This is a genomic window from Sulfitobacter sp. G21635-S1 (genome assembly GCF_027213915.1).
In the GTDB taxonomy this organism is placed as follows: Bacteria; Pseudomonadota; Alphaproteobacteria; order Rhodobacterales; family Rhodobacteraceae; genus Sulfitobacter.
In genome coordinates, this window is the sequence record NZ_JAPWGV010000026.1 from 1 (window position 1) to 56,748 (window position 56,748).

General features: G+C 60.2%; 54 protein-coding genes and 2 pseudogenes. 32 read left to right on the forward strand and 24 right to left on the reverse strand.

Annotation, left to right across the window (positions count from 1 at the left end):
- The first annotated feature begins 675 nt into the window (after positions 1–675).
- Together O4H53_RS20920 and O4H53_RS20925 are read left to right on the forward strand one after the other, a co-directional pair.
- Positions 676–1,068 carry a type II toxin-antitoxin system RelE/ParE family toxin gene (locus O4H53_RS20920; protein WP_199488385.1) on the forward strand — a complete coding sequence of 131 codons (393 nt, stop codon included), beginning with the start codon at positions 676–678 and terminating at the stop codon, positions 1,066–1,068.
- Complete coding sequence (locus tag O4H53_RS20925; RefSeq protein ID WP_064225043.1) at positions 1,065–1,358, forward strand: helix-turn-helix domain-containing protein; 294 nt, start codon at positions 1,065–1,067, stop codon at positions 1,356–1,358. Before O4H53_RS20920 ends, O4H53_RS20925 begins: the two co-directional genes overlap by 4 nt.
- 8 nt (positions 1,359–1,366) lie before the next feature.
- Here O4H53_RS20925 and O4H53_RS20930 read toward each other — a convergent pair whose 3' ends face one another.
- The 15 genes from O4H53_RS20930 to O4H53_RS21000 form a co-directional block, all read right to left on the reverse strand.
- Positions 1,367–2,278 carry a DUF2493 domain-containing protein gene (locus O4H53_RS20930; protein WP_064225044.1) on the reverse strand — a complete coding sequence of 304 codons (912 nt, stop codon included), beginning with the start codon at positions 2,276–2,278 and terminating at the stop codon, positions 1,367–1,369.
- Between the two features lie 298 nt (positions 2,279–2,576).
- The gene (locus O4H53_RS20935) at positions 2,577–3,623 is read right to left on the reverse strand and encodes a DUF7146 domain-containing protein (RefSeq protein ID WP_064225045.1); all 1,047 of its coding nucleotides are present in this window, start codon (positions 3,621–3,623) and stop codon (positions 2,577–2,579) included.
- Entirely contained in the window at positions 3,620–8,017 is a 4,398-nt protein-coding gene (locus tag O4H53_RS20940) for a strawberry notch-like NTP hydrolase domain-containing protein (protein ID WP_114512584.1), read from the reverse strand. The genes O4H53_RS20935 and O4H53_RS20940 overlap by 4 nt, the downstream gene beginning before the upstream one ends.
- 515 nt (positions 8,018–8,532) lie before the next feature.
- Positions 8,533–9,162, reverse strand: a complete 630-nt coding sequence (locus tag O4H53_RS20945) for a hypothetical protein (protein WP_037931030.1) — start codon at positions 9,160–9,162, stop codon at positions 8,533–8,535.
- A 105-nt stretch (positions 9,163–9,267) separates the two neighbouring features.
- A complete protein-coding gene (locus O4H53_RS20950; protein ID WP_037930962.1) occupies positions 9,268–9,744 on the reverse strand; it encodes a DUF6915 family protein in 477 nt (158 codons plus the stop codon).
- Position 9,745: 1 nt separating this feature from the next.
- Positions 9,746–10,129, reverse strand: a complete 384-nt coding sequence (locus O4H53_RS20955) for a DUF6878 family protein (RefSeq protein ID WP_009804230.1) — start codon at positions 10,127–10,129, stop codon at positions 9,746–9,748.
- An 80-nt stretch (positions 10,130–10,209) separates the two neighbouring features.
- The gene (locus O4H53_RS20960) at positions 10,210–10,506 is read right to left on the reverse strand and encodes a hypothetical protein (RefSeq protein ID WP_009804229.1); all 297 of its coding nucleotides are present in this window, start codon (positions 10,504–10,506) and stop codon (positions 10,210–10,212) included.
- A 116-nt stretch (positions 10,507–10,622) separates the two neighbouring features.
- Positions 10,623–11,003, reverse strand: a complete 381-nt coding sequence (locus tag O4H53_RS20965) for a DUF3768 domain-containing protein (RefSeq protein ID WP_009804228.1) — start codon at positions 11,001–11,003, stop codon at positions 10,623–10,625.
- A gap of 126 nt (positions 11,004–11,129) precedes the next feature.
- Positions 11,130–13,301, reverse strand: a complete 2,172-nt coding sequence (locus tag O4H53_RS20970) for a ParB/RepB/Spo0J family partition protein (RefSeq protein ID WP_269366930.1) — start codon at positions 13,299–13,301, stop codon at positions 11,130–11,132.
- 149 nt (positions 13,302–13,450) lie between these two features.
- The gene (locus tag O4H53_RS20975; protein ID WP_007120589.1) at positions 13,451–13,909 is read right to left on the reverse strand and encodes an acyl-CoA thioesterase; all 459 of its coding nucleotides are present in this window, start codon (positions 13,907–13,909) and stop codon (positions 13,451–13,453) included.
- Positions 13,910–13,982: 73 nt separating this feature from the next.
- Positions 13,983–14,864 carry a helix-turn-helix domain-containing protein gene (locus O4H53_RS20980; RefSeq protein WP_227511477.1) on the reverse strand — a complete coding sequence of 294 codons (882 nt, stop codon included), beginning with the start codon at positions 14,862–14,864 and terminating at the stop codon, positions 13,983–13,985.
- Positions 14,865–14,916: 52 nt separating this feature from the next.
- Positions 14,917–16,119 carry a CaiB/BaiF CoA transferase family protein gene (locus O4H53_RS20985; RefSeq protein ID WP_037930974.1) on the reverse strand — a complete coding sequence of 401 codons (1,203 nt, stop codon included), beginning with the start codon at positions 16,117–16,119 and terminating at the stop codon, positions 14,917–14,919.
- Positions 16,119–17,273 carry an iron-containing alcohol dehydrogenase gene (locus O4H53_RS20990; protein WP_037930977.1) on the reverse strand — a complete coding sequence of 385 codons (1,155 nt, stop codon included), beginning with the start codon at positions 17,271–17,273 and terminating at the stop codon, positions 16,119–16,121. Before O4H53_RS20990 ends, O4H53_RS20985 begins: the two co-directional genes overlap by 1 nt.
- An 18-nt stretch (positions 17,274–17,291) precedes the next feature.
- On the reverse strand, positions 17,292–18,452 hold the full coding sequence (locus tag O4H53_RS20995) for an acyl-CoA dehydrogenase family protein (RefSeq protein ID WP_037930980.1): 1,161 nt from the start codon (positions 18,450–18,452) through the stop codon (positions 17,292–17,294).
- A gap of 15 nt (positions 18,453–18,467) precedes the next feature.
- Complete coding sequence (locus O4H53_RS21000; protein WP_037930983.1) at positions 18,468–19,262, reverse strand: IclR family transcriptional regulator; 795 nt, start codon at positions 19,260–19,262, stop codon at positions 18,468–18,470.
- A gap of 180 nt (positions 19,263–19,442) precedes the next feature.
- On the opposite strand from O4H53_RS21000, the gene O4H53_RS21005 reads away from it, so the two are divergent.
- Together O4H53_RS21005 and O4H53_RS21010 are read left to right on the forward strand one after the other, a co-directional pair.
- The gene (locus O4H53_RS21005) at positions 19,443–20,888 is read left to right on the forward strand and encodes an NAD-dependent succinate-semialdehyde dehydrogenase (protein WP_073194559.1); all 1,446 of its coding nucleotides are present in this window, start codon (positions 19,443–19,445) and stop codon (positions 20,886–20,888) included.
- Positions 20,889–20,896: 8 nt separating this feature from the next.
- Positions 20,897–22,936 (forward strand): FAD-dependent oxidoreductase, encoded by a 2,040-nt coding sequence (locus tag O4H53_RS21010; RefSeq protein ID WP_037930989.1) that lies wholly within the window; start codon positions 20,897–20,899, stop codon positions 22,934–22,936.
- Here O4H53_RS21010 and O4H53_RS21015 read toward each other — a convergent pair.
- Together O4H53_RS21015 and O4H53_RS21020 are read right to left on the reverse strand one after the other, a co-directional pair.
- Positions 22,924–23,672 (reverse strand): annotated as a pseudogene (locus O4H53_RS21015) (IS5 family transposase); the annotation flags it as partial. The gene O4H53_RS21010 and the pseudogene O4H53_RS21015 overlap by 13 nt on opposite strands.
- Positions 23,673–23,996: 324 nt before the next feature.
- Positions 23,997–25,024 (reverse strand): annotated as a pseudogene (locus O4H53_RS21020) (IS110 family transposase).
- Between the two features lie 287 nt (positions 25,025–25,311).
- On the opposite strand from O4H53_RS21020, the gene O4H53_RS21025 reads away from it, so the two are divergent.
- The 8 genes from O4H53_RS21025 (at position 25,312) to O4H53_RS21060 (ending at position 32,558) form a co-directional block, all read left to right on the forward strand.
- On the forward strand, positions 25,312–26,214 hold the full coding sequence (locus tag O4H53_RS21025; protein WP_017468330.1) for an alpha/beta hydrolase: 903 nt from the start codon (positions 25,312–25,314) through the stop codon (positions 26,212–26,214).
- Between the two features lie 115 nt (positions 26,215–26,329).
- Entirely contained in the window at positions 26,330–27,967 is a 1,638-nt protein-coding gene (locus tag O4H53_RS21030) for a flavin-containing monooxygenase (RefSeq protein ID WP_009804217.1), read from the forward strand.
- 72 nt (positions 27,968–28,039) lie between these two features.
- On the forward strand, positions 28,040–28,795 hold the full coding sequence (locus O4H53_RS21035; RefSeq protein WP_009804216.1) for an SDR family NAD(P)-dependent oxidoreductase: 756 nt from the start codon (positions 28,040–28,042) through the stop codon (positions 28,793–28,795).
- Between the two features lie 76 nt (positions 28,796–28,871).
- Positions 28,872–29,630: an electron transfer flavoprotein subunit beta/FixA family protein gene (locus tag O4H53_RS21040; RefSeq protein WP_009804215.1), complete on the forward strand. Its 759-nt coding sequence runs from the start codon at positions 28,872–28,874 to the stop codon at positions 29,628–29,630.
- A complete protein-coding gene (locus O4H53_RS21045) occupies positions 29,630–30,550 on the forward strand; it encodes an electron transfer flavoprotein subunit alpha/FixB family protein (RefSeq protein ID WP_009804214.1) in 921 nt (306 codons plus the stop codon). The genes O4H53_RS21040 and O4H53_RS21045 overlap by 1 nt, the downstream gene beginning before the upstream one ends.
- 2 nt (positions 30,551–30,552) lie before the next feature.
- A complete protein-coding gene (pcaF, locus tag O4H53_RS21050; RefSeq protein WP_009804213.1) occupies positions 30,553–31,752 on the forward strand; it encodes a 3-oxoadipyl-CoA thiolase in 1,200 nt (399 codons plus the stop codon).
- A gap of 318 nt (positions 31,753–32,070) precedes the next feature.
- Positions 32,071–32,292, forward strand: coding sequence for a helix-turn-helix domain-containing protein (locus O4H53_RS21055; RefSeq protein WP_037930992.1), 222 nt, complete (start codon positions 32,071–32,073; stop codon positions 32,290–32,292).
- A gap of 65 nt (positions 32,293–32,357) precedes the next feature.
- Positions 32,358–32,558: a hypothetical protein gene (locus O4H53_RS21060; RefSeq protein WP_009804208.1), complete on the forward strand. Its 201-nt coding sequence runs from the start codon at positions 32,358–32,360 to the stop codon at positions 32,556–32,558.
- On the opposite strand, the gene O4H53_RS21065 is transcribed toward O4H53_RS21060, so the two are convergent.
- Positions 32,552–33,130, reverse strand: coding sequence for a hypothetical protein (locus tag O4H53_RS21065; protein WP_114295283.1), 579 nt, complete (start codon positions 33,128–33,130; stop codon positions 32,552–32,554). The two genes, O4H53_RS21060 and O4H53_RS21065, sit on opposite strands and share 7 nt — an antisense overlap.
- 132 nt (positions 33,131–33,262) lie before the next feature.
- Here O4H53_RS21065 and O4H53_RS21070 point away from each other — a divergent pair, with 132 nt between their 5' ends.
- The 14 genes from O4H53_RS21070 (at position 33,263) to O4H53_RS21135 (ending at position 44,630) form a co-directional block, all read left to right on the forward strand.
- Entirely contained in the window at positions 33,263–33,577 is a 315-nt protein-coding gene (locus O4H53_RS21070) for a hypothetical protein (protein ID WP_037930998.1), read from the forward strand.
- 79 nt (positions 33,578–33,656) lie between these two features.
- Complete coding sequence (locus O4H53_RS21075) at positions 33,657–34,214, forward strand: lytic transglycosylase domain-containing protein (protein WP_037931001.1); 558 nt, start codon at positions 33,657–33,659, stop codon at positions 34,212–34,214.
- Between the two features lie 16 nt (positions 34,215–34,230).
- Positions 34,231–34,512 (forward strand): TrbC/VirB2 family protein, encoded by a 282-nt coding sequence (locus O4H53_RS21080; protein WP_009574106.1) that lies wholly within the window; start codon positions 34,231–34,233, stop codon positions 34,510–34,512.
- A 111-nt stretch (positions 34,513–34,623) separates the two neighbouring features.
- Positions 34,624–34,902: a type IV secretion system protein VirB3 gene (locus tag O4H53_RS21085; RefSeq protein WP_037931006.1), complete on the forward strand. Its 279-nt coding sequence runs from the start codon at positions 34,624–34,626 to the stop codon at positions 34,900–34,902.
- A complete protein-coding gene (locus tag O4H53_RS21090) occupies positions 34,841–37,270 on the forward strand; it encodes a type IV secretion system protein B4 (protein WP_233501450.1) in 2,430 nt (809 codons plus the stop codon). The genes O4H53_RS21085 and O4H53_RS21090 overlap by 62 nt, the downstream gene beginning before the upstream one ends.
- Positions 37,267–37,476 (forward strand): hypothetical protein, encoded by a 210-nt coding sequence (locus O4H53_RS21095; RefSeq protein WP_082894842.1) that lies wholly within the window; start codon positions 37,267–37,269, stop codon positions 37,474–37,476. Before O4H53_RS21090 ends, O4H53_RS21095 begins: the two co-directional genes overlap by 4 nt.
- On the forward strand, positions 37,473–38,585 hold the full coding sequence (locus O4H53_RS21100) for a transglycosylase SLT domain-containing protein (protein ID WP_114295284.1): 1,113 nt from the start codon (positions 37,473–37,475) through the stop codon (positions 38,583–38,585). Before O4H53_RS21095 ends, O4H53_RS21100 begins: the two co-directional genes overlap by 4 nt.
- The gene (locus O4H53_RS21105; protein WP_064225010.1) at positions 38,582–39,349 is read left to right on the forward strand and encodes a type IV secretion system protein; all 768 of its coding nucleotides are present in this window, start codon (positions 38,582–38,584) and stop codon (positions 39,347–39,349) included. The genes O4H53_RS21100 and O4H53_RS21105 overlap by 4 nt, the downstream gene beginning before the upstream one ends.
- 8 nt (positions 39,350–39,357) lie before the next feature.
- Positions 39,358–39,783: a hypothetical protein gene (locus O4H53_RS21110; protein ID WP_233501452.1), complete on the forward strand. Its 426-nt coding sequence runs from the start codon at positions 39,358–39,360 to the stop codon at positions 39,781–39,783.
- Positions 39,784–40,797 (forward strand): type IV secretion system protein, encoded by a 1,014-nt coding sequence (locus O4H53_RS21115; protein WP_064225011.1) that lies wholly within the window; start codon positions 39,784–39,786, stop codon positions 40,795–40,797. It abuts the gene before it with no gap.
- A gap of 17 nt (positions 40,798–40,814) precedes the next feature.
- A complete protein-coding gene (locus O4H53_RS21120; RefSeq protein ID WP_064225012.1) occupies positions 40,815–41,495 on the forward strand; it encodes a virB8 family protein in 681 nt (226 codons plus the stop codon).
- 5 nt (positions 41,496–41,500) lie between these two features.
- Complete coding sequence (locus O4H53_RS21125; RefSeq protein WP_064225013.1) at positions 41,501–42,223, forward strand: TrbG/VirB9 family P-type conjugative transfer protein; 723 nt, start codon at positions 41,501–41,503, stop codon at positions 42,221–42,223.
- Positions 42,224–42,225: 2 nt separating this feature from the next.
- Complete coding sequence (locus tag O4H53_RS21130) at positions 42,226–43,650, forward strand: TrbI/VirB10 family protein (protein WP_064225014.1); 1,425 nt, start codon at positions 42,226–42,228, stop codon at positions 43,648–43,650.
- The gene (locus O4H53_RS21135) at positions 43,650–44,630 is read left to right on the forward strand and encodes an ATPase, T2SS/T4P/T4SS family (protein WP_064225015.1); all 981 of its coding nucleotides are present in this window, start codon (positions 43,650–43,652) and stop codon (positions 44,628–44,630) included. The genes O4H53_RS21130 and O4H53_RS21135 overlap by 1 nt, the downstream gene beginning before the upstream one ends.
- Positions 44,631–44,782: 152 nt before the next feature.
- On the opposite strand, the gene O4H53_RS21140 is transcribed toward O4H53_RS21135, so the two are convergent.
- Complete coding sequence (locus tag O4H53_RS21140) at positions 44,783–45,268, reverse strand: hypothetical protein (protein WP_064225016.1); 486 nt, start codon at positions 45,266–45,268, stop codon at positions 44,783–44,785.
- A gap of 7 nt (positions 45,269–45,275) precedes the next feature.
- Positions 45,276–46,337: a helix-turn-helix domain-containing protein gene (locus O4H53_RS21145; protein WP_064225017.1), complete on the reverse strand. Its 1,062-nt coding sequence runs from the start codon at positions 46,335–46,337 to the stop codon at positions 45,276–45,278.
- A 181-nt stretch (positions 46,338–46,518) separates the two neighbouring features.
- Here O4H53_RS21145 and O4H53_RS21150 point away from each other — a divergent pair, with 181 nt between their 5' ends.
- From O4H53_RS21150 to O4H53_RS21175, 6 genes are all read left to right on the forward strand, one after another.
- Positions 46,519–47,424 carry an AAA family ATPase gene (locus O4H53_RS21150; protein ID WP_064225018.1) on the forward strand — a complete coding sequence of 302 codons (906 nt, stop codon included), beginning with the start codon at positions 46,519–46,521 and terminating at the stop codon, positions 47,422–47,424.
- Positions 47,424–47,894 carry a hypothetical protein gene (locus O4H53_RS21155; RefSeq protein ID WP_064225019.1) on the forward strand — a complete coding sequence of 157 codons (471 nt, stop codon included), beginning with the start codon at positions 47,424–47,426 and terminating at the stop codon, positions 47,892–47,894. The genes O4H53_RS21150 and O4H53_RS21155 overlap by 1 nt, the downstream gene beginning before the upstream one ends.
- On the forward strand, positions 47,891–48,394 hold the full coding sequence (locus tag O4H53_RS21160) for a hypothetical protein (RefSeq protein WP_064225020.1): 504 nt from the start codon (positions 47,891–47,893) through the stop codon (positions 48,392–48,394). Before O4H53_RS21155 ends, O4H53_RS21160 begins: the two co-directional genes overlap by 4 nt.
- Positions 48,391–49,290, forward strand: a complete 900-nt coding sequence (locus O4H53_RS21165; protein WP_064225021.1) for a CBASS oligonucleotide cyclase — start codon at positions 48,391–48,393, stop codon at positions 49,288–49,290. The genes O4H53_RS21160 and O4H53_RS21165 overlap by 4 nt, the downstream gene beginning before the upstream one ends.
- Before the next feature lie 12 nt (positions 49,291–49,302).
- Positions 49,303–50,025, forward strand: a complete 723-nt coding sequence (locus O4H53_RS21170; RefSeq protein ID WP_064225022.1) for a DUF6602 domain-containing protein — start codon at positions 49,303–49,305, stop codon at positions 50,023–50,025.
- A gap of 108 nt (positions 50,026–50,133) precedes the next feature.
- Positions 50,134–51,555 carry a phospholipase effector Tle1 domain-containing protein gene (locus O4H53_RS21175; protein ID WP_064225048.1) on the forward strand — a complete coding sequence of 474 codons (1,422 nt, stop codon included), beginning with the start codon at positions 50,134–50,136 and terminating at the stop codon, positions 51,553–51,555.
- Positions 51,556–51,573: 18 nt separating this feature from the next.
- On the opposite strand, the gene O4H53_RS21180 is transcribed toward O4H53_RS21175, so the two are convergent.
- The 4 genes from O4H53_RS21180 to O4H53_RS21195 all read right to left on the reverse strand — a co-directional run bounded on the left by O4H53_RS21180 (position 51,574) and on the right by O4H53_RS21195 (position 56,720).
- On the reverse strand, positions 51,574–53,487 hold the full coding sequence (locus O4H53_RS21180) for a type IV secretory system conjugative DNA transfer family protein (protein ID WP_114295285.1): 1,914 nt from the start codon (positions 53,485–53,487) through the stop codon (positions 51,574–51,576).
- Between the two features lie 14 nt (positions 53,488–53,501).
- Positions 53,502–55,418 (reverse strand): relaxase/mobilization nuclease domain-containing protein, encoded by a 1,917-nt coding sequence (locus O4H53_RS21185; RefSeq protein WP_114295286.1) that lies wholly within the window; start codon positions 55,416–55,418, stop codon positions 53,502–53,504.
- Positions 55,411–56,133: a ribbon-helix-helix domain-containing protein gene (locus tag O4H53_RS21190; RefSeq protein WP_233501446.1), complete on the reverse strand. Its 723-nt coding sequence runs from the start codon at positions 56,131–56,133 to the stop codon at positions 55,411–55,413. Before O4H53_RS21190 ends, O4H53_RS21185 begins: the two co-directional genes overlap by 8 nt.
- A gap of 410 nt (positions 56,134–56,543) precedes the next feature.
- On the reverse strand, positions 56,544–56,720 hold the full coding sequence (locus O4H53_RS21195) for a hypothetical protein (protein WP_235602448.1): 177 nt from the start codon (positions 56,718–56,720) through the stop codon (positions 56,544–56,546).
- Between the last annotated feature and the right edge of the window lie 28 nt (positions 56,721–56,748).

The window sequence follows — 56,748 nt, forward strand, 5'->3', positions numbered from 1 at the left end:
GGTCGAGATGGAGCCGACGCCCTTGGCGGTTTCGATGTCGGCGCTGGTGAATTTGATGCAGTTCGTGGTCATTGCTCTTCTCCTTGTTTGCGTTGCAGCACGACGTGCGGTCATGCAGCTGGCCAAGGCCCGACCACTCCGAAGGCGAAGCGCAGCGGAGAGGGGCAGGCGCCGGTCTTTTTGCTGCGCGAGGAATGGCCCACCCCTGTTCTTTGGTGGGTCAGGGGAAAAAGATCGGCGACAACCTTTGTGGACGGGACGACAGCTGCGACCAGCGTGTCATGCAAAGCAACACATCGGGAGAAGTGCCCTGGCCACGAAGGAAACTGGGTGAACGGCCGAGGGAGATGCCACGAGTGTCTTGACTCCTTCCAAATTCACCGAAGATGAGACATAGTCCAGACGTCAAAGTCGCATCCCCAGGATCACTAACGTGCCGATAGTCTTCGCTGAAGCGCCCACGATGCGGAGGAGTGCTCGGCGCGATCAGAGCGTGGAACGAAAGACCGGGTCGCCACGAGACACAGCAACCACCCAATAGCCCTAGATGACAGCCCGGCTGGTTGGTTAGGTCAGAAAATGCGACAGGACATTTGACCAAGGGCCGCCGCTACCAACGGACGGGACATCCTCTCTAGCTCCGGCAAGCGTCGGCGACTTGTCCTTCCAGTGCTCATGCTATACGTCATTGACACATACACCGCCGAAACCTATATGGGACAAGAGATGACGCGATTGCAGACAGTGGTCGAACTGCCCGAATTCCAAAGGCGCGCCAAGGCAATCATGTCGGACCAGGAGCGTGAGGCGGCGATCAACTTCATTGCCGCCAATCCGGAAGCGGGCGTCTCTCTTGGCGGCGGATTACGCAAAGTCCGCATCCCGAGAGAGGGGAGCGGCAAGAGTGGCGGCTTCAGGACGGTGTATGTCTTTGGCGGGACCCATATGCCGATCTTTCTGATTACGGTCTTTGCCAAGAATGAGAAAGCCAACCTGTCAAAGACCGAACAAGCTGCTGCGGTAGAGATGAGCAAGGCGCTTGTCGCGAAATATGGAGACGCAACATGAGTGCATTTGAAACCGTATCCAAGGGCCTCGAAGAGGCTCTGGCCTTCGCGAATGGCGATTTGGCCGACGCCAAAGTGCATGAAGTTTCCGTGGCGGAGGTCGATGTCGCCGAAGTCCGGCAACGGACGGGCCTGTCCCAGGCCGAGTTTGCGAAGAGCATTGGCGTCGCGAAAGGTACGCTCCTGAACTGGGAACACGGGCGCCGGCACCCGACAGGCCCAGCACAGGTTCTGCTGGCATTGATCGCCAAGAAGCCTTCCGTCGTACAGGACCTCTTGCGCGGGGCGTGAACCGGGGCCTAAGCCCCGATCCTCTTGATGCGGATTCCGAGCTTGCGGGCCTTGTCGACGATGTTCTCGGTGATGCCCGAACCGGGCGTGGCAATCAGACCCTGTGGCATGGTTTCGAGCATCTTGTCGTTGCGCTTGAAGGGGGCGGCCTTGCCGTGGCTCTTCCAGTCGGGCTTGAAGACCACCTGGGTGATCCCACGGGTATCTGCCCAGCGGGCCGCGATCATCTCGGCGCCTTTGGGCGTGCCACCATGCAGCAGCACCATGTCGGGGTATTTCGCATGGGTGGCATCGAGGACGGACCAGATCAGATCGTAAGCCTGATAGTCCCCGCCTGAGAAAGCGATCCGCGTGCCTTCGGGGCAGTGCACCTCGGTCTCCTTGCGACGCTTGGCCGAGAGATAGGCCCGGCTGTCCACCACGGCGGAGGTGAGGCCGCGATGTGAGACCTTGGATCCGGTGCGGGGGAGCCAGGGCGAACCGGTGGCGGCCGAGAAGTGGTCTACGGCCAGATCGCGCATCTGCTCGAAGGCGTCGCGATGGTCCCAGAGCTTGAGCCCGATCATCTGGAGGCGCTCGAGTTCGACCGAGGCGACCTCGGAGCCGTCCTGTAGCCCCAAGCTTTCCCTGACCTCGAATTCGTTGTCGTCGAGAAGCTTCTGGATATGGGTGAGCCGACGATGGAAGATCGAGGTGAGGGACCAGAGCATCTCTTCGAGATTGTCTTCCAACTGGCTGCCAGTGAGGAGGCCGATGGTGGTGTCAAAGAGGGTCGCCATGGCGAGTTCGACTTCGTCGGGCTGGGGCAGGGGGCGGTGATCGGTCTCGCCGGGTCCCGGTGTTGCGCCGTGAAGTGCCAGGTGGTCGAGGATGCCGGAGGTCACGCCGGTCTCCTCTTGGATGTCTGTCTGATGGGGCATTGTCTGGTTCCTCTGTTTGATCTGACCCGATTTGGATGGGGCGATATCAGGACCGGCGGCGACCGGGCCGCATCCGTCAGGATCGGAGCGCAGCGGAGAATGCGCCCAAGGCCGGAAAATTGCTCCCGCGAGGAATGGCCCGAAGGGGCAGGGGAATTTTCTGGTTCGGGGGGCATTGCTGCCCGGGCGAGGGGCACTCTGCCCCGACCCGCCGGTCCATCGCTCCCCTTATCCAAACGGGATCAGATCGAACCCGCGGAACCTTTGCCCTGTCCGGCATCACCGGGGAGACTGGCGCTCATCCGTCCTCGATCTCCAGACCGTTTGCCTTCATGGCCCCTAACAGAGACCGGCGCAGCGCATCTCTGCCAAATGTCCGCAGATCATCGTTGAAATCGCCCAGTTCAGGGACGAGATAACCGCAGGAAATTCCTCGATATTCCAGTTGGTTACGCAATCTTATGGATGCATTGCGTCCGGCATCGTCATTGTCCCGCGCGATCCAGATGCGCTGAATCCCCGGCGATGGAATGAAGAGGCCGAGATGGGTGGCGGTGAGACAGGAGGCGAGGTCGAACTCCGGGAGAGCCGTTCCGATTGAGAGGGTGTTTTCGAGCCCTTCGCCGACGATGAGATCCGAGCGACCCGCGCCGGCCCAGAAGCGGATGGCATGGCCGTGCAGCTGCCCAAGGATCCGTTTGGGTCTCTCGATCGTGGCCAACCCGTCGGTAGACGGGTCGAGATAGACCCGCGCGCATCCGGTGATCTGGCCCCGTTTGTCGGTGATCTTTGCGAGCAGGGCAGGGGCCCTTCGCGGCTGATCGGGATCGTCCTCGCCCTGCCGCAGGAAGACTCGAGGGTGATAGCGCAGGGCAGGTCCAAGCCGTGTGATGCCGCGCCCCTGCAGATAGGTGGCGGCCGGGGTGCCAAGCACCGGCTTGCCAGCGGCAAAGAGCTTCCGCGCCCGCGCGATGCGTTTGGCGGAGGCTGCATCAGGGCGCTCAGCCCTTTGGGTGTCTCGAGGTGCGGCAGGGCAGGGGGCCTCGCCGAGAAAGGACCGGGCCTCCCTCAGCGTCTCCTTGAGCGTGACCGACCCAAGCCGTTCCTGCAGCAGGTCGATGAGATCGCCATATTCACCCGTCGCGAAATCTTGCCAGGATCCGGCCTTGCGCTCACCTTGAGCTTGCAGACGGATGGCGAGGCTTTGGCCCTTTGCACCGGACGTGTCGCCGACCTGCCAATAATTGCCCTGCTTACGACCCTCGGGGAAATACTGGCGGCAGAAACTCTCGGCACGGTCTGCCAGAGCGGCCGAGAGGTCTGCGATGCTGCGCCGCGCGCTCATGCGGCGACATCCGCTGCGCTGGCACCCACCGGGTGCTCAGCCAGAACCCGCGCCAGCACGTCAGTGCCATCCACTGGGATGAACACCCGAGTCTTCCACTGGATCACCTCGGCAAAACAACCCATCGCTTTCAGACGGGGCAGGGCCGCGCCCGACGCGCCGATCAGCTCAAGTCTCGGCTGTCCCATGACCAACGACCGGCGCAACTGGTAGCCGCCGAGGAGGTTCAGGGTCGTCCTGGCTTCCATCACCGCGCTGAGCACTTCCTGCGGCGACATCTCGATCTGACAATCGAGACCAAGGCGTGAATAGACATTCAGGAGCTGCTCCTGACTGACGAGACGGCCGATAGCGCGCTCCCCGTCCTCGGCCTGCAGGCGGTAAATGCGCATGTTGTCGGCAGGAAGCCGGTCCCAGATCGGCAGGAGGAGGCCGCAGATCAGCGTGATCTTCGATGTGGTGAACTGCGGCACCGCGTCGACCTCAGCCTGCCAGAGCTGTTCGAACATCGCATCGTCTATCTCTTCCCAGTGCGATTTCGAGAACTCGGTGAGGGCGAGGATCTCGGTCGCCATGGGCCGTAGCAGTTTCACCCGCAGGATCGGTACGCCATCCTCATCCATGAAGGCCGGCGCCTTCACCATCAGGGCCGCGCGTTTGGAGGTCTTGTTCCAATAGAGCGTCGCGCCTTTGTTATCAGCGCAGATGGCTTTCACGCGGGACAGGGTGAGCGGATCGTTTCGATCCGTACGCTCAACGGTCAGGGCGGTGGCCGTCGCCCCCGTCGCCTCATGTTCGAAGATCACCTTGCGGTCGACGATCTCGAATTTTTCGGCGCGCAGGGTCTCTAGCCCGACGTCCAGCGTGCCAGCCTGCCGTGCGTCCTCGATGATGGCCGAAAGTAACCCGCCGAAAGCCTCGAAGATCGCGTCCTGCATGTCGATCCGCAGTGCCAGACAGCGGTTCAGGAACTGCTGGATAGGCGGCAGATTCTCTTTCATCGTGCCATCCGCCTCATCGAGTGTCAGCCCGGTCATCTCCTGGAACCTGGCATATGAGCAGGCGTCGATCTTGCCCGCCCGCAGCTTGTAGAAGAACTGTCGCAGCGCCGCGCGTGCGTAGGGGCTCTCAAGATTGTCCTCGGCGCGGAACATGTTCTGGCCGCCGGTTTCGCGCTGCCCCTTGGTGATCGCCCCGAGCGTGTCGAGGCGGCGCGCGATGGTGGAGAGGAACCGTTTCTCACCCTTCACGTCTGTTGCGACGGGTCGAAACAGCGGCGGCAGCGCCTGATTGGTGCGGTTGGTGCGCCCGAGCCCCTGGATCGCATTGTCGGCCTTCCAGCCGGGCTCAAGGAGGTAATGCACCCGCAGGCGCTGGTTCTTGGCCCCGAGATCGGCATGATAGCTGCGCCCGGTGCCACCGGCATCGGAGAAGATCAGGATGCGCTTGGCATCATCCATGAAGGCCTGGGTTTCTCCGAGGTTGGAGGAAGCGGGACGCTTCTCGACCCTGAGCCGCCCCTCCCGCGTCTTCACGATGCGCCGTTTGCGCCCCGTGACCTCGGCCACAGCCTCCCCTCCGAAATGCCAAAGGATCTGGTCGAGGGCACCCTGTACTGGGGCGAGGGCACCGAGATGCTCGACAAGCTCGTCCCGCCGCCGCTCCGCCTCGCGGCAAATGATGTGATTGCCATCGCCATCGACGGCCGGGCGCGAGCGCAGATCCCCGCTCTCGTCGGTGTAAGGCTCGAAGAGCCGCGTCGGGAAGGAATGCATCAGGTAGTCCATGATGTTCTCGCGCGGCGTAAAATCGACCTGCAGATCATCCCACTCCGAAGGCGGGATCTCTTCGAGACGCCGTTCCATCACCGCCTCGCTGGTCGACACCACCTGGATCACCGCCGAATGACCGGCCGCCAGGTCTGCCTCGATCGAACGGATCAGAGAGGGGCATTTCATGGCGGTGATGAGGTGGTTGAAGAAGCGCTGCTTGTTGCTCTCAAACGCCGAGCGCGCGGCGGATTTCGCCTGGGGGTTCAAGGTGCCGGTATCAGACGAAATGCCAGAGGCTTGTAGGGCAGCCTCAAGGTTGGTGTGGATGATCTGGTAGGCATCAGCGTAGCTGTCGTAGATCGCGACCTGGGCGGGCGTCAGCTCATGGACCAGCATCTCGTATTCGACCCCGGCATAGGAGAGGGACCGCGCGAGATAGAGCCCAAGCGCCTTCAGGTCGCGCGAGATCATCTCCATGGCGGCGATGCCCCCGGCCTCCATCGCGGCGACAAATTCTGCCCGCGTCACGAAGGGGAAATCTCCCGTGCCCCAGAGACCGAGGCGCGAAGCATAGGCAAGATTGCCAACGACCGTCGCCCCGGTGGCCGAGACATAGAGTACGCGGGCGTCGGGCACGGCGTTTTGCAGCGCGAGGCCCGCAAGGCCTTGTTGAGAGGCCTTTTTGTCGCCGCGGTCGGACTTTTCGCCGGCGGCATTGGCCATGGCGTGGCTTTCATCAAAAGCGATGACCCCGTCGAACCCCTCGCCGAGCCAGGAGGTCACTTGCTCGAGGCGGGCAGCCTTGCCCTCACGTTCAGCCGAGCGCAGCGTGGCGTAGGTAACGAAGAGGATGCCCTCGGGCAGGCGTATGTCGCTGCCTTGGCGGAATTTTGAGAGCGGCACGATATCGCTTTCACGCCCGCCGAGCGCCATCCAGTCGCGTCGCGCATCCTCGATGAGCTTGTCGCTTTTTGAGACCCAGACCGCCCTGCGACGCCCCTGCAGCCAGTTGTCGAGAATGATACCCGCGACCTGTCGCCCTTTACCGCATCCAGTGCCATCACCGAGGAACCAGCCCTTGCGCAGGCGGAAGGCGCCTTCGTCACCCTCAGCCGCTGCAATCAGTTGGCCTTCGATCTCGCCACGCTTGAACAAGCCTTTGAGATGCGTCTCGTGTGCATTGCCCGCGTAGATCACGCTTTCGAGCTGCGGCGCAGAGAGGAGACCGTCTCGAACGAGGGTCTTCGGCAGAACGGGGCGGTAGCTCGGCACGGGCGGCGGCACCGAGGCCATGGCGGCGGATTGCACAAGTGCTGTCGGATGCTCCGCCGCGCCGTCGATCCGGATCGCCTGCAGGTCATAGACCTCGTAGACCGTGTCCTGCAACGTGCCATAGGGTTCGCTCCAGGCTTTTGGCAAGTAGTCGAGCGGGGCCGTCTCGATGTCGTCGAACGGATGCTTCGCGCGTTCCTCGGCGAGCGCACGGGTTTCTTTGCGTGCTGCGTTGCGCAGGGCGTGGAGGTTGGTGCGGGTCGGCTGAGACGGGACCGAAAGGGCCGATGTGGTGGGGCAGGGCGGGGGGCTGCGGCGTTCCGGGCAATGGGCGAGTACTACGGAGAGAAGATCACTCGTGGTCGCGCAGATCGGATGATAGGCGGCGTCAATATCAGCCGGTGCGGTCTCTTCAGCACCAGCCGCGCGCTTATCGATTACCGTCAACCGCGTGTCGATCGTGGTGCCATGCCGTGCGAAGACCTTGCCGTCGATGGGGGCCGAAAACACGACATCGGCGCTCTGGCCGATCCGCTGAAATGTCGACTGGAAGGATTTCAAAGAGGGACGGAAGCTTTCGCCGGTGATGACGACAAGCCGCCCACCAGGCGCGAGGCGTGCCAGGGCGGAAAGCACATGCTGACTGGTCGCTTGCCTAAACCGGCCCTCGACATGGTTGGCAGCGGAAAACGGCGGGTTCATCACCACGACCGAGGGCGTGATCGAGCGATCAAGACGATCGTCGATCGAGGCAGCATCGTGGTCAGATACGGCGGCATCGGGGAACAACTGCCCCAGTAGGGCGCGGCGCGTGTCGGCAAGTTCATTCAGCGCCAACCGTGCACCAGCGATCTTTGCAAAGATGGCCAGCATGCCCGTGCCCGTCGACGGCTCGAGCATCAGGTCGTCGTCCCGAAACCCGGCGGCCTGCGCGACGATGGCCGCGAGGGGCAAAGGCGTGGAAAACTGTTGCAGACGGATACTGTCTTCGGAGCGGCGCGTGTGAGACGGGGCCAGAGCCGTGAAACGTTCGATCATGGTGAGGAAGGCCTGCGGCGACAGTGCCTGACGCTGCATCAGCGCGCCGTAGCGCGAGAGTATAAGGATTTGGGCGACCTCGGCCGCCTCATAGGCGTCTTTCCAGACCCAGGCACCACTTGTGTCACTGGCACCGCAAGCATCTTCCATCGCGGCGCGAAGTGCGGCGGCGTCGATGGACCTGCCTGCCTCGAAAACGGGGACGAGGATTTTCGCAGCCTGCATCAGGTTTTGGGCGAAGCGTGGGGCATCCGGCAGGGCAGGGGCTTCGGGCTCGGTTGCAAGTTGGACGGAATGGGGGTGAGCGTTCATCGGCAATCTCCGGGGTTGAGGGTTGGCCCCGAGCCCCGCGTGCACTCTCTCACCCGGGAGGGGTCACCCCTCCCGCCCTGTCTCTCACTCTTTCATGGCCTCGAAAACTGAAGTCTTGGCAGCGAAAACTTATCCACAAAATCTGGGGATGACGCTGTGGGCGTTGTCGCGCAAACCCATGCCAGGCTGCTGGGACACGGCCGTGCCTGCATTTTGGGCACCTCCAGCGAAACGGACCCGACACACAGCAAGCTCGGGGACCGAATGGTCAACGAGGAGAAATCGCAAGAGCTCAGAATGGGGATCTGCAAATAAAAAGGCGACATCCGGGAGGAGGTGGATGCCGCCGATTATTCCGGATCGGCTCAGGGAGGAGGAGAGAACCGATCACAAGAGCGAACATAGGAGCAATGCTGCAGTCGCACAATGGGCGGGCTATGACTTTTCTGCAATGCAGCAATGCATGTCCGCGATCGGGTGCTGCCCATAGTTCCGGTGTGTGGCGGCGAGTTATTCTATGGATATGCGGTCAATGCACCGGTCGCGGGTGGCGCATGGGGATCGGACCGAGGAACGGCATTCCGCGCCTCCGGCAAACAATGCGTCTCATAGGCGCCAACAAACCCCCAGCAAGCGTCGATCTCCTCGCCACCCTGTTCGACGATGTAACCATAGACACGCCCACCAAGGTAAGAATCGTAGTCGGCGGTCTCACCACGTAAGATGTCTACAGCCTGTTCGCGCAGGGCCTTGGTCACGCGTTTTACACCGAATTCCTTTCGGACCGCTTCGAGCGTCACGTAGACGTAACCGACCTGCCCAGAATCCCACGGGCAGTGGAACCCGACGGTGTTCATCGCGAGACCGGAATGGTCATAGAGAAACACAGGCAGAATGATTGCCTTCCGCTCGGCGCGGTCCCGCAGACGATCCATCGAGAGATCGCTCTGATCCGAGACGCCCGCAAGATCGCGCAGGAACGCCTCAGGGCTGTCGTACTGATGGCTGTCACCCAGCCGATAGCGGCGGTGCCAGCAGATCAGCGTACCGAGGTTGCACCACTCTCGTGGGTCCTCAGCGTCGGGGTCGTGGTAGATCTTGATCGTGTGGCCCTGGTGGACCTCCTCGTAGACGGGATCTTGCATGTCCATGTCCTTTCTCGAAACGCAATCGACCCGCCAAGCCGGTTGTGGCGCAGGCGGGTCGATCTGGATGGGATCAGATGGTTGGTGAGTTTGCCGCCCGGCGGATCAGGCGGCGGCGCGATTCTGGCGATGCTGGACGTGCTCGACAGAGACCTTGAGAAGCCAATCCTCAAAGCCAAGAATGGTCTGGTGACCCGCAACCGCCTGGACCCAGGCCGCACGCGGATCGCTGCCGATCTGCGTCGGGTCGTTGTCGATCCGGCCATTGGCCATCCACGGTTCGGGTTGTATGCGTCCGAGCCAGTCAGCCAGTGACGGGATACGCCCCTGGCAGTCTTCGCGCACATGCTGCTCGCCGATCCAGCGGATCGGAACGACCCGGCCCGCGCTGTTGATCAGGCTGCGACCGAACACCCGCTCGGCATCATAAATCCCGACCGTATGATGTTTTTGGGCTCTGTGAACAAAGAGACCTAGGTGCTCTTTAGATGAGTCAAACCAGTCATGCACATGTTGGTAATCATCTGGAACACCGCCAAATCTACGGGCCGAGCTTTCGGCGTGGTGGAGAGGATGTGCCATGTCAGAGCCCCTCATGTTCTGTGGTGTCGGTCTCGATGAAGCGGTTCGAGTGGCTGACATCGATCTTGTCCGTCTCGAGCGCCCAGGTCAATTCGCCATAGCCGCCCTCGTTGTTTTCGAAGCCAGGGCTCAGCGCATAGGCAAAGTCCCAGCCGAAATCTTCGACCCGTCGCCGCAGCTCTTCTGTCAGGGTAATCGTGTCAGGCGTCACGACGACCTCCTCGACATTGCCGGAATCGCCATAGCCTTCATATTGCACGTCGAGGCCGGTCACGCCGAGGCCGCGCAGTTCGGTGAGAAGCGCCGCGCGGGTCTCGACCCGCTGTTCGGCTGCCCGTCTCTGGGCTTCGAGCATCTGCGCGTAGAAATCATTTGCTTGTGTCATATCTTCGGTCCTTTGGAATTGAGGGAGGGTGAGGGCGACCGTCTTGCAGGCCGCGCCCCGGAGGTTTCCTTTGGGGGGCTTCAGGCCGCAGCGTCGCCGCGTTTCTCAGCCGTCCGGTCAACCAGGTTGAAATACAAATTCTCGGTCGCGCGCTTGAACCCCGGCGGTTTGCGCGGAGCGAGGCAGCGCACCGAGGCGCTGCAGCTCTCGCCGTGCTCCATCGCGAACTGCGTCACTTGGTCGATCAGATCATCCATGCCCGCGGCCTCGATGCGCTTTTCGGGGTAGTTCGCCAGCATCTGGAACTGGGTGACGACGAAGGCGCCATCGCGATGTGCGGGATAGAGGGTGATCTGGTAGTCGAGTGTCTTGGCCATCTCTGGTCTCCTGCGGCAGGCCGGACACGATCATCGCGCCCCTTGGAACCCGCCAGCCCGAAAGGACCGCCCTTTGTGCAAGGGCGATCCGTGGCGATGTCGGTGAAAAAGGGGCGTCAGTATTCCGACGGCAGAAGCAGGGTCAGGACCCGGCGCGTCTGATCAGGATCGGAGGGCTCAGGCGAGCCATAGGTGTAGTCGACGTCGTACAGGTCGATCTTGAACCAGACCTTCGTGCCGTCGAGGTCGATGACGCCCATCTCGTGCCATCCTTGCGGGTCGCTGTCAGCGTTGAACGCGTCAAATGAAGCCACGCTGCGGGTGAGAGCAAGCTGGGCATCGGGCCCAAGCGCTGCAACGCCACGGGTCATCACGAACTGGCCCTGCGGGGCATCGGTGACGAGGATATTGCCAAGGATAGAGCGACGAAAGGCGTCATTCTGCGAAGCGACGAGTGCGGCTTCCTTAACGGGATCGAGGTCAAGTGTGGTGGTCATGGGATATCTCCGGGACGGGCCCGCCGATCCGATATCGGCTGTTGGTAACCCGTCAGCCGGAAAGGGCCGCCCTCGATGTGAGGACGGCCCAAGGCTCATGTCGTGATCAGGTCAGCGTGCGGCTCGTCAAGCCGCATCCTCGCTGAGGAAGGCGGGCAAGGACGACGGTTCATCGCTCTCGGCGTCGCTCAGAGAATCTTCGGCGGACACATCCCCCTCCTCGGTCTCCGGCGCTTCGCCTGCCATGTCGGCAACAGCCTCCGCCGCACCGGCAAACACCATCCCGTCGGGCAGCCAGCGCGTCGTCCTGACAACCGTTGCGGCGTCGAACCCTTCCGTCTCGCCGGCCGTTTCCGCGAAGGCCCGCTCCATCGCGGCCGCGATATCGCCCTTACGCTCGCGATTGCGATCTTCGGCGTAATCGTCGCCAATGAGCTTGCGCGCGGTAGCGACCGCATGCCCCTTGTTGACCCGACCCCAGTAATTCTGAGCAGTCGGGCGCCAGCAGGCCGCCACATCGACGTCAAGACGCGCGCCGATCTCCTCGATGATCGGGGAGGGGCGATTGTCGGAGGAAAGCTGCGGCTTGACTGCCAGACCCGTCGCCCAGGCGAAAAGCGCCTGCTTGGCGGCAATGGGCAGCGCCGACATCGCCCGGAAGTTTTCGGGCTTCTCCAGCGTAATCCAGTTGGTGGCGAGGCCCTGCTCCAGCGCCTCGAGCATCTTCTGGGCAACAGTATCCGAATGCAGCACCTCGCGGTTCTGCGCCTGGAAGGGCCGGATCGAGATATCGAGCGCCTCGTTGTTGTAGGACCGCCCCAGAGCCTGCTCGCAGAGCGCGTAGAGCATCGCATCGAACGCCACCTCGAAATCCGCCGCCAGATGCGCCCGAAGGATATGCTGACGCGTCGCGCGCAGATCGTCGGCGAGGCTCGCCGAAATCCCGTTCGCCTTGCGCAAGGTCGCGGCCGGGTCGGAGGTGGGCACCGGTGTCGAGGAGGTTGGCGGCGTCACGTTCGGGCGGACAGGAGACGGGGCATCACCCGCGTCAGCACTATTTTCGCTCGGGACGACCGCAGCGGGGATATCTTCTGGCCGCACGAGGCCTTTCTCGACACGCAGCGCGCCGTCATGACCGATGGTCAGAACCACGCCCGCGATGGCACGATCTTCGTCCGCGTAAGGCTGCCGTTCGCGTTGCAGGGCCTCGATCTCGCGCAGGCGCGGCTCGATGGCATAATATTCTTCCGTCTCCGCGTCCGTCCAGTCCTCGCCGTCATTCTTCGCCGCCAGTTCTTCCTCGCGCGCAATGAGACGTTCTTCTTCGGTGAGCAGGTCCGGATCGGGGTCGATGTCCTGCGGATAGACCCGCCCGAAGCTGCGAAACGCGCCGTAATCCACCGAGAGATGCACCTCGACCCATTTCCACGTTCCCTCGAAGGTTTTCGCCGCAGCCTGCAGCTTTTCGATGGCGAGACGCTCTAGGAGTTCGGGGTTCTCCATATGGGCGCTGGCGCGGTCGTCGAAGAGATCGCGCAGCAGAACACCACCCGCCGCCTCATAGGCCTCAATGCCGACAAAGCGCCCGATGGCCGAGTTCGCCGAATGGGCGGTCTCGGTAAGATGGCGTTTGATGCTTTGCGGATGGATGTGATAGCCGCCCTTCACTGCGTTCCAGACCGCCAGCTGGCGATCATGGTCGTCGGTCAGTGTGAAAGCCATCACGCATTCAAGGGTCAGATCACCCGCGCGGAACTGCTCGATGATCTCGGGCGCGACACGGGCGAGTTTGAGGCGGCGGCGCACCAGGTCGACGGAGACGCCGAATTTGAGCGCGATCTCGTCTTCGCTGCGGCCCTCGGCGATCATCGCCTCAAAAGCCTCGAACTGGTCGGCGGGGTGCATCGCCGCGCGCTGGAGGTTTTCAGTTGCAGAAGTAAGGATGGCGTTGCGCTTATCATCGACGAGGCAGGGCACGGGGTGATCGGCGGGGATGACGCTGTCCTCAGCGAGCTGCTTCAGCGCCTTGAGGCGACGACCGCCGGCATCGACTGCAAAACGTGTCTCTGACAGCGCATGAACCACCAGATTCTGTTTAATTCCGGTCTCGCGGATACTGACGAGGAGCTCAGCATCGTCGCTGGCGCTGGCCGCAACTTTTCGAACGTTGAGCGGGCTCGGCTCCAACTGGTCGAGCGGGATCATCCGGATGTCGGTCCCGCCGCCAGGCACGGACAACTCAGTGGCTTCGGTTTTCTTCGCAGTGGCGGGTTTCGGGCGGGTTGTGGTCTTGGCCATGGTCAGGGTCCTTGTCACGCCGGACCCGGAAGAGCCTCTCTCTATCCTTTCAAGCCCGGCACCCGGGCTTCCCTTTCTCTGGCTTTTTCTTGTGTTCCCTTACATGAGATCGTTTTGCACAGGCTTTGCTGTCTCCAAAGCCTACAGGCCTAGCTCACTGTTTGATTTTCCGAACCCACTTCCGCGAGCAAAATCTGCCGAATTGAGCTTTCAATTTTGACTTTACCAAATGTTGAAGCATCTCGGAAAACTGACTTCGTTTCGCATTCGAAGCAAATCAAGTCATGCTGACGGCCGACAACTTTTAGACCAACTGAACTTTCCCCGACATGGACCACATAGACCTCGCATGCTAGGTTCGCGCCTGCTTTCACCGGCGCATGGAATTGTAGGTCCATAGAGACAAAAGGCATGGCCGTGTTTCTTTCCGTGAGTAGAAAAAGCCAGCCCCGGCCTGAAAGCAAATCGTCCCAGAAAGTCTCGATCGCTTCCAGCGCGAAATTCGTAATCCGGCCAGTAAAGGCGATTCCCAGCTGGTCACAGTCGCCAAAGAAAATCCTGCGTTCGAAGGCAAATCGTGGTTTAAATTCTGTTTCTGGTACATTCATTGCAGCGTTACGGGCTCAACATTTCTTTGTCTCTGGTGCGTGACAGCGATAGGAAGGAATAGTTTTCCGGTCATTATGCCATGCGCCGGAATTCGGCGGGGGTCGCGCCTGTCATTTTTCGAAAAGTTCGACTAAAATGACTCTGATCTGCAAAACCGCAGTCAAGCGCGACCACTTTCAGGGGGGCATTACCCTTTCTCAGCATCTCCTGGGCCTTCGATATTCGCTTGCGCAAAACATATGCATACGGTGCCAACCCAAACTCCGCCTTGAACTGACGCGAAAAGTGAAACTGGCTGAAACCGATAGATGCGGCCATGTCTTCCAGACTGAGGTTTTCACCTAAGCAGCTTTCAACGAGATCGATGATTCTCTGCCTTTGAGCAGGGCTGAAGTTCGAGTTTGCGTCGCTGGTCAAAGAGACCTTGGCGTACTGACGCAGAAGGTGAACGGCGATCTGGCTGCGCAGGGCGTCGATGATCAATCTCTGGCCGATTCCACCGTTCTTTAGCTCATTCTCTAGCAATTGGATGCAGTTCAGGATACAGGGGTCCTTCGCAGATAGCCAATCATTGATCTCAATGGACTTCGGGTCACGATCAAAGACCGAAAGGGCCGTGTTTTCGAGTTCGCTGTGATTGAGATAGACGTGTCTAACCGTGATAGGCTCGGACCAACTCCAAGTGGATTCCTCTGCACGCGTGAGCAAGGAAATCCTACCTTTCTCTACGCGCGCGCTTTGCCATGGGCCGCCACTCGTGCGGCGCATAGTGGTTGGCGCGCCATCATATGCAACAATCATATAGTCGCGCATGGGGGGAATTGCCGCGTCTTGTCGCTCATAACGATAGCCCTTCAGGGTAATGCCGTTCCAGTTGCACCCGGAACTGTCCAACGTAGTCGTGCCGGGAATCCATTCGGGTATCCGGTCCGGTGATATGAGCAATCTTTCCATCTTGGCCTCCCTGAACTTTTTCACGATCGTCCGCTTGAGCTGAAATTTCGGCTTAGGTCGTCTCGCGCATCCGCGGTTCTTCTCGAACGATATCCGCTTGAGTCAATCTATCGATTTCAGCTTCTGTCAGTCCAGCCTCGCTAAGCAACTGCCTACTATGCTGCCCGAAGCGAGGCGGTGCCGCGCGAACCGCTCCGGGGGTACGCGACAAGCGTGCTGGCACGCCGGTGCCGCGGTAGGTGCCAACTGATACCACCATTCCGCGATGTCGGGTGTGTGGATGCTCCAACGCTTCATTCACATTCCGAACGACTCCGGCGGGAATCCCAGCTTTCAAAAGCACCGGCTCAAGTTTGAAGGCGTCATGTTGCACCAGGCACTCTGACAAGACCTCTGTCATCTCTGACCGATGCGCAAGACGCGCGGCATTGTCGGCAAATCGTGGATCGCAGGGCACCTCAGGTAGGCCAAGCACGTCACAGAGTTTTGCGAACTGACCATTGTTACCGATAGCCAGATAGAGTTTGCCATTACTTGTTTCGAACATGTCGTATGGTACGATATTTGGATGCCCATTGCCGGTCGCCATTGGTATCTGTCCGGACATGAGGGAATTAGCCGCTTGGGGATGCATCATGCTGATCGCGCAATCATATAGCGGCACTTCGATGGCTTGGCCCAATCCGGACCGGCCCCGTTCCAAAAGTGCGGCGAGAATAGCGTTACAGGCGATCAGACCGGTGCCGATGTCCACGATGGGCGTACCCATGCGTGTCGGGCCTTCGGAGGGATTGCCGTTGATGCTCATGAGGCCCGTCATAGCTTGTACCACGGCGTCATAGCCGGGAAAACCGCCAAGTGGGCCATCGGAACCAAATCCAGTCACGTGGCAGAGTACCAGTCTAGGAAAACGTGCCCTGAGAACATCATCATAACCAAGCCCCCATTTTTCAAGAGTACCAGACTTAAAATTGTGAACTAAAACATCTGCATCCTGAAGAAACCGCAATATCAGGTCGCGCCCTTCCGGTTGCTGCAGATCGATAGCGATGGACCGCTTGTTGCGGTTGGCGCCAGAGAAATAGGCGCTGAGTTCATCATTGAAAGGCGGGCCCCAACTGCGGGTCTCGTCGCCCAGAGGCGGCTCCACCTTGATGACCTCAGCGCCATGATCCGCAAGCATTTGGGTGCAGTAAGGCCCGCCCAGCACGCGGCTGAGGTCGACCACCTTGATCCCGTCCAATGAGCCAGCCATCAAAGCGCCTCCTGATAGAGGCGCGACACATCTTCGGCTGTCATGTCGCGCGGGTTGGTCTCCAGCAATCGCGTGATACCGGTCACGACCTCATTAGCCATTCCGGGAATGGCTGCCTCGGTCACTCCGACACCAGAAAGTCGAGACTCAAGTCCGCTTTCGACTAGCATCCGTTCCATCTCGTCGATCAGGCCATGGGCCGCAGCCGCATCAGAGTTAAAAGGCCGCGAGGGCAGTAGTAACCGCGATAGACGAGCATATTCAGCTTCTGCAACGGGCATGTTGAACCTCATCACTGGTCCTGCGACCAGAGCGTTTGCGTGCCCGTGAGGAACCTTGAAACCTGTTCCCAGTGGGTATGACAAGGCATGAATCGCCCCCACGCTGGCATTAATGAAGGCCATCCCAGCCAGTGTCGCCCCCAACAGCATGGCCTCTCGCGCTGACAGGTCCGAAGGCGTTTCCATGACGATTGGTAAGTTCTGACCGAGAAGCACCAGCGCTTTGTCCGCCATTCCATCGGAAATGGGATTCTTTCTGGTGCGACTGGTTACTGCCTCAATGGCGTGAACCATTGCGTCTAACGCCGTGGCCGCTGTGATGTGACGAGGCATTCCCAATGTTAGCTTTGCATCTAGCAAGGCAACGTCAGGCAGAAGCTGCGGTGCATATACCGCTTTTTTTTCGTGGCTTTCCGAAGTCAGCACGGACACCCATGTTACCTCTGATCCGGTCCCTGCCGTGGTTGGCACCTGAATCAGTGGCAAGCGTTTATCGGTGACCTGATTGATCCCGATCATGTCCGTAATCGGTTGATCGTTGGCTACCGCCGCTGCGATGACCTTGGCAGTGTCCAGTGAACTGCCGCCGCCAAGTCCGATGATTCCGTCAGCACCAAAGGCCCGCGCGACCTCTACCGCGGCCTCGACGACAGCGATCGGGGGGTCCGCTTTGACTTTATGAAAAATCTCAACCTCGATGCCAGCAGCCCTAAGTGAGGCGGCTGCCTCGTCCGCAAAACCACAGGCCAATATGCCCGGGTCCGTCACGACCAGCGCACGGGTGCAAGACAAATCTTGCATCAGGCTGCCGATCCGGCCAAGCCCACCGCTCTCGCAGACGATCCTCGGGGTGGAAAGGAAATTGAAGTCCATAGTTTGTCTTCGCTCCTGTTAAGCTGCTGCAGTGCGGATCATATTCCGCGCGATCAGTATTTGCTGAATCTGGGTTGTCCCCTCGTAGATGCGGAAGAGACGCACATCGCGATAGAAGCGCTCGACCGCATATTCGGCCATGTATCCTGCACCGCCGTGGATTTGCACTGCGCGATCGGCCACTCGACCTACCATCTCACTGGCAAACATCTTGCAGCAGGCAGCATCAGTCGACACGTTCTGACCAGCGTCCTTGCGGCGTGCTGTTTCTTCGATCATGCAACGCGCTGCGAAGGCCTCGGCGCGACTGTCAGCCAGCATGGCTTGGATCAGTTGCTTTTCAGCGATGGGTTCACCGAATTGTTTGCGTTCAATCGCATAGGATAGGCTGTCACGGATCAGCCGTTCGGCGGCGCCCACACAGACGGCAGAAATATGCAGTCGGCCCCGATCAAGGACTTTCATTGCCGTTTTGAAGCCCTTGTTCAGACGGTCCGGCCCGCCGATGATGTTCGAGGCAGGCACGCGGACATTGTCAAGGATGACGTCGCATGTGTGCGAACCCTTCTGCCCCATCTTCCTGTCAGGCTGGCCAAGCGTTATGCCCGGCGTCCCTGCCTCGACGAGAAAAGCGCTTACGCCGGCAGAACCTTTCACCTCTGGACTGGTCCGGGCAAAAACCGTGAATAGATCGGCACGCGGCGCATTGGTAATGTAGCGCTTCGTGCCGTTCAGTAGGAAATCGTTTCCATCACGCCGCGCAGTGGTGCGCAGACCGCCAGCATCCGAACCAGCATCTGGCTCGGTTAGGGCGAAGGATGCGATCATATCTCCGGAGGCGAGAGCTGGTAGATACTTCGCCTTCTGCTCGTCGGTTCCATCGATGATGATTCCCTGCGAGCCGATCCCGTTGTTTGTGCCAACTAGCGACCGGAACGCAGGCGAAGCCTGGCCAAGAACGAAAGCGGCTTGCACTTCCTCTATCATCGACAAGCCAAGCCCGCCGAAATCCTCCGGGATCGACATGCCGAAAAGGCCCATCGTGCGGATTTCATCGACCAGCATAGGCGGAATCACATCTTCATCGGCGACGCGATCCTCGTAAGGGATTAGTCGCTCTTTCACGAAGCGGTCGAGCGCGTCGAGAAACTGGGAAAGGGTATCTGTATCAAGGGCCATTATGCTCTCTATTGTTCAGGGTGCGACCGCCGCAACGCGGCGGACAAGATCGACAAGGCGGTGCGCGACGTCGCTTTCGATCCAATCGCGCGTAAGGGTTTGCGAAGGACCGCCGCAGTTGAAGGCAATGATGGGTGAGCCGTCCGTCGGCACGAAGGGCACTGCTACTGCGTTCACATCACGCTTCCACTCCGTGAAGGACGTGCAATAACCGTACTGTTGGTAGTCTTCGATAGCTGCTTCGATTCCGGGCTGCACATTCGGCCAGTTGTCACCCTCATGTTCCTCCACAAGGGCCAGAATTCTGGCCTGCTCATCCGGGCCGTGTGCCGCTATGCAGGCGCGACCAACCGCGGTAGTGGCCAGTTTAATATGGGCACCAACCTCAATCGCCAGCGTGACGGCGTTGGTGCCCTTGCACCGCTCTAGATAGACCATCGATAGTCGGTCACGACTGGCCATGGCCGCCGGCATACCTGTGTAATCGGCTAATTCCTGCATAAAGGGCTTTGCGAGTTGCCGCAGCGGAATCCCTGCAAGGCAGGAGAAACCCAGCGAAAGCACTGGAGGGGCCAGTCGATAGCGTGCTGTATCCGGATCGTAGCTGAGGTATTCCAGCTTGTTCAGTGTATAGGCCAGCCTTGAGACCGTCGATCTGCTCAGGCCAGTGCGCTCGGCCAACTCACCATTCCCCAGAGCTTCCCCTTCCCGCCGAAAGGCCCGCAACAGCTCCAAGCCGCGCGCCAACGCCGTGACAAAATCGCGGTCCTGTCTCTCGGCGTCCTTGGTGCGGTCTTTCCTTGGTCTCACGACATCCCTCCTCGGGAAGAATTATGCGTCTTGAAACACATCTAAACGATCGATAACGTCCGCGTCAATACTGTGGTAAACTTTTCCGCTATGCGGAAAACTAAAGTCGTCCATCTGGTCCCCTTCGTGCCGGATCCTGCGGATGACACAACTGAGCGAGGGCATAACGCCATGAAAGAAATGAATTATCCGACCATCCAGCACCTCATCGGACGGGACTGGATCGCTTCTCCCACGCCGGAGGATCGTGCAGTCATAAACCCTGCAAACGGGCAAACTATCGGACAGATTCCGCAGGCTAGCGCCGCAGATCTGGACCATGCGGTTCACTCGGCCGAATCAGCTTTTCGCCGATGGAAAAACAGCTCTCCCATGGAACGAAGTGCAATTTTGCGACGGTTTGCCGACCTGCTGCGCCAAAATGACAGACTGATCGCTGGCTGGATCACTCTCGATGAAGGCAAGCCGCTGGCTGAGGCCTTGGCTGAGGTCCGCGCCTCAGCTGACCACGTCGACTGGCACGCCGAGGAATGTCGGCGCATTTATGGGCGCATCATTCCATCGCGCAGCCCGGGGGTACAGCAGCTTGTCGTGCGCGAACCGATAGGCGTCTGCCTTGCCATCACGCCTTGGAATTTTCCGCTGAGCCAAGCGGTACGCAAGGTCGCGGCGGCGCTTGCGTCAGGTTGCACGATGATCTTGAAAGCCCCGGCAGAGGCTCCGGCGGGCTGCATGGCAATTGCGCGCTATCTGCTGGATGCAGGCTTGCCCGAAGGCTGTCTGAACCTTGTCTGGGGTAATGCGGCCTTCATTTCGGAAACTCTTATTGCGCGCCCCGAGGTGCGCAAGATCACCTTCACCGGTTCGGTCGAGGTGGGCAAGCATCTGGCAGAATTGGCTGGCCGCCACATGAAGCGGGCGACGATGGAACTCGGCGGTCACGCGCCCGTATTGGTGTTCGACGACGCCGATGCCACGGCCGCGGCGCGCGCCTTGGCGGGCAACAAGCTGCGCAATGCAGGCCAGGTGTGCATCGCCCCAACCCGGTTTTACGTACAACAAGGCATCTACGACCGATTTCTGTCCGAGCTAGTTTCAGCATTTGAGAGCGTAAAGGTGGGCGATGGTTTAACCGAGGGCACACAGATGGGGCCATTGTGTCATCGCGGACGCGTGAATGCGATGGAAAAGCTCGTCGAGGATGCCCGCGAAAACGGTGCACGGGTGTTGACGGGAGGCAAAAGGGTTGGGAATCATGGTAACTTCTATGCCCCGACAGTCGTCGATACGCCCAACGACGACATCGACTTGATGCGCGAAGAACCCTTCGGCCCGATTGCTGTCGTCTCGTCTTTTCGTGAAATAGAGGACGGACTGTCGCGGGCCAACGGGCTACCCTTCGGGCTGGCGTCCTATGTCTTTACCAATTCGTTGGAGCGTGCAGATAAAGCAGCTGCGGGTTTGCAGGCAGGTATGGTAAGCATCAACCAGTTCGGCCTGGCTCTGCCCGAGACTCCGTTTGGCGGCGTAAGAGACAGCGGCTATGGGACTGAAGGCGGGACAGAAACCTTCGAAGGCTATCTCAATACCAAATTTATCTCGCGCAATCGAGCGCCAGTGCTGTGAGGATGCCCATGCCTGTTGAATTAAGCTTCTCAAATGGCGCAGCAATTCTGACCATAGACAATTCGCCGCTTAACCTAATCAACGCGGAGGTTCGGGCTGGAATACAACAATGTATCTTCCAAGTCCTCGAAACTGGCGCTACCAGGCTGATTATCACCGGCGCAGGAACGACGTTCGTCGCGGGCGCGGATGCGAAGGAATTCGGACAGTTGCCTGTTGATCCACAACTAAATGACGTGCTGTTGCAACTTGCGCACCTTCCGATTCCGACTATCGCAGCCATCAACGGGGCTGCGCTTGGTGGGGGACTAGAGATTGCTCTGGCTTGCTGCTATCGCATCGCCTCAACTTCTACCAAACTGGGCCTGCCAGAGGTAAACTTGGGGATCGTGCCTGGCGCAGGGGGAACCCAAAGACTGCCGCGACTTATCGGTATTGAAGCTGCGCTTGACATGATCGTCACCGGGAAGGCTGTTTCCGCCGAGCAGGCACTGAAAATAGGACTGATCCAGCTGCTAGCCGATGACCCGCTTGGCGCGGCCATAGCTCTCGATGACGCTGTTCTAGAGGCGGCACAGGCACCCGACAATCTTCCTTCACCAATGCCAAACCACTTCGCAGCGGAAGTCGCCCGCGCGCAGGTAGCGCGGCGTATGCCTGGCCAGAATGCCCCGCATGTTGCGGTGGACCTGGTCGCGGCCAGCGCGATGACGCCGCTGCACGACGCACTGGCCAGCGAGCGCGCTGCGTTTTTGGACCTTCGTGCCTCGGATCAGGCGCGGGCCCTTAGGCACGTTTTCTTCACCGAGCGTACCGCAACCAACAAGGGGCGCACCTACCCCCGACCTTCCCGAGATGCTGAAACCGCCATCGTGGTCGGTGGTGGTAATATGGGAGCAGCTATTGCGTACACGCTAGCGACCGCAGGGATCTCGGTGACTGTCGTCGAACGCAGTGCCTCGTCCGCAGAGTGGGCCAGAGAAAACCTGCAAAAGCTGATTGATCAGGGTATCAGTCGCGGCATTCTGTCCCCCGATGCGGGAAAGGCGGTTGAGGACCGGCTGGTTACGGTCTCAGGCTATGACGCTCTGCCACCAACCGATCTAGCAATCGAGGCGGCCTTCGAGGATTTTGCGGTCAAGAGCGCGATCTTGACCGAACTCGAAGGTGCTCTGCCGCCCGAGACGATTATTGCCACAAACACATCCTATCTCGATGTAAATCGGCTTTCTGATGGGTTGAAGCACCCAGCACGCTTTGTAGGGATTCATTTCTTCAGTCCTGCGCATATTATGAAGCTTCTGGAAGTCGTCAGGAGCGACCGAACGTCAGACGATACATTAGGTGCAGCATTTGTGCTGGCGCGCAGGCTTGGTAAAATCCCGGTACTGTCTGGTGTTTGCGATGGCTTCATCGGAAACCGAATTTTGTCTAGCTACCGTCACGCCGCTAATCGCCTTCTGGTGAAGGGGGCTATTGTCGACGAGATCGACGCGGCTATGCGCGGATTCGGTATGGCGATGGGTCCATATGCTGCACAGGACATGTCGGGGCTGGACATCGCCTACGCGAATATCCGTCGCAAGGCCGCTGCAGAAGGGAACTGCTGTGGTCACATGCCCTTGGTCGAGCGGCTGGTCGAAAAGCACAAACGCCTAGGACGCAAATCGGGCGCCGGATGGTACGACTATGGGCCGGACGGCAAACCCTCACCTTCGGAGCTGGTCGCTAGCGAAATACTCCGTGTCTCAGAAGAAATGAACTTCACTCGCCGGGAGTTCTCAGCTGACGAAATCGTAGAAAGGCTCTTGCTCGCAATGGTGGCGGAAGCCTGCGATATCCTTGACGAAGGCGTCGCAGAAAAACCGCAAGACATCGACCTAGTAATGATTCACGGCTACGGATTTCCCCGCTGGCGGGGAGGCCTGATGCACCACGCCAAAAATATCGGCAAGGATCGGTTGGCCGCGCTGTTTAGCGCGCTTGTCAAAGAGGACCCTTGCGACTGGAGGGTGCCTCGTTATTTAGAAAGGGTTTTCGCGACCTGACGGTCAAAGTCCCGCGCCATAAGGCGCTGCCCCAGCAACTTAACACAGTGCATCTTCGTCTCGACGCGGCTTAGGCGGTGATGGTCTTCCAAGACTTTGCGTTCTTACCTGGTGGGATAACGGCGTGGACGCCACGGTCCGCAATCGCGTCCTGGCATTTTCGTGTGTCATACGCACCGTCAGCCGTGACACTGCTGGTCTGCCGGGATCTGTTCAAGAAGGTTGGGTAACACTGGAGCGTCACCGATGTGGCTCCCGGTGATCTGAACAGCGCGCACTTCCAACGTTTGCTCGTCGATCCCGAGGTGGATCTTGCGCCAGACCCGTCGCTTGGGGCCGCCATGCTTGCGGGCATGCCACTCACCTTCAAGCTTGATCCCCGTGCTGTCCACCAACAAGTGCAACGGCCCTTTGGAGCCGCGATACGGGATGTTCACGGCCAGGGTCTTCTGGCGCCGGGACAGGGTGCTGAAGTCGAGCACCGTCCAGTCGAGACCGATCAGCCGCAACAGGCTCTCGACGAACCCGGTCGCCTGTCGCAAGGCCATGCCGAACAGGACCTTCATCGAAAGACAGGTCTGGGTCGCGGCGTCGCTGTAACTCTTCTGCCTGTCGGCACGGCCTCCCAGCTCATCTCGGGGTCAAACCAGATCGTCAGCGAGCCACGGCGCTTGAGCGCTTCGTTATAAGCGGGCCAGTTCATGGTCTTGTATGTCGGGGTTGTCGGTCTGCTCATGCACCTCAGCTACCACGCTGGATTCATAAGATGAGTCCGACACGGGATTTGTGCATGCATGCCCCCATTGGTGCAAGTGATTTTTTGAACGGCGCGAGCGTGTGATCGGGTGCGGTCATGTATCAGGCCTCTGTGTGCGGCGCTGATGTAACCGCGGGCCGGTATGGCGATGCGCGGACCAGAGGCATATCAACAAACCGAGCTCGGTGGCTCCTGCACAAATGCTGCTTTCTCTGACCCGGATCTGATCGATCCTTTGCCCTTACTTTTCAGTGACCTCCTCACACTCCCAACTTACCGGGACGTCGTGGCATGCCGTCTTCGCTATGCCATCGCCGCCACCGGATTCCGGTAATCCTCTTGTTTCATTATGATGGCCCAGAGGCCACGCGCCATCTTGTTGGCCAGCGCAATCGCGGCGACCCATGCGCGGCTTGCGGGTTAGTAGGCGTTTCAGCCAGCCATTATTCGGTGTGTCAAACCGCTCGACAGCCTGGAGGACAGCCATAGCGCCAGAGACCAAGAGTGTCCGGAGTCGCGCTGTCGCATCTTCGAGGTCTTCCCGAGCCGGGCTTTGCCGCCCGTCGAGTGCTGCTTCGGCACAAGCCCAAGCCAGGCGGCAAAATCGCACCCGCGCCGGAAGGTGGCCAGGTCACGGGCAAATGTCTCGATCGCAAGCGCCGTGACAGGAACCACGCCCGGCATGGTTTGTGTTCGGCGCACCAAGTCGGCTTTCTTGGCGGCACATCGCATCTTCGCGTCAAGCTCTGCAACACGCGTATTCAGCCCCTCAATCTGCCCCAGATACATCCGGCCGAGGTCACGAACCTCAGCATGCAGCGCGGTGTCATCACCTGCGATTGCGTCCGCGAGTCGCTTGAGATGGGCAGGCCCGCGGGCCGCGACCAATCCGTGTTCGGCGAGGTGGCCGCGTAAAGCGTTGATCATCTGGGGGCGCTGGCCGACAAACATCTGCCGCGTGCGAAACAGCATGGCACGGGCCTGCTGATCTTCCGTCTTCACTGCGAAAAAGCGCATGGTTGGACGCAATGCAGCCTCCAAGATGGCCTCTGCATCGGTCGCATCATTCTTCTGGCGTTTGACGAACGGCTTCACATAGACCGGCGGTATCAACCGCACGTCGCACCCCAGCTTCTCAAATTCGCGGCCCCAGCCATACGCCGTGGCCACGCCTCCATGGCGATCATGCATTTGGGTTGCTGTGCCACGAACGCGAGAAACTGGCCTCGTGAAAGCTTTTTGCGAAACGCGACTGACCCATCATTGTACGCACCATGCAACTGGATAACGCGCTTTGCCAAGTCGACACCGATAATTTTAATTTCGGACATAGATGCTCCTTCCTTCTGTGATGGCTTTTAACGCTCATCATAGTGGCACATTGCGATGCCGTCGGGAGGGGGTATCCACGCCATCAACAGAGCCTAGTAACGGGCATATCTGCCTCACGACAGGCTGAGCACGATCATACTATTTCCAAAGCAGGATTGTTCAATACATGGCGCATTTTTCGCCCTTACTCTGAGATAATTGGCGTATGCCGTTGACCGTTTGACGTCTTCGAGATTGGCGACGTCAGTTGGTGGCTTTGCCAAATGTTATGCTTGGGAGGATAAACATGGAAATCAGTAGAGAAGCCGATACGCTGCGGGCGCTTTATCAGAATTGGACCGATCAGATGGTCGAGAACCCAGACCTGACGATCGCGAACCTGCGCAGCATGTTCGATGAATGGGGGCAGCCCGCACTAGAGCCGGAAAACGTTAGCTACAAAAGCGATCATGTCGGAGGAGTTGAGGCTATCTGGGCCCTACCAGCCGGGGCAGATACCTCGCGTGTAATTGTTTACACTCATGGTGGCGGCTTTGCCGTCGGCTCAGCCGATAGTCATCGAAAAATGGCAGGGCACCTCGCTAAGGTGCTTGGGGTTACGTCGGTGATCCTGCACTATCGGCGCGCACCCGAGCACCCATTTCCGGCGCAGATCGAAGATGCAGTAGCCGCATACAAAGCGCTGCTGGATAAGGGTTTCAAGGCAAGAAATATTCTGACGGCTGGCGACAGTGCTGGCGGCAATCTTGCCATCGCCAGCGTGCTGAAGTTACGCGAACTTGGGTTGCCACTGCCCGGAGCGGTCATCGCCTATTCGCCCTGGCTCGACATGGCGATGCGCGGGGAAACACTGGAAACCAACGCGGAAACCGATGCGCTAGTCGGCAAACCGATCCTCGAAGCGATGGCGGGGATGTTCCTCGGTGAAGGCACGGATCCGCTTAATCCGTTGGCCAACCCGCTGGAGAACGATTTCACCGGTTACCCGCCGCTCTATATCAATGCCGGAGGGGCCGAGACGCTTAAGAGCGATGCCGAACGGTTGCACGAAAAGGCCAAGGCACAGGGCGTAAACGTGACCCTGTCTATCGTCGAAGGCATGCAGCATGTCTTTCCCGCGCTTTCGGGACGCGCGCCCGAGGCAAACGAGGAACTTGGTCGCATCGCCGCATGGTATCGGGCCCTCTGAGACCTGTACTCGCACTGCATTGCGGTGCGGTGCGAGACAAACCCCTACGAAACATTCATCTAGCATCTCACCCGCAATCTGCGGGGCGGAGCGGTCTTACTCTGGGAGGAGTGATATGAACATTCAGACTGAGAATACTAAAACGGTCGGAGCGGATTTTGACGCAGTCGTCATTGGCGCGGGCTTCGGCGGGCTTTACGCTGTCCACAAACTTCGCAACGAGCAGGGACTGAACGTCCGGGGCTATGACAGCGCCAGTGACGTTGGCGGCACCTGGTGGTGGAACCGATATCCCGGTGCGCTGTCAGACACGGAAAGCTATGTCTATCGCTATTCTTTTGACAAAGAGTTGCTTCGAAAAGGCCGCTGGAAAACCCGGTATCTGACCCAGCCCGAGATCCTCGAATACATGAACGAGGTAGCGGATCATCTCGATCTTCGACGCAGCTACAAGTTCGACACCAAAGTGGATGGCGCGCACTATAATGAAAAAACCGGTCTCTGGAACGTGATCACTGATAGTGGTGAGACAGTTACCGCAAAATACCTTGTCACTGGCCTCGGTCTCTTGTCCGCAACGAATGTTCCAAAATTCAAGGGCATCGATGATTTCAAAGGCCGTATCTTACACACAGGTGCCTGGCCCGAGGGAGTGGACTTGAGCAACAAACGCGTGGGCATTATCGGCACCGGCTCGACGGGTGTTCAGGTTATCACTGCAACGGCACCAATTGCAAAACACCTGACTGTTTTTCAGCGCTCTGCACAATATGTCGTGCCGATTGGGAACACCCCGCAAGACGATGCTACCATCGCCGAGCAAAAGGCGAACTACGATAATATCTGGAATCAAGTGAAGAATTCTGTTGTGGCCTTCGGCTTCGAAGAAAGCGCCGAACCCGCCGAAACCGCCTCGCCCGAGGAACGGGAGCGGGTCTTCGAAGCCGCCTGGCAGCGCGGCGGTGGTTTCTATTTCATGTTTGGCACCTTTTGCGATATTGCGACCAGCCAAGTGGCCAATGATGCGGCCGCTGACTTCATCAAGGGCAAGATCAAGCAAATCGTGAAGGACCCCAAGGTCGCAGAGAAACTGACGCCGAAGGACCTTTACGCCAAGCGCCCGCTTTGCGGAAACAACTATTACGAGGTCTACAACCGAGACAACGTGACCCTCGCCGACGTGAAGGCCGATCCGATCGCAGAGTTCACTCCGAACGGCATTCGTCTCGAAAGCGGCGAGGAGCATGAGCTTGACATCGTAATCTTTGCCACTGGTTTCGATGCGGTCGACGGCAATTACGTCAAAATGGACCTCCGCGGACGCGGAGGCGTGACCATGCGCGACACTTGGAAGGAAGGCCCACTCGGTTACCTCGGCATGATGGAGGTAGACTTCCCTAACTTCTTCATGATCCTTGGCCCTAATGGCCCCTTCACTAACCTGCCCCCCAGCATTGAGACGCAAGTTGAATGGATCGCTGACACGATTTGCGCAATGGAAGAAGAGGGGGTTCAAAGTGTGGAGCCAACCGTGGAGGCGCGCGACGCTTGGGTTGGCACCTGCCGTGAAATCGCCGACATGACACTCTTCCCCAAAGCTGAAAGCTGGATCTTCGGCGCAAATATCCCCGGAAAGAAGAATGCGGTGATGTTCTACATGGCCGGGATTGGCAATTATCGCAATGCCATTAGTGCGGTTAAGGAGGAAGGTTATACATCCCTGATCCGCGACCGCACTGCCGAGAAGGTGTAAAGAATTCCGTCGGGCATTAAGAAAACCCGGCGGAAACAATTAAATTTGTTCATGAACACTCAGGAGAGAACTATGGGACGGGTATCCGGAAAAGTCGCACTGGTAACAGGTGGCGCCATGGGCATGGGAAAAGCCCATTGTGAAACGCTGGCACGTGAAGGCGCGCATGTATTTGTAACCGACCGTGATACGGAAGCGGGTGAAAGCGTAGTAAAAGGTATCATTGGAGCCGGAGGGAAGGCGGAATTCATTCAGCATGACGTGACGCTTGAAGAAGATTGGAAGAATGTCATCTCCACGGTGCAATCAAGTGCTGGTCGACTTGATGTGCTAGTGAACAACGCTGGCATTCTCATTCTGAAGCCGCTCCACGAAACCTCGCCTGACGAATTTGACATGACGATCAACGTCAATGTACGCGGTGTTTATCTCGGTATCCGAGCCGCGGTTCCATTGATGAAAGAGACCGAAAAAGCATCAATTATCAATATTTCTTCAATCTATGGGATTGTTGGTGCCGCTTCGGCGGGAGCCTACATTGGATCCAAAGGCGCCGTACGGATGTTGACCAAATCCTGCGCAGTCGACCTGGCCGAAAGTGGCATACGTGTCAATTCGATCCATCCCGGTGTCATCGATACTCCCATGACAAAAGATCTGCTACACGCCGACGAAGAGACCCGGCAGGCAATTCTGGGGGCCACGCTGCTCAAGCGGCCAAGCAAACCTGAAGAGGTTTCGAATGCGGTCCTGTTCCTCGCATCGGATGAGTCATCGTTCGTTCACGGAGCAGAGATTGTAGTAGATGGCGGTTATACTGCGAATTGACAGAGACACATCCCAAGTAACGGCCTGGAACCCGGGCCGTTACTGCCATTGCAAATTTCCAAGACGATAAACGCCAATGAAAATAATTGCACCTATAAAACACCTAATTGATTACAACGTGAAGGTTCGCGTTAAGGCGGACGGTAGCGGAGTTGGTCTCGCGAATGTGAAGATGTCGATGAACCCGTTCGACGAGATTGCGGTTGAAGAGGCGATCCGTCTGAAGGAAGCGGGCAAGGCGGACGAGCTTGTCGTCGTGTCGATCGGCGTGAAACAGGCGCAGGAAACGCTGCGCACGGCGCTGGCGATGGGCGCGGACCGGGCGATCCTCGTCGTGGCCGCCGACGACGTGCACCAAGATATCGAGCCGCTGGCGGTGGCCAAGATCCTAAAGGCCGTGATCGACGCCGAGGCGCCGGGCCTGGTGATCGCGGGCAAACAGGCGATCGACAACGACATGAACGCGACCGGCCAGATGCTGGCGGCGCTGCTGGGCTGGGGTCAGGCGACCTATGCCTCTGAGGTTGCGATCGAGGGCGAGCATGCCGTCGTGACCCGCGAAGTGGACGGCGGTCTGCAGACCATCAAGGTGAAGCTGCCGGCGATCGTCACCGCCGACCTGCGCCTGAACGAGCCGCGCTACGCCTCGCTGCCCAACATCATGAAAGCCAAGAAGAAACCGCTGGACGAAAAGACCGCCGCCGATTTCGGCGTCGATGTCACGCCGCGCCTGACCGTCGTCAAGACGGCAGAGCCCGCCGCGCGTTCGGCCGGGGAAATGGTTGGCTCGGTCGACGAGCTGGTGTCGAAGCTGAAAGAAAAGGGGATCGTGTAATGGCTGTTCTTCTCCTTGCAGAAATCGCCGGTGGTGCACTGGCGCTGGACGCCACCGCCAAGGCGGTGACCGCTGCCAAATCGCTGGGCGATGTGACCGTTCTGGTTGCGGGCCCCGCTGCCGCAGGCGAGGCCGCGTCGAAGATCGACGGCGTGGCAAAGGTTCTGGTGGCGGATGACGCCGCCTATGCCAACGGCCTGGCCGAGCCGGTCGCCGATCTGGTGGTCAGCCTGGCAGGCAATTATGAACATATCGTTGCTCCGTCCACGGCGAGCGCGAAAAACATCCTGCCGCGCGTCGCGGCGCTGCTGGACGTGATGGTTTTGTCGGACGTCACCGCCATCGTGGACGGGTCCACGTTCGAACGCCCGATCTACGCGGGCAACGCGATTCAGACGGTAAAGTCCAACGATTCCAAGAAGGTACTGACCGTCCGCACCACCGCCTTCGACGCGGCTGGCCAGGGTGGTTCGGCCGCCGTCGAGGCCATCGCAGCGGCCGGCAACGCGGGCCTGAGCGCCTGGGTCGAGGACAAGGTCGCGGCGTCGGATCGTCCGGAACTGACCTCGGCCAAGATCGTGGTCTCGGGCGGTCGCGGCGTCGGTTCCGAGGAGAACTTCGCGATCATCGAGGGCCTGGCCGACAAGCTGGGCGCGGCGGTCGGCGCCTCGCGCGCGGCGGTGGATAGCGGGTTCGCACCGAACGACTGGCAGGTCGGCCAGACCGGCAAGGTCGTGGCGCCCGAGCTGTACATCGCGGTCGGGATTTCCGGGGCAATTCAACACCTTGCAGGCATGAAGGACAGCAAGGTCATCGTCGCCATCAACAAGGATGAAGAGGCCCAGATCTTCCAGGTCGCCGACTACGGCCTGGTCGCAGACCTGCTCGACGCCGTCCCGGATATGACAAAGGCACTCTAAGAATGACAAACGTCTACATCTGCGATTACATCCGCACACCAATTGGTCGCTATGGCGGCGCGCTTTCTTCTGTGCGAGCCGACGATCTTGGTGCAATCCCACTCAGGGCCCTGGCCAGCCGAAACCCGAAGCTAGATCTAGCGGCCATTGACGAAGTGATTTTCGGCTGCGCCAACCAGGCGGGCGAGGACAACCGCAACGTCGCACGCATGTCGCTGCTACTCGCGGGATTTCCGGATTGTGTCCCTGGCACGACGATGAACCGGTTGTGCGGATCGGGTATGGACGCCGTAATCACAGCCGCCCGCGCGATCAAAGCTGGAGAAGCCGATCTCATTGTTGCTGGCGGTGTGGAAAGCATGTCTCGTGCTCCGTTTGTGATGCCAAAAGCTACAACTGCATTCTCGCGCGAAAATTCTGCTGAAGACACCACCATCGGCTGGCGCTTCGTCAATAAACAGATGAAGAGTCAATACGGCGTCGACAGCATGCCTGAAACGGCCGAAAACGTAGCGGAAGACTTCAGCATCAACCGCGCCGACCAAGATGCCTTCGCCATGCGTTCGCAGCGAAAGGCGAGAGATGCCATGGCGAACGGTCGTTTGGCCCGTGAAATTGTCCCGGTAGAGATTCCTCAGCGAAAGGGGGAGCCAAAGATCGTCGTACAGGATGAACACCCTCGCGCGGGTACGACTTTGGAAGCGCTCGCCCAACTGAAAACTTTCGTAAAAGCGGACGGCACTGTAACCGCTGGGAATTCTTCGGGCGTGAACGATGGTGCCGCAGCATTGATCCTTGCCACCAGCGACGTCGCAAAAAAATTTGGCCTCACACCGATCGCAAGGGTCTTGGGCGGCGCAACCGCGGGCGTCGCACCGCGCATCATGGGTTTCGGGCCGGCACCGGCGTCGGAAAAGCTGATGGCGCGACTTGGACTGAAACAAGAAGACTTCTCGGTAATCGAACTTAACGAAGCCTTTGCTTCGCAGGGTCTGGCCACACTACGGCACCTGGGGATCGCGGATGATGACGCCCGCGTGAACCCGAACGGCGGCGCTATTGCTCTCGGCCATCCGCTTGGCATGTCAGGTGCCCGCATCACTGGTTCAGCGATGCTGGACCTCAAACCTGGAGAAAAGTCGTTATCGACCATGTGTATTGGCGTGGGACAGGGGATTGCAATCGCGCTCGAAGCTGTCTGAGGTGCCGCGACAACCACAAAACTAACATAAGTTCTCTTATGCGATTTTTGGCTGACCTCAAATTTCGCTGTAGAATTCGTCCTCTTGAACCTCCCTGTGGACGACCAACTGGCGGCACCGGTATTGCCGGTGCCGCCCTTTTCAGAAAGAACGATTGAACGGCCCAAAATGTTTGCGAGACGGATAATCCCGTGACCTGCGTTTCGGCAGGCATCCCATTTCGGCGATCTCGCGCCGCTCAAACATTTCTTCTCTGCGCCTCCGAATGTAACATATATCGCGTGGCGATATTTCGCGCATCGTGCCCGTTTCGCGGGCATGAACTTGCGGGACCGTGTAGCACTGAACATCCAGGAATTGAGACGCGCCCGCGGCCTCAGCCAGGAGGAGCTTGCTCATCGGGCCGAAGTGAGCCGCGGCCATATGGGCAAGGTCGAGAACGCCAAGTTCGCGGCTTCCCTCGACCTTCTCGAACGCATCGCCAAGGCGCTCAATGTCGACCCCGAAGAACTCTTCGCGAAGCGCAAGTCCGTTTCCTGAGGCTTTGATCCCGTCCCCCAACGCGAGAGACATAACGGCAAAAACGGTACGAGTGGCGCGGATACATGGCGAAGAGAAAGACAGGCTGGCCTTTCCAGGAAGGGTTTCTGAACGACGGGACGCAGAAGATTCACCTGTTCACCGATTACCGTTGGAATGATGGCTCGGTGAGCCGTCGTTGGCATGTCGATCCGGAACGCTTTGATGCCAGTCTTGCCATCGTGCGCCCGTTTTCCCTGACGCCCAGTGACAGCTCAGATCAGTAGGAAAACCACTCCGAATGGCCCAAGTTGCCCTCATAGTCGCCGTATTCGACCATGATGCTGCGGGAGTAGAAGTGCCAAAGGCCGCCACCGCTTGGGTAGGCAATCTCCTGCCCGCTTTCTGAGGTGAATGTCGCGGGCCAGGGCGTGTGGGATCCGTAGACCCGTTGGATATACCGACAGGTCCGGTTCTCGCGATCGCAAGAGCGGATCGACCAATCCCACTGACGCGGCTCGTCGCGCGGCTCGTAGGAGCGTCCGGTGAACCAGATTACGTGAGTGCGGTTCAGCCATTCGTATTCCGGCAGGTTGGTGTCGAGCTCACCCTCCCCACCTGGCCCACCAAGCTCGACCGGGACATGGGCAAAGGTGCAGACCCCGAAGGGCGGCAGGCTCGGCCAGGGCGTGATCCGACGAATCATGGTGCGATAGGCCCGCGCGCAGACCGCGCTCGGGGGGAAACCTCCCGCCATACAGAGCATGATGGCGCAGTCGATATCATAGGCCTGCGCTTTCTCAGGGGCACCAAGAGCACCAAACACCCCGATTATCGCCGCCATCATCTGACGTTTCATGCCACTCTCCCGCAAAAGTTGCGGCAACTATCGTGCAATTTGTATTTTTCTGCAATATGTCGTATTGACTCTATATGACTTTATGGCCTTAGTGTCGTGAAGTAGAAGGGCTCTCAACGGGAGAGTCCAAACATGCCGATAGCGCGCAACCAGATCCTGATCACCATCGATGGTGTCAAAGACCTCCAGGAGGAGGGCATCGCGTACCGCTGCCGGTATGAACTCGTGGGGTTCACGGACGATGGCAAGCCGCGCTACCAGTGCATCTACCTGCGCGAGGGCGAACCGGAAGCCATTCTGGTCTCGACCCGGATCACCCCACACGGGCCTGAGCCGCGGTATTTCAACATATGGCCGGGGCTCTTCAAACATCATCTCGAGTTCGGTGACGGGCGCGATCTGCGCTTTGGTCCTGACTACAGTATTACCCTCGAGGAGCGCGGCTGACGTCATCGCCTTCGGCCGCGACGGCACAGCCCGGACCTCCGGCTGGACCTTCCATGGCCAGCGCCCTGCTTGGGCTGGGTTGGACGAACCGGCTGAGGCCGAGATCGTACTTGCGTCACTAGAAGCCGCGCCGCCTTCCGGTCGCCACGATATCCTCTCCCTGATCCAAGCTACGGCAGTCCGACATGAAGGTAACCGTGCTCTACGCCAGGTTGGCCTTGAGGCGGGTGACTGGCAGGTCCTGTTCCGCGCCCTGGTCGAGGCAGAGAGCGGCTACAACCCGGCCGCCATGAGCCCGAAAGGTGCCTATGGATTGGGGCAACTGATGCCCGACACGGCGCGCGCACTCGGGGTCGATCCGCGCAATCCGTCCCAGAACCTCGATGGCGCGGCGCGCTATTTGCTCGCTCAGCTTGCCACCTTCAAGGACATCGACCTGGCGCTGGCAGCCTATAATGCCGGGCCGCACAGGGTGGTCGAGTATTCCGGCATCCCGCCTTTCACCGAGACCCGCGACTACATCGCGCGCATCCACCGGATCCGGTCCCGGCTGGCAGGCCCTCCCGCTTCAGCTCCGGACATCCGCATCGCAGACCGGATGCCCGCCCGCGCGCCGGTCCTCATCGAACTTCAGTAAAACAAGGGAATCTCGCATGCTTCGACATCGCCTCAGCCGCCTCTTGCCCGCCGCCACAACCCTGGCGGCTTTCGCAACGCCCGCTCTCGCGCAAGACTTGTCGCCGATCCAGACCATGCTGGAAACCGTCGAGGCCGCACTGACTGGTCCGATCGGTATCGCGGTCGCCACGCTCGCCGTGATCGGCACCGGCTTCATGTGTATGATGGGACGGCTGAACTGGGGCTGGTTCGCCTCGGTCATCATCGGGATCGTGCTGATCTTCTCGGCCGGCACCATCGTCGACGGCTTCTCGTGACATTCCGGCAAAATAGCGTCCTACGAGCGCCCCGAACGCGTTGTGCTTCGCAAACGCTGCCTCGGGTCCCTCTCCGGACACACAATTTCTTCTAAGCCGGAATATCACCCAATGGCAGAACGATCCCCCCTCTTTCTGGGCCTCGCCCGTCCGCCCAAGTATCTGGGTCTCCCTGTCGGATACCTCGTGGTTCTGGCGACTGGGGTCGTTCTGCCGTTCATCTGGACGAAGTCGATGGTCTTTTTCCTGATCGGGCTCGTCGCCTACCCGATCCTCTGGTTCGTCGCCGACCGAGAGCCGCATTTTTTCGAGGTGCTGCACGTCTCCTATGGCTCGGTACGCCCGACAAAGAACCGGGCCCTGCACGGAGGCGACAGCTTTGGCGCTTGATGCAGGCACACTTTCCACTCACGGAACCGCTCTGCTCCAGGCCGGCAGCGGGGAGTTCGCGCGGGAGAGCTATCTCGCCGAACACCTGCCGTATTTTGCCCTCGCCGATGACGATGTCATGGTGCTGCGCGAGGGCGATCTCTTGGCGACCCTGCGCCTTGATGGTCTGAACCCGATGACCACTGAGGACGCCCGGCTCGATGCCCTGAAACGCGCGGTCGCGGCCATCGTCGCCCAGACCGGTAACGCCTTCGGCTTCTACATTCACCGGATCTCGGTCCCGCAGGATCTCGGCATGCGCCCCATCGAGGGTGACAGCTTCGCCGCCGCGATCGACGCCCGATGGCAGGCCCATGTCAAAGACCTGCGCCCGGCAAAGCGCCAGCTCTATCTCAGTGTCATCCGGCGGCCCGATATCTCGGCCCGCATCCCGCTCCTGCGAGCACTGGCCCGCAAGGCCTGGGTCAAGGACCGCGCGACACGGATGCAGGAACTGAACGAGGTCATGGGCTTCTTCGAGGTAGCGCTCTCCTCGGCCAACCCGGTCCGGCTGACCCGCACGGGCGGTGAATGGCTGGGCTATCTCAACACGCTGAACGCAGGCAGCTTCTCCCCCATCGCCTTCGGGCAAAGCGCCCTGCCCCTCTCGCACACCCTGAGCAATTGCCGCGCCACCTTTGACGGCGGTGTCGTCACCCTGACCGATGCCGTGACCGGTCAGGTCAAATACGGCGCGCTCTTTTCCATGAAGACCTATCCGGCCCTCACGGATGTCACGCTGCTCGATGCGCTCGACCTGCCGCTCGACATCGTGCTGACGAATTCTTTCAGCCCGATCCCGAACAACATCATGGCCGAACGCATTCAACGCATCATCCGTCAGATGTATGCCTCCGACGATGCTGCCGTCTCCCTGCGTGAACAGCTCGGCCAAGCCGCCGACGATCAGGAAGCGGGCCGCATTGCCTTTGGCGATCATCACCTCTCCATCGCGGTCTATGCGCCAGACCGCGACACGCTCGAACGCGCCGCCGCCCAGATCAAACGCGTCGGCCAGGAGATCATGTCGGTGATCGTGCGCGAAAACATGGCGCTGAAAGCCACCTACTTCGCGCAATCCCCCGGCAACTTCGGCTACCGGGCGCGCAAGACGCCGATCTCCTCGATCAATTTCGCGGATTTCGCCGCCCTTCACGGAAGCGTCGAGGGGCGTGGTCCTGACCAGTCGCCCTGGGGCCAGACGATCTCGGTCCTGCCGACGGTTGGCACCTCGGGCTATCGGTTTAATTTCCACGAGACGGGTAGCCCGGGCAAGGAACCGACCGTTGGCCATACCCTGGTTCTGGGGCGCACCGGCACCGGCAAGACGCTGACCACCGCTTTCCTCGCAGCGCAGGCACAGCGGGTCGGCGCCCGGCTCTTCTTCTTCGACAAGGATCGCGGCCTCGAGATGGCGGTGCGCGCCCTCGGCGGCCGCTACAACGAAATCCGCGCAGGCGTGCCGACAGGTCTGAACCCGCTGATGACCGAGACCGACGAGCGTGGTCGCGCCTGGCTCTCGGACTGGCTCGTGACACTTCTCACACAGGGTGGCACGCTGACCGGCGAGCAGTCGCGCCATATCCAGAGCGCCGTGACCCAGAACGCCCATGCCGGGAGCGCGCTCCAAAAGTTTTCCAGCTTCGAGACCCTGTTCCAGTCGCTCGATGACGATGGCGAGTTGCAGTCCCGCGTCGCCGAATGGGCCCCCGGCGGGCGTTATGGCTGGGTTTTTGAGGCGCCGGAGCACGGGGCCGGCCTTGAATTGGCTGCTGACATCATCGGGTTCGACATGACCGAGATTCTCGACATGACGACCGAGCGCATGGCGGTGCTTTCCTACATCTTCCGCCAGATCGAACGCGTGGTCGAGGATCGCCGTCCCACCATCATCGTGCTCGACGAGGCCTGGAAGCTCCTTGACGATCCCTACTTCGGGGCGCGGCTGGAAAACTGGCTGGTCACACTTCGGAAGATGAATTGCGTCGTGATCATGATGACGCAATATCCGAGCCAGCTGCGCGACAGCCGCGTCGGCAAGACCATCGTCGAGACGGTGCCAACCCAAATCCTCTTTCCCAACGACCGCGCCACCGTCTCGGATTACGACTTCCTGCGCGTGAACGCCAAGGAGGCCGCGCTCCTCGTCCAGCCCACCATTGGCCAGCGCATCGCGCTCGTTCGCTCGGCGGGTGACAGCGTCTTCGTCGACGCCGACCTCTCCGCCTTGGGCAACCTCCTTCCCATCCTTGGCGGCGGCGCCACGGGTGAGGCGCGTGTGCCTGCCGATTGGCGCGCCAATCCCGATTTCTGGAGACATGTGATATGAGTTCAAAACCCATCCTGGCGCTTTGCGCCGCCGCTAGCCTTCTGGCCGCTTGCGAGAAATACACCGAGAAAACTTCGCCCTGCTTCGGACGCAATGGCGCGCCGCAAGTCACGCGCGCCGCCCTCTCCTTCTCGACCATGGGCGCTCCGGTCCAGCAGGCTGCAAAGTCTGACTGCATCTTTGAACACCTGCCGCGTCCGGAATGAGCCGTGCCGCGATCATATCCGCCGGGCTCTGCCTCGGCCTCAGCGCCATGCCCGCCCATGCCCAGGGGGTGCCGACGCAGGACAATTCCGCGATCGGGCGCGCCATCGCGCGGGTGACGGCATTGGCTGAAGACCTCGGCGTCCAGCAGGACAAGGATCGGACAGAGTCCACGCTGGCGGACGTGCAGGCCGGCCAGCTCCGCGTCCTCGAGGAGATGACGGCGGCCATCACCGGGCCCGGCTTCGATATCCCCGCGCTCGAGGGCAATGCGGATTTCGGCGTGGCGGCGGTCTATCCAAATACCGATGCAAGCCCCATGAACAGCCGCCTCTTCGGCGAGGGCCGCGAGACGGTAGAGATGATGATCGTCGAGGTGGCGGGCGAATTCGCGGGCGCGCCCGGTGTGGCCCGGGCCGGGCTCTCGGCCACCCAGTGGCGCTGCCTCTTCCAGGCCCTGATCAAGCAGGAAAGCCGATTCAACGTTGCCGCCGAAAGCCCGGTCGGGGCCTATGGCCTCACCCAGCTCATGCCCGGCACTGCCTCCGACCTCGGCGTCGACCGCTATGACGTGAAAGACAACCTGCGCGGCGGCGCGCGCTACATCACCACGCAGCTCAACCGGTTCGGCAATATCCCCCATGCGCTCGCAGCCTATAACGCGGGGCCCGGTCGGGTCATCGAATACGGCGGCGTGCCGCCCTTTGCCGAAACTCAGGGCTACGTGCGCAACATCTCCAAGTTCTACAACGAATACCTCGCCGTGGTGGGCGGTGCCGATGCACTCGGCACGCTCTCGCCCTCGGATTTTGCGCTGGCTGAATATGCCAGCATCTCCGAGGCCGGCGTCTATTACGCCGCGGACAGCTCCGCCACCACCGAACAGGTCATCAACCGCCTCCGCGCGATCATCCTGCAGATCGATGCGCAGCCCAATGCCAAGGCGGCCTGGGAGCTCAACACCTACGCCAAGGCCGAGATCGGCCGCATCCTCAACCTTCGCGTCCGGCTGATGGCCGCCAACCAGCAGCGCGAGGCGGCCTATGCGCAGCACCTCGTCGCCGACCGTCTGGCCGAACGCGACTTCATGCAGATGGGAGTTCCCGAATGAGACACCTTCTCCTGACCGCCGCCGCGGTCACCGCGCTCGGGCTCAGCGGGCCCGCCACGGCTCAGGGCGTGCCGACCTTCGATGGCTCGCAGCTTGGCCAACTCGTCGCCCAGCTCGAACACATGGCTGAGGATCTAAATGTCCAGATGCAGCAACTCGCCACCATGCGGCTGGAACTGGAAACCCAGCTGTCGCAGCTCACAAACCTTGAGGCGCAACTGACCTCGCTGATCGAGGGCAGCGGGTTGGGCGAGCTCTTCGCAACAGTCGAGGAATTCCGCGCGCTGCGCGGCAAGCTCGTGGCTCCTCTCAACACCGCGCAGTCCTTGGCCAGCGGCGATTTCCTCAGCGGCTTCAATCCCGGTGCGGAACTCTCGGCCTCCGTCGAGCGCGTGCTGTCGGGCAGCGGCTTCACCTCGGAGCGCCTGAGCACGCTCTCGGGATCGGATCAGCCCGCCGACAACCGCATAGCCGCCTCCGCCGGAGCCAGCGCCATGCTGTCCGTCGCGGCGCAGGAAAGCCACGAAGAGGCAGGCCAGAGCCTTGAACGGCTCGAAACCATGGTCGGGCTGATCGACGATCAGGACGGGCTGAAAGCCGCCGTCGATCTCAACACCCGCGTCACCGCCGAGCTGGGTATCATCCTGACTCAAATCTGGCGGCTGGAAGCGGCCCAGGGCGTCAGTGCCGGCCAGCTTGGCGTTGTCGATGCCGCGACCCTCGCGGATGAGCGCAAGTTCCGCTCGATGGCGGTGGATCCATGAGCACGTCGATGCGCCTCACTATCCCGGATATTCGCTTCGTTGGTTTCGCCGCGCTAGTGCTCGGTGCCCTGCCCTGTGCCGCGCTGGCCCAGACCCCGAGCACGGACCCGTCCAGCAATACGCCCTTCAGTTCGATGGCCATCGCGCGGGACGAGGGCGACGCCTGCCGTGTCCCGAAACCACCCGCCGATCTGGCCGAGACCGCTTACTTACGCAACGGCTACCGCGCGATCCTGCGCATCCTGATCGCCGAAGAGGCGCTCGCCTCGCAAAGCTGCACCTGCCTGCTGGACCAGTTCACCTGGGATCAGGCACTTGACGCTTTGCCCCGGTTCCAGACTTCGGACACCCCGCACCTGCCCTTCAAGGTGCTGGATCTCTACGCCAAGGCCGATGAGCTGGAAGCCCAAATTGCCGCAGGATGTGCGGAGTAAATGGGGGTCATTCGCGACATCCTCGGGCAGGTCGACGCCGCGGTGAACACCGTGGCGCAGGACGGCTTTGTCTCTTCCGCAGCCTCGGTCGGCAACGTCATCTCGGCGGGCGCGACACTGCTGCTCGTGCTTCTGGGAATCAACGCCGTGATGCAGCTGCGCCCCCTGCCCTTCGGCACCGGCTTTGCCTTCGGCATCAAGGTGGCACTTGTCGGGATATTCGCGCAGAGCTGGGACAATTTCAGCGTGATCTATGGCATCGTCACGCAGGTCCCCGACTCTATCGGCGCCTCCATCTTGGCCCTCACCGGGTCGGGCGACGAGGCCGGGGTTTACGCAAGCCTCGACAACATGGTCGCCCGCATCACCGCCTATGGCGACACGATCGGCGACCGCGCAGGCTGGGTTTTCGGCGCGGTCCTGGGCGCGATCTTCTTCGTCCTCTCTGCCGTCTTTGCCGCCGTCACCGCCGGGATCATCGCCTTTGCCCGCATCGTCTTCGCGCTGATGATCGTCATCGCCCCCTTCATGATCGTGACCTCGCTCTTCAAGCCCACCCAGTCGCTCTTCGAGGCCTGGACCCGCGCCACCATCGGCTATGCGCTCATGCCTGTCGCTGCCGCCGGGGCCGCGGGCATCATCGTCGCCATCGCCGAAGCGATTGGCGATGCCTCCGCCGATCCGGGCGATGTCGAAACCGTCAGCCTGATCCTACCCTTCCTCGTGATCCTGATCCTCAGCGCCGGGATCATGGCCTCGGTGCCCTACATCGCCTCCAACCTCACCGGTGTCGTGGGCATTGCGTCCAATGCCGTGGGTCTTACGGGCCTCGCGCGGCAGGGCTTCGTGAACACGCGGGAGTATGGCACGGGCGCGACCTCGCGCCTCGTCACCGGCAAGTCTCCGCACGAGCTGAACCAGATGGCCAATACAGGCGTGGTGAAGACCGGCGAGATGATCCGGCAAAGCCCTGGCGCGCTCCTCTCCGCCGCCAAGGCCTTCCGCAAACCCTGATTTGAAAGACCACTACTTTGAAGAAGACTGTGACCAGTTCCTCCGCGCCTGACCGCGACGCCTTTGAGGCGGATTTCATCTACGGGCCCAGGCGGCGCGAGCGCTTCGCCTGGTTCGTCGCCGCGGCAGGCGTGCTAGTCGGCGTGGCCGGCATGGTCGCGGGCGCGAGCCTCTTTCCGCTCAAATCCACCGAGACCTTCGTTGTCGTGGTCGACAAGGAAACCGGCGAGATGGACCGGGTCGCCGCGGTCCAAGCGCTGACCCTTTCCGAGAGCGACGCCATCATCCAGGCCAATCTCGTGGCCTATGTCGACGATCGCGAGACCTACGACCTGACCGATGGCGAGCAACGCATCAACTCGGTGCTCGACCGCTCGGATGGTGACGCCGCCCGCACGCTGCGCGATCTCTGGTCCTCCACCAACGAGGACTACCCGATCACCGTCTATGGGCGCGATGCCAAGATCGAGGTGGTGATCAAGTCCGTGAACCAGATCGAGCGCGGCGTGGCCCAGGTCCGCTTCACCCGCACGCTCCGCCGTCCCCGCGACACCCGCACCGTCACCCGGTCCTATGTCGCCACTGTCGGCTACGACTTCCAACCCGAAACCCGCCAGCGCCTTCAGGACGTCTGGGCCAACCCCTTGGGCTTCGTGGTGACCTCCTACCGCGTCGACGCCGAGACCCTGGAGAACTGACCAACATGAAATCCCTGCCCGCGCTCCTCCTGGCGCTTGCCCTTCCTGTTGCCGCACTCGCCGAGGCCACGCCGCAAGGCGGCCCGCTCGATATCCGCATTCGCACCGCCGTCTATAACGAGAACCAGGTCTACCGGATCGAAACGGATCTTCGGCATTCGACCACGATCCATTTCGGGACGGGCGAGCGGTTTGAAGCAGTGATTGTCGGCGACACCGAAAGCTTTCAGGTCGATCCGATCCCCGAGCTTGGCAATGTACTGACCATCAAACCGCATGTTGCGCAGACCTCGACCAACATGACGGTGATCACCAACCGCCGCACCTATTCCTTCCACCTGCGCGAAGGCTCGATCCCGAACCGCACAGGCATGTTCTTCGAGGTGCGCTTCCGCTACCCCGATGAGGAACGCCGTGCGGCGGGTGCCACCCAACCGAAGGGGTTCGAGGCACCTCGCAACTACAACTACCGCGTCTCCGGCGAAGGGGATTTCCGCCCCAGCCATATCTACGACGACGGGCGCTACACGTATTTCGTCTTCCCGGAAAACGGTCGCCAGCCCGCCCTCTTCAAGGCCGATGACCAAGGCCGCGAGCGCACAGTCAACTGGACCCAGCAAGGCAACACCGTTCGCGTTCTCGGGGTGAACACCTATTGGACGCTGCGCATCGGCGACGAGGCGATCTGCGCCTGGCGCGACGAGAGCGCGATCTATGTGAGCAACTGACCATGGCCGATCAAACCCCTCCCGACCTTCAGAACCGTCTCGACCAGTTCAGCCAGCGCGGCAAATCGAAACGCCGGGGCAACAGCCTCGGGGTCGGTGCCCTCGCCGCCGCCCTCGCCCTTGGCGGGGCCGGGGTCGCGTATTTCCTGGCCACCGGCCTGCAGGAGGGCGACAGCGCACTCGAGACCTCCGATGTTGAAACCTTCCAGGACCGCCGCCCCGGCACCGGTGGGCGGCTGGAGTTTCCACCCGATGAGACCGAACAACGGGTCAATGACGCGCTGATCGCCGTCGAAGAAGCGCTTGATGTGCCCGCCGCCCCTGCCCCCGAGCCGAGCGCCGAGGTGCTGGCCGAGATCGCCAAGCTCCGCGAGGCCCTTGCCGCCAGCCAGGCCGCCCGCAACTCGGAAATCCAGTCCGCCGTTGCCGACCTGCGCGAGGCCTTCGATGAGCAGAAGGCGGCCTTGGAAGCACTTATAGCGGAGAAGGAGGCAGAGCTTGCCAACCTGCAGCGCCAGACCGAGGCCCGCATCGAAGGTCTGCAGGCCATGCTCGATGCCGAACGGGCGCAGCGCGAGGGGCTCGAGGCTGAGCTCGATCGCGAGGGGCTGATCGCCGATCAGCGCCTACTCGAAGAACGCCGTCGTCAGGAAGAGGAACAGCGCCAGCGCGAGGCCGAGCGGGTCGCCGAGGAGCTTCTGACCGCGCAGATCAAATCCCCCGCCGTGGTCTATGCCGACGGTCCGCGCGGCGGCCAAAGTGGCGCGGCGGTGGCCGATCCTGCTGCCGCAGGCACCGAGGGGCCGGTCCTCTCGGGCAATGAGGCGTTCCTGCAGAGTGCGCGACCGCTCGAAGTGCAGGAGGCCACCCGCCTCACCCACCCCGAACGCACGTTGACCCAAGGGTCCGTCATCCAGGCCGCGCTCCAGACCGCCATCAACAGCGACCTGCCGGGCTCCGTTGTGGCGGTTGTCTCCGAACCGGTCCCGGCGTTTTCCGGGGACCGGATCCTGATCCCCCGGGGCTCCCGCCTTTTTGGCCAATACCGCTCTGGCATCGAGATGCACCAGAAACGCATCCTCATTCTCTGGACCCGCGTCCTGACACCGGACGGAACCTCAATGGAAATCGCCGCTGTTGGCGGGGACCAGCTTGGCCGGTCGGGCCTCACCGGCCTCGTCGACACCAAGTTCGCCGAGCGCTTCGGAGGTGCGGCGCTGATTTCCGTGATCGGGGCGGCACCGGCCGTGGCAGCCGAGAGCGCCAACAATGAAACCACCAGCATCGTTCTGGGCGATGTCGGCAGCGACCTGCAGGATGCCGTCGGCTCGGTCATCGCCGACCAGGTGTCGATCGCGCCGACGATCTATGTCGATCAGGGAGCCTCGGTCACCGTGCTCGTCGACCGGGATGTGGTGATTTATTGATGGATCAGGCATCGCCAGCCTCATATCTCGAGCGCTATCTCGACCCGTTCCGCGACCTCTTGCGACGCGATGACGTGGTCGAGATCGCGATCAACCCGGACGGCAAGGTCTGGCTTGAGGTCGCAGGCGACGCCACCATGCGCCACGAAGGTCAGACCGTGGATCGGACCACAGCCCTCAACATGGCCCAGACCATCGTCGGCGATGCCAAGGCCCGCGTTTCTGAAAAGAACCCCCTCGTCTCCGGCAAGGTAGAATATGCAGGCCGTCCGCTTCGGGTCCAGGTCGCCGTACCGCCCGCCATCGATCGCGGTGCCTCGATCACCATCCGTCTCTTCGCCTCGGGCAGCGTCCGGGACTACGCCCCGGCCTATCTCTTCGGCAAGGCCGTGTCGCTGGACGCGCTCCGCGCCGAGAAAATGAAGAACATCGCCAGTCTGGCAGATGAGAACCTCGAAGCCGCGTTGCAGACCCTGGTCGAGGGGCGGCTCAACGTCCTGATCAGCGGTGGGACCTCGACCGGCAAAACCACTTTCGCCCGCCACCTTCTGACTCATGTCAGCGAACGCGAACGGCTGATCACCATCGAAGACGCCTTCGAGCTCTTCCCCGGTCAACCCAACACCGTCGCCCTCTTGGCCGACCGCGGTTCCGGCTCGCAACGTAGCGCCAACGCCCTTCTCCAGGCCTCCCTCCGAATGCGACCCGACCGGATCATCGTTGGCGAACTGCGCGGGGCCGAGGCCCTGACCTATCTCGAAGCCATCAACACCGGCCATGGCGGGTCGGTCTCTACAATCCACGCTGAAACCGCAGAACTCGCCATCGACCGGCTTGCGATCATGGTGCTGCAGGCTGGCACACCGCTGACCTTCGCCGAAGTGCGCGAATACATCCGGAAATCCATCGATGTGATCGTGCAGCTCGGCCGCGCCGAGGGCAAGCGAGGGATTACGGAGTTCTATCTGCCGGGGTCGTAAGCCCCTCGGCACAAAGGGTCGGAAGCTGCCGTTCGCGGCTGGAGCGAAGGCTCCAATGGTCAATTGCAGGAGCGGACTTTGATCGGCAGACACAGTTGCAGCGGGCTGGCTCCTACGCCCACGTGGGAGTGGCATTTCGTCGTGGCGAAGGGCTAGTATCGTGCAAGTCTTCGGTTGATTTCTTTTTGTGGAAGTCTGCATCTCGGATGGTCACGAACGGCCTCCAAACCCGCTTTTAGCGCGCTTGTCGCACAAACCATGTGTTTTTCCATTTCGTCAAACACCCACAACACACCGTGCATCGAGAGCTTTTGACTCTCTGCTTCTGCCCTAAGCGCACCATCGCCGGTTAGTAGTACCCAATTCCGTTCCACCGCTAAACAGAACGCAAAAACATCTGGCGTCGATAGCATTGCTTTCGCCCGTTTCAGTTCTGTTGCACGTGCGGTTTCTTGTGGAGTGAGTTGTTCGACCTTCAATCCAAGATCGAGCAAATCAGGGCCCAACCAATCGAGGAGTTCCGATTCATACAGAATATCTGGGACCACAAATTCATAAGGCAGGTCAAAAAGCCTCGCGGTCAGCGAGGCTCTTTCGATGTCAATCAAGACAGAGGTATCGGAAACAAGAACTTGCACATAACTACTATGACATGTGGTTCAACCGTTCTTCCAGCTCTTTTACTCGTATTTCGAGAAGTTCTGCCGCGCGAGACAACCCAATCAACCCTTCGGAGAGGGCACGAAAACACAGCCTCTGAAAGCGGTCAGGCTCTTCTCGTTCCCAAGGAATGGAATTCGGCTCCTCGAACGGCTCATCGCGCCAACCCCGTTGCTTATAGACCTTGAACAGGCGCGCAAATGTTGCCTGGTTGATGATGTCCAAATCCTTGCATCGATACGTCAGCGCTTGAATGCTGACGCCAAACCGATCCTTTAGACTAATGAGCTCACCAATGCTTATGTCCGTTCTGCGGGCACCGATCTCCTGCCGTAGCACTTCTGCCGGAACGAGAAATGCACCAGCAAATCGATTTGCGGCGCGTTCTGAATCACATCCTTCAGCGACCTTAAGAACCATGTGGCCCAGTTCGTGAGCTAAACTGAAGCGCTTCCGTTCAGACCAGGTCTTCTTCTTGATCATAATCACCCGCGCAGAGTGATGCTCTTTTCGACGGACTTTGGCCGCAAGGCCATCAATCCGATCAACGTCCAAAGACAACACCTTGATCCCGTGCTCCTCGAGGAGTTCAGCAAGCATTGGGATCGGATCGTGACCCAGCTGCCAGGAAGCACGCATGTTGCGAGCCGCGTCTTCGGCATCACGAACATCGGCCACCCAGTAGGGCGCTTCGTGTGGGGCATCCCATTCCTGGCTCGAAAGATTCAGCAAGCTTTCGATGGCGAGGTACTTTTCAACCATATTGAGCGTCTTGGCTTCGATCGTCGCGATCTCCTTGGCTGACGAGCTGGCTGACTTGCGAAACTCCACGCCCTCCAACTCAAGCTCGTCATCGCTCAGCAGGAAATCCACAGAGACCTCGAGTGCTCGGGCAAGACCTAGCAGCACGCCCGATCCGGGCATGTCTTCATTGCGCTCGTACTTGCCTATGGCTTGAGCGGACACCTTTTTCTCCATGGCATCGGAAAGTGCACGGAGCGAGAGGCCAGATGCTGCCCGGGCTCCTTTGAGTCGCTTGCCAATCATAACGTCCTCCCAGTGGGTGGTTTACATTTCACCCATATGATTGATATTTTGTAAACTACAATGCTTGAAAGCGCGGCTTTTTGTCCCTAACTTGTAACAGCAAGCCGAAAGAAAGGCAAATTTGTAAACCGCCAAGTCGCTTCACGAGGCGCTAAACAGGCAAAGAAAAGAGGAAGTAGCCATGAACGCACCGTTTGCGGGCGACCTACCTAGAGGAATTCAGAAGATCACGGCACTGCCGGACCCCGGTCTGGCAGAACTCTGGGACTCGATCATCGTCGAAGCCGAGATAAAGGAGCGCCTGCTCTCTCAGGCGGTGCTGAATTTCACAATGCGACCAAAGATGAGCCGAGCCGTGTTGCCACTCCATGGCGTCCTCCTGTTGGTTGGCGCACCCGGAACGGGCAAAACGTCGCTCGCGCGAGGGTTGGCCAACCGAACAGCAGCGGCTTTCAAGGGGGGGAACTTCCAACTGGTCGAGGTTGAAGCGCATGGCTTGACGAGTTCCGCCATGGGGAAAACGCAGCGAGCGGTTACTGACCTCTTCGCGCAAACACTTTCAGAACTTGCCAATGCAGGCCCGACGATTGTCCTGCTAGATGAAGTGGAAACCCTTGCGGTGGACCGCTCTAGGCTAAGCCTCGATGCCAACCCTGTCGACATTCATCGAGCCACGGACGCCGTTCTGGTACAGCTCGACCTGCTGGCAGAATCTCACAAGAACCTGCTGTTTGTGGCAACCAGCAACTACCCGGAAGCGGTGGACGATGCCTTCGTTTCCCGATGCGATCTGGTGCTTGAAGTGCCTCTTCCCGGAAAGGAAGCCTGCAAGACGATTTTGCGGGAATGCCTGTTGGGGCTAAGCAGCACGTATCCTGAGATAGAAGAGCTGACCAGCGACCGTGGTTTCGACACCTGTGCTGGCGAATTCGTCGGCCTCGACGGCAGGACAATCCGAAAGACCGTCGCAAACGCGCTCGCCTCTAACACTCAGGTGGCACTGAACCCCGGCTCAGTAACACTGCCCCAGTTAGCTGCTGCCGCAAAATCAGCCCAAACCAACAAAAGAGCGAATCGGGGGAAGTGATGATAACTGTAGCCCGCAGAACATTCCGAAGCTCTCCGCATCGCGACGCATTGGCAACATGGGCCGCCATCAGCGACTTGCTCACCCGTACAAATACCGGAGCGCAGCAAGAACTCAGCAGTGTCGCTGGCATTGCAAGCAGCATAATCGCGGACAAAGCCTGCGAAAACTCACCAATCATTGTCAGCTGTGAAGGGCCGCAGACGCGCATCTACTGTCTTTACGATGACGATGCGATCGACGGGTCGGACGCGAACGAAGACGTGCTCGGGTTTGACCCGCTGAAAGGTGATTGGTCGATTTCACTGCCATGTGAACCCGATGATCTCGGTTGGGTCCAATCTGCGCTGCAACAGAAGAGCAACCGCATCACAGCACGCGACAGAACCGAAACCAAAAAGCAAGACACAGCGAACAACTCGCAAGGTGCTACGCTCGAAATTGATCTCGAGGGGTTGTTGAAACCATGACAACAGTCATCACGTATTCCCGCACCCAGTCTGTCACCTATGTGGCCGATAACATCCTCAAGAGCCTCAAAGACATTATCCGTCTGAGTGGCATGGATCCAACAAATTTCGTGAACGACACGGAAATCAACATGCGCGGAATCAAGGCATGGTTGGAGAGCGAAGACCTCGAGAAGATCACACTCGAGATATACGATCCGGCAACCAATGGACTAATCCTGCGTTGGGATATCGACGTGAACTACAGTTGGTCTGCTGGAGATGGAAACTTCTGGACGGACACCGATCAACTTCGTTGGGCAATTCGCAAAGCGGGAGTTGCGCCGGCAAGCGCCAAGTATGACCTCCTGCTACGTACAAAGCCTGGACGACCTGATGTCCCGGGTTGGCACCGGACCACCGCCCGATCTACAGACGGTATGGTTCGCCAAAGCCTTGGCTCCACCATCGAACACAACGGTCTGGGAGCGACGGCAGCGTATTGGAGGCAGGCATCATGATTTCACTCCCGGACGCATTCAAAAAGTTCAAGAGCCGAATGGAGTTGAACGAAAGAGAGCAGCAGAACGCATCCAAGCGGCAGAAGGAAGTTCGCGAGCATCTGGATAAGGCCTTTCAGATCGACCGTAGCTTTTTGACAGGAAGCTACGCCCGCTGGACCAAGTCCAAACCACTCAAGGATGTCGATATCTTCTTCGTTCTTGGAAAGGACGAGGACCACTATCGAGACAAACATCCTGACAAGATACTGACCGCATTCTACGATACGTTGGTTGACGTTTATGGAAGCAGCGCCGTCAAAAAACAGGGACGCTCTGTGGGTGTGGACTTTGGTGTCGTCGTCGATTCCGACGACAACACAGATTACCGGGTTGTAAGCGTGGATGCAGTGCCCGCATTTGCAAAGGGCGACGACTACGAGATCCCGAACAACACAACCGGGAAGTGGATGGGAACAAATCCCGAAATCCATGCACAGAAGGCTGTTTCGGCCCACCAAGCTTATGGCAATGAGTGGAAGGGCCTGGTGCGCATGGTGAAGTACTGGAACCAAAACAGCCGCCACGGAGAAAAACCTATCAAGCCATCCTTTCTGATCGAGGTCATGGCGATGGAATGCCTCCATGGTGGATGGGGTGGTTCACATGACCGCGAAATCCAAGCGTTCTTCGCTACGCTACGCGACCGAATTCACGAGGATTGGCCAGATCCGGCCGGGCTCGGGTCTCCTGTTAGCGATCGAATGGACGCAGCGATGGTGAAGCGCGCCCAGACAATTCTGGATCAGGCAAACCGCGACATCGCTGCCGCAATTCACTTGGCGCGCCAGGGCAAGAACGGAGACGCCCTGAAAGCGTGGCGCGCTTTCTTCGGACCAAAATTTCCGCTGTCTTAGAAAGAAGAAACAATGGCTGAATGGTCGCTATCACAACTTCTATCATCGTTGCACGAGGATATTCAGCATCGGCTGTCAACGGCGCGGAAGTCGTTCAAGCATCCCGGTACAAAAGGGGACGCAAGCGAAGCGATTTGGATCGATATGCTCGCACAGTACATCCCTGAGAGATATCAGGTTGCAAGTGCTCATGTCGTCGATAGCCGGGGAAATTTTAGCGATCAAATTGATGCCGTGATCTTTGACCGTCAATATTCGCCCTTCATTTTCACCTACGAAGAACAGCTCATAGTTCCAGCAGAAAGTGTATACGCTGTTTTTGAGGCCAAGCAGACGGCAGATGCCGGTCTGGTGAGATACGCGCAAGACAAGGTGGCTTCAGTCCGAAATTTGCATCGGACCAGCCTACCAATCCCTCATGCTGGTGGGGTTTATCCGCCAAAACAGCTCATTCCCATCATTGGTGGGCTTCTTACTTTTGAGAGCGAATGGAAACCTCCCCTCGGTGCATCGTTCGAAAAGATCCTCAACGAAGGCGAAGATGATAGGAGGTTGGACATCGGATGCGTTGCCTCTCACGGGCATTTCCTGTTCGCCGAGGATGGGCGATATAACCTTGTTGAGGGGTCAAAACCGGCAACGGCTTTCTTATTTGCACTGATCTCACGGCTCCAGTTCAGCGGCACTGTGCCAATGATCGATATCGATGCCTACGGCGATTGGCTGACCAAGTAGCTGTCGCCAAAGTCCGCTTCGGCTTTTTGCTTCGCGGCGGCACCAACAGCTATCGATTGGCGGTTAAGGGACTTTGACTGTACTTCGTGTTCTTGGATGGGGCGACAAATGGTAAAGAACATCTGCATATTCTCGGACGGAACAGGCCAAATGGGCGGCGCCAGGCCTGACCAACGGCTGTCGAATGTTTACAAGATGTATCGAGCCATGCGTCCGGGTCCAGATTCACCAATTAGCCCGAAGGACCAAGTGGCCTTTTACGACCCTGGCTTGGGAACAGGAGAAAGTGGCGGGTTATTCGGTCGGATCAAGCCGATCTTGGAAAGCGCCGTCGGCACTGGCATCGACCACAACATCATCGATTGCTACGAGCAGATCATCGCCAATTACGAACCCGGCGACCGTGTGTTGCTGTTCGGGTTCTCGCGCGGGGCCTACACAGTAAGAGCACTGGCGAACGTTATGAACCTCTGCGGTGTCCCGACGCAGATGCCGGATGGTTCGCCGGTCCCGCGTCACGGTCCCGGATTGCGGAAGATAGCCAAGGACGCTGTAAAATTCGTGTATAATCACGGTGCTGGAAAACCGCGCGGACAAGATCCTTACTTCAACAACCGTGAAGAGCTCGGCAAACGATTTCGCAAAAAGTATTCGAGCTTTCCCATTGAAGGCGAAGACAATCAGGGAAACGTTCAGCCAACATTCATCGGGGTCTTCGACACCGTGGCGTCACTGCGAACGGCTGTTGTCCGCACCTTGGTCTGGGGCGTCACGTTCGGCGTCGGGTCGGCTTTTGCCGCAGGTGTTGCATTCGGGTGGTCTTGGCTTTTGGTTGTTCCACTCGGCGTACTACTAGTTGCGCTTCTTTGGCAGCTTGGTTCCCTGTTGCTCGACAACTTCAAATATTTCTCGGACGATCCCGAACGCAAACTGAAGCTTTGGCGCCCAACGGATTGGCCGCAGATCCTCAAGACGGGTCATTTCGCGGCTTGGAACAAGCGCAACTACGACAAGTGGCTTGATCCCGATGTCCAACACGCCCGTCATGCCATGGCGATCGACGAAGACCGTGCTGACTTTCCAAGGGTCGGATGGGCATCCAAGGCGGCCGCGATTGAGACCAAAGATCGAGAGCCGAAGTGGTTGAAGCAGGTCTGGTTCCCGGGCTGCCATAGCGACATCGGTGGAAGTTATCCCGAGGCAGAGTCCCGCCTGAGCGATATCGCCCTCGATTGGATGGTCGACGAATTGAAAGACTGCGTGCCGTCGATCCAGATCAACGAGAACGTCTTGAACCGCTCCCCTGACCCTCTGGGTTTGCAGCACCGCGAAGACGCGTTGGTAGCATTTGGCCCCCTCCGCATCCGCTGGAAGAAGGGAATTCGCGCAGTTGGCGACGACTTCCCGCTCCATCCTTCAGTCGAAGAGCGCATGCGAGCCAAGGCCGTCGCCCAGTGTGGCGAGGTTAAGCCCTACCGACCTGCCCAGTTGAAAGAGCGACGCGACTTGAAATTCTACTACGACGAATAGGGGACTAGTCGACGGCGCTCACCCTCCCAACAATTCCTCGATGAAGTCCTCCTGCCGGTCGAGCGCCGCCTCCCATTCCTTCGGCACGGCGGCTTCCCGCTCGAGCGTCTCCGGCTCTGGTTGCCCGCGCCCGGCCTCCATCGCCATCACGCTCATCGCGCGCGCTTCGCGGCGTTGCGAGCGATCCCGGACAGGCGTGCGGTCGGTTGGTTGTCGCGGCTCATCCTGACTGACTTCATCCGCACTTTCACGCGCCCAAGGCCCCACGCCCTGCACACTCGGCGGATAGGGGAAGGGCTTGCCCTCCTGGCGGGCCAGCATGTCCTTGAAGAACGGATCGTCGTAATACTTGATCCGGCTCGCCTTTATCGGGTGCTGCGGCGAGGCGAGGATAATGACCTCGTCGGGGTCCATCAAGCGAGCCTCGGTCTCAGATAGCAGCGGCCGCTCTTCCAGACGCGCCGAAGTCGAGGTCGCGCCGAGGAAGCCCTTGTTGCGGCCATACATGCGGGTCACGGCCTCGCGTGTGGTGCTGCCGACCGCGGCTGAGACCTCCTTGACCGTGCGCTGATCCCGAGGGGTGATGTAGAGTTTGAGCCCTGCCCCGTTCTCGAGGCTTTCACGGCCCTCGGGCCCGTAGATCCGGTCGAGCGAGGCCAGCGACTGCGCAATCATCGCGACGCGACCACCGTAACTTGCCAGCGAATGGATCGCGCGTTCGAGATAGGGCATCGCCCCCATCTGCTGGAATTCGTCGATCATCATCATGACCGGCCAGGGCTCATCCGGGCCGGGCTCGTTCAAACGGATCGAGGCGATGAGATCGGCGAACATCAGGCGCAAAAGCGGCGCCAATGTCGCGATGTGATCCTCGGAGACGGCGATGTAGAGCGATTGCGGGGTCTTGCGGAAGGTCGAGAAATCAAAATCGCTCGCCTCGGTGGCCGAGCGCACCGCCGGGTTGTCCCATTGCTTGAGACCGGCTGTCATCAACGCCTGAATGTTTGAAGTCAGGAGCCGCGACGAGGCCGAGGCCGCGTTGGTCCAGAGCTCGCGCAGGATGTCTTCTTCGGCCTCGTCGGCATAGGTCTTGTATTGGGCGTTCTTGTATTCGCCCCCGGCGACGATCTGGTTCACCGCGCCAAGGTTCGGCGTGCCCCGCTGGATCGCTAGCAGGCAGGCCGCGACAAAGATCGACTTGCCAGCCTCGGAGAAGGTGTCGAGCGTCTTGTTGTCCTTGTCAAGGAAGAGGTCCGCGAGGATCGAGACCTCGGTGAAGCGCTGCGCGAAGCTCGGGGCCTTGGCGATCCGGGCCAGAGGATTGTAGCAGTGCGTGGCATTGGCCCAGTCGAAGGGGCTGAAGCGATAGACCTCGTCGCCGTTGAGCGCCCGCAGCCGGGCAGTTTTCTCGAAGTTCTCGCCCTTCACGTCGAGCACCACCACCGAACCTGCGAAGCTCAAGAGGTTCGGGATCACGAAGCCGACGCCCTTACCGGCGCGGGTCGGGGCCACCATCATCACATGGGGGATGGTGGTCGAAGAGATAAACTCAGCCTTGGAACTCGGTGCGCCGAGCTTGCCACAGACAAAGCCCTTGCCCGGCGCCTGCAGCATGTCGTTCTTCTTCAACTCCGCCTTTGTCTGCCAGTGGGCCGAGCCATAGTCATCCCGCTCCTTCTTCCAGGTCCAAGCGAGCGCCAGGGCGCCTAGGCCGATTGCTCCGAAGCCGACGGCGCCGAAGCCAACCTTGAAAGCCTCCGGATGGGCCGCGCGTGTGCCCGCGCCGGCCTTCCAGAGCGCCAACATGTCGAAACTCTGAAACCCGGTTTTCAGGGCAAGGGTCAGGTAGAAGGCAGCGACAATGGTGCCGATGACGGCGCCGCAGATCACGCCGAAAAGAAGTGCGGCCCAGAGGGGAAGTGTCTTGGTCATGGTGGTCATCTCCCTCAGAATTCCATCTCGTCATCGAGACCGCGGTCACGGCCCAGCTCCTGCGCTTCCTGCTGGCCGCGCAACCGCGCAACTTCGGTCGCCTTGTCCTGCTGCAAACCGGCGGCGCGGTCGGTGAAGACCTGATCGCCGGTCTCCTCAAAGGTCATCTCGAGGAATTCCTGCGTGACGGTGATCTGGTCGAGCTTGCTCGGCAGGGCCGCGTCCAGCACCTCGTAGTTTCCGCGCCGAAGTTCGGCCAAGCCTTCCTCGCCCAACTCCTTGAAGAGCTCGGATTGCAGGGTCCGCTCGACGGTCTCTTCCTGCTCCTCGGTAAGCTTGCCGTCGCGCAACATGTCGGCGAGGTCCTGCAGGTAGGGATTGGGCGTCCGATCGTCCTCGTCGATGAGCGGCAGGATCTCCTGTTCTTCGTCCGCGAGGGTCCGACCGATCTCGACACCCAGTTCCTTGGCGCGTTCCATCAGCGCGTCCATCACGCCGTCGACTTTTTCCAGCGCGGCATCGAGCTGGTCGTCATTGGCCGTCTCCACGCTCAGTCCGTCCTTGGCCAGCACCGCGTTCATGTCCCGCTCGACCCAGTCCTGCGCCATGCCGTAGTTCCGCGTACCGCCCGCCGCGATCCGGGCCACCAGCTCCTCGCTGTCCATCCCGGCCTCCTCGGCGCGCTCGAGCACATCGCGCAGCCCATCGCCATTGCCGGACTGCAGCGCCGCGATCAGCACCTCGCTTCCCGCCCCCGGCGGATAGGGTTCTTCGAGCTGCTTGCCAAAGCGCGCGCGCAGGTCCGGATCCGGCACCATCTGCGAAAGGTCCGCGATGATCGGTGCGGCCTTGGCCTCGAAGGCGGCGCGCTCGGCAGGATCCAGTTCCTCGGCCTTGAGCCTGAGCGCTTCGATCGTGCGCTCGGAATAGTCGATCGCATCACCGACGGTCTTGATGTCCTTCATGTCTATCTCTCCTTCGGTGAAGTTCCACGGCGTGCCGGAACCAAGCCCGTCCGCCATGCCGCGCACAGCGCGCGCCATGTGCTGCCGGTCCATCCGGTCCAGCAGGTCGGCGAGGTTCTTGTAGTCCTTGGCGAAGCCCACCACCTGCGCCTGCGCAATGGCGGATTCCTGGGCCGTCAGGGCGATCTCGCGCGGCAGGCGGGCCTCTTCCTTGGCGCGGTAAATCTCCTCGATCCCGGCGGGCTTCTCGAAGATGCCGCGCTCAAGCCGGGTGGTGGCGTCGAGCATCACGCCGTACGCTTCAGCGATCTCGGCCTGCTTCTCGCGCATGAGCTGCGGCGACATCACACCCTCGGCCCAGCAGGAGAACCAGGTGCCCTTCTCGACGCCGCGATTGTTCAGGATGATATGCGCATGCTTGTGCGCCCGGTCGTCATGGACTGCGAGCACATAATCCCACTGGTCGCCGTATTCGCCGCTCTCGAAAAAATGCTCCGTCCAGTCCATCGCGATGTCGCGCACCTGATCGACCGTCACGTCGGTCGGGAAGGACAGCAGCATGTGCGAGGTGAACCCGAGCTTGGTCGAGCCGCGCCAGGTGCCGGCCCAGTCCTCGATGATGTCTTCCTTCTGCTCGTCGGTCAGGACCTCCGCGTCGGTCAGCGCGTTGGTCATCGTCGAGTAGGTGTAGACCGCCTTGTCATTGATGTAGGAGATCTGCGCTCCGAGCGAGGCGCGCGTCTTGCAGCCCCCTGCCCGGATCCGTTTGAAGACCGCCGCGCGGCTCTGACCCGACGCCGCCTTCAGTGCGTTGCGCGCCGACAGGGATCCGACGCGCGCAAAGCTCCGACCCTGCCGACGGCCCGCCAGCCGCGCGTCGATCCGCGCCGCGGCCTGGCCGCGGATGCGCTCATCCTCCCAGAGCCGCCCCATGACGGAGGTGTAGAGGGCGAGGGGGTCAGCCATTTCGAGAGTTCCGGTTCACGATCGAACAGTCATGCATCGGGGTTCGCGTTCGAGGCTTACCGAGAGGCAGCGAACCCCGATCCAAATCTGAACCGGAACTCTCAGGCACCAGCCTCAGACCGCCGCCAGCCACGCGCGGGCCGTCCTCCAGAACCTCGCTCTCCGCCCCCTGCCCTTCTTCCTTTTGCGGCCATTCCTGATGACGCAGTGCTTGTGCGGCATCCTTCATCCGGCCCATCTCACGGCTCATCGACTGCGCCAAATCGAAGAGTTCGATCAGCACGGCGCGGTCCGCCTCCGAGACTTCCAGCAAGCCGCGATGCACCGCCTTGGAAAGTGCCAATCCAGCGTCGCTCACATCCTTCGCCTGACGCCAGGCCGCGCAGAATTCCCCGACCAGATCGCGTGGCACATCGAGAAATCCGCACCGCCCGCGCAGTACCGCATTCAGCGCCTGTGACCGGTTGGCATAGCCCCGTTCGCGCCACTCGGCATCGAAGGCTTCCAGTTCAGATCGACTGGCCCGGAACGCCACCGTTTCGCTCGGATCGCGCACCGTGACGCCCTCGCCCGCCTCCTCTTTCGCGAGCCGGTTCACATGGCGCGGGGAAATGTCGAATGCTGCCGCCAGGTCCTTCGCGCTCTCGCCCGCAGCAAAACGCCGCGCCACTTCGATGCGCTGTTCGAACTTAAGGTTTTTCGCTGGCCTCGGCACGGGTCAGACCCCTCGGACAAAATGTGCAAACATTGGCCATATCCTGCCAACGTCTTTCTTTTCTCCTTCGCTTATACATCAATACATCACATTACACAATATTACGTTTTGCATGTTTTAACTTTTTGCATGGCTTGGCGGCGTCTTCAAAACCCTGCACAGCGAGGCGCTGAATGGGCGCTCTCCTCATCGACAGACAGAGGTTGCTCGGAAAGAGACTGCGGAAACTGGTGCCCGAGCAGCGCGTGAAAGCGCACATATCGAGCGCCCGAGCCGGCCACGGATTGGGCGCCAGGAACACGAAATCGGCCCGCGCGGGATGGCGCAGGTCACACCCTCTGAGGGCGTCACGAAGCTTCTGAGAGACGGCGTCGGACCCCTGCGGACCCGAAGACCCGCAAGGGCATGGGTCAGTGACCCAGTCCCTGATTGCGCAGATCTTCGTAGCGGCCGCGGGCGATCAGTGCCTCGGTCTCGAGGCTGTCGAGAAACTCAGGATGGGCATCTTCATCGAAGGCGGCGAGGTAGGCATCGAAGGCCATGTCGGCTTGCAGTTCGGCGAGGTCGATGGATTGTTCGAGTGTCATGGTGTGATCCTTTCCGTTGATCGTCGTT

Bases quoted from the DNA above. Each gene is read 5' to 3' on its own strand.
- O4H53_RS21025 (WP_017468330.1), top strand. From the start codon at position 25,312: ATGGAAATCAGTAGAGAAGCCGATACGCTGCGGGCGCTTTATCAGAAT.
- O4H53_RS21115 (WP_064225011.1), top strand. From the start codon at position 39,784: ATGGGGGTCATTCGCGACATCCTCGGGCAGGTCGACGCCGCGGTGAAC.
- O4H53_RS20955 (WP_009804230.1), bottom strand. From the start codon at position 10,129: ATGACACAAGCAAATGATTTCTACGCGCAGATGCTCGAAGCCCAGAGA.
- O4H53_RS20920 (WP_199488385.1), top strand. From the start codon at position 676: ATGCTATACGTCATTGACACATACACCGCCGAAACCTATATGGGACAA.
- O4H53_RS21185 (WP_114295286.1), bottom strand. From the start codon at position 55,418: ATGGCTGACCCCCTCGCCCTCTACACCTCCGTCATGGGGCGGCTCTGG.
- O4H53_RS21145 (WP_064225017.1), bottom strand. From the start codon at position 46,337: ATGATTGGCAAGCGACTCAAAGGAGCCCGGGCAGCATCTGGCCTCTCG.
- O4H53_RS21030 (WP_009804217.1), top strand. From the start codon at position 26,330: ATGAACATTCAGACTGAGAATACTAAAACGGTCGGAGCGGATTTTGAC.
- O4H53_RS21055 (WP_037930992.1), top strand. From the start codon at position 32,071: ATGAACTTGCGGGACCGTGTAGCACTGAACATCCAGGAATTGAGACGC.
- O4H53_RS20980 (WP_227511477.1), bottom strand. From the start codon at position 14,864: ATGGAAAGATTGCTCATATCACCGGACCGGATACCCGAATGGATTCCC.
- O4H53_RS20965 (WP_009804228.1), bottom strand. From the start codon at position 11,003: ATGACCACCACACTTGACCTCGATCCCGTTAAGGAAGCCGCACTCGTC.
- O4H53_RS20940 (WP_114512584.1), bottom strand. From the start codon at position 8,017: ATGAACGCTCACCCCCATTCCGTCCAACTTGCAACCGAGCCCGAAGCC.
- O4H53_RS21040 (WP_009804215.1), top strand. From the start codon at position 28,872: ATGAAAATAATTGCACCTATAAAACACCTAATTGATTACAACGTGAAG.
- O4H53_RS21100 (WP_114295284.1), top strand. From the start codon at position 37,473: ATGAGCCGTGCCGCGATCATATCCGCCGGGCTCTGCCTCGGCCTCAGC.
- O4H53_RS20960 (WP_009804229.1), bottom strand. From the start codon at position 10,506: ATGGCCAAGACACTCGACTACCAGATCACCCTCTATCCCGCACATCGC.
- O4H53_RS21060 (WP_009804208.1), top strand. From the start codon at position 32,358: ATGGCGAAGAGAAAGACAGGCTGGCCTTTCCAGGAAGGGTTTCTGAAC.
- O4H53_RS21070 (WP_037930998.1), top strand. From the start codon at position 33,263: ATGCCGATAGCGCGCAACCAGATCCTGATCACCATCGATGGTGTCAAA.
- O4H53_RS21170 (WP_064225022.1), top strand. From the start codon at position 49,303: ATGGCTGAATGGTCGCTATCACAACTTCTATCATCGTTGCACGAGGAT.
- O4H53_RS21035 (WP_009804216.1), top strand. From the start codon at position 28,040: ATGGGACGGGTATCCGGAAAAGTCGCACTGGTAACAGGTGGCGCCATG.
- pcaF (WP_009804213.1), top strand. From the start codon at position 30,553: ATGACAAACGTCTACATCTGCGATTACATCCGCACACCAATTGGTCGC.
- O4H53_RS21160 (WP_064225020.1), top strand. From the start codon at position 47,891: ATGACAACAGTCATCACGTATTCCCGCACCCAGTCTGTCACCTATGTG.
- O4H53_RS20925 (WP_064225043.1), top strand. From the start codon at position 1,065: ATGAGTGCATTTGAAACCGTATCCAAGGGCCTCGAAGAGGCTCTGGCC.
- O4H53_RS21155 (WP_064225019.1), top strand. From the start codon at position 47,424: ATGATAACTGTAGCCCGCAGAACATTCCGAAGCTCTCCGCATCGCGAC.
- O4H53_RS21125 (WP_064225013.1), top strand. From the start codon at position 41,501: ATGAAATCCCTGCCCGCGCTCCTCCTGGCGCTTGCCCTTCCTGTTGCC.
- O4H53_RS20935 (WP_064225045.1), bottom strand. From the start codon at position 3,623: ATGAGCGCGCGGCGCAGCATCGCAGACCTCTCGGCCGCTCTGGCAGAC.
- O4H53_RS21065 (WP_114295283.1), bottom strand. From the start codon at position 33,130: ATGAAACGTCAGATGATGGCGGCGATAATCGGGGTGTTTGGTGCTCTT.
- O4H53_RS20985 (WP_037930974.1), bottom strand. From the start codon at position 16,119: ATGGCTGGCTCATTGGACGGGATCAAGGTGGTCGACCTCAGCCGCGTG.
- O4H53_RS21080 (WP_009574106.1), top strand. From the start codon at position 34,231: ATGCTTCGACATCGCCTCAGCCGCCTCTTGCCCGCCGCCACAACCCTG.
- O4H53_RS20945 (WP_037931030.1), bottom strand. From the start codon at position 9,162: ATGCAAGATCCCGTCTACGAGGAGGTCCACCAGGGCCACACGATCAAG.
- O4H53_RS20970 (WP_269366930.1), bottom strand. From the start codon at position 13,301: ATGGCCAAGACCACAACCCGCCCGAAACCCGCCACTGCGAAGAAAACC.
- O4H53_RS21150 (WP_064225018.1), top strand. From the start codon at position 46,519: ATGAACGCACCGTTTGCGGGCGACCTACCTAGAGGAATTCAGAAGATC.
- O4H53_RS21130 (WP_064225014.1), top strand. From the start codon at position 42,226: ATGGCCGATCAAACCCCTCCCGACCTTCAGAACCGTCTCGACCAGTTC.
- O4H53_RS21005 (WP_073194559.1), top strand. From the start codon at position 19,443: ATGAATTATCCGACCATCCAGCACCTCATCGGACGGGACTGGATCGCT.
- O4H53_RS20930 (WP_064225044.1), bottom strand. From the start codon at position 2,278: ATGCCCCATCAGACAGACATCCAAGAGGAGACCGGCGTGACCTCCGGC.
- O4H53_RS21095 (WP_082894842.1), top strand. From the start codon at position 37,267: ATGAGTTCAAAACCCATCCTGGCGCTTTGCGCCGCCGCTAGCCTTCTG.
- O4H53_RS21010 (WP_037930989.1), top strand. From the start codon at position 20,897: ATGCCTGTTGAATTAAGCTTCTCAAATGGCGCAGCAATTCTGACCATA.
- O4H53_RS21045 (WP_009804214.1), top strand. From the start codon at position 29,630: ATGGCTGTTCTTCTCCTTGCAGAAATCGCCGGTGGTGCACTGGCGCTG.
- O4H53_RS21085 (WP_037931006.1), top strand. From the start codon at position 34,624: ATGGCAGAACGATCCCCCCTCTTTCTGGGCCTCGCCCGTCCGCCCAAG.
- O4H53_RS21165 (WP_064225021.1), top strand. From the start codon at position 48,391: ATGATTTCACTCCCGGACGCATTCAAAAAGTTCAAGAGCCGAATGGAG.
- O4H53_RS20950 (WP_037930962.1), bottom strand. From the start codon at position 9,744: ATGGCACATCCTCTCCACCACGCCGAAAGCTCGGCCCGTAGATTTGGC.
- O4H53_RS20990 (WP_037930977.1), bottom strand. From the start codon at position 17,273: ATGGACTTCAATTTCCTTTCCACCCCGAGGATCGTCTGCGAGAGCGGT.
- O4H53_RS20975 (WP_007120589.1), bottom strand. From the start codon at position 13,909: ATGAATGTACCAGAAACAGAATTTAAACCACGATTTGCCTTCGAACGC.
- O4H53_RS21090 (WP_233501450.1), top strand. From the start codon at position 34,841: ATGGCTCGGTACGCCCGACAAAGAACCGGGCCCTGCACGGAGGCGACA.
- O4H53_RS21110 (WP_233501452.1), top strand. From the start codon at position 39,358: ATGCGCCTCACTATCCCGGATATTCGCTTCGTTGGTTTCGCCGCGCTA.
- O4H53_RS20995 (WP_037930980.1), bottom strand. From the start codon at position 18,452: ATGGCCCTTGATACAGATACCCTTTCCCAGTTTCTCGACGCGCTCGAC.
- O4H53_RS21180 (WP_114295285.1), bottom strand. From the start codon at position 53,487: ATGACCAAGACACTTCCCCTCTGGGCCGCACTTCTTTTCGGCGTGATC.
- O4H53_RS21135 (WP_064225015.1), top strand. From the start codon at position 43,650: ATGGATCAGGCATCGCCAGCCTCATATCTCGAGCGCTATCTCGACCCG.
- O4H53_RS21105 (WP_064225010.1), top strand. From the start codon at position 38,582: ATGAGACACCTTCTCCTGACCGCCGCCGCGGTCACCGCGCTCGGGCTC.
- O4H53_RS21195 (WP_235602448.1), bottom strand. From the start codon at position 56,720: ATGACACTCGAACAATCCATCGACCTCGCCGAACTGCAAGCCGACATG.
- O4H53_RS21175 (WP_064225048.1), top strand. From the start codon at position 50,134: ATGGTAAAGAACATCTGCATATTCTCGGACGGAACAGGCCAAATGGGC.